The organism is Streptomyces sp. NPDC056486 (genome assembly GCF_042795295.1).
Lineage (GTDB): Bacteria > Actinomycetota > Actinomycetes > Streptomycetales > Streptomycetaceae > Streptomyces.
Map to the genome: position 1 here is coordinate 115,343 of NZ_JBHTSF010000004.1, position 56,818 is coordinate 172,160.

The 56,818-nt window shown below is 70.7% G+C and carries 48 protein-coding genes and 1 pseudogene (1 of these 49 only partly in view); 37 read left to right on the plus strand and 12 right to left on the minus strand.

Going from position 1 to position 56,818, the window contains the following annotated elements; all coding sequences use genetic code 11:
• From ACFQ7F_RS03845 to ACFQ7F_RS03855, 3 genes are all read left to right on the plus strand, one after another.
• Positions 1–735: the 3' portion of an MOSC domain-containing protein gene (locus ACFQ7F_RS03845; RefSeq protein ID WP_383265574.1), read on the plus strand. It extends 90 nt beyond the left edge of the window; the window shows 735 of its 825 coding nt (coding positions 91–825); its start codon lies beyond the left edge, outside the window; the stop codon is at positions 733–735.
• Between the two features lie 151 nt (positions 736–886).
• Positions 887–1,492: a hypothetical protein gene (locus ACFQ7F_RS03850; RefSeq protein WP_383265577.1), complete on the plus strand. Its 606-nt coding sequence runs from the start codon at positions 887–889 to the stop codon at positions 1,490–1,492.
• A gap of 186 nt (positions 1,493–1,678) precedes the next feature.
• A complete protein-coding gene (locus ACFQ7F_RS03855) occupies positions 1,679–4,096 on the plus strand; it encodes a right-handed parallel beta-helix repeat-containing protein (RefSeq protein ID WP_383265578.1) in 2,418 nt (805 codons plus the stop codon).
• Here ACFQ7F_RS03855 and ACFQ7F_RS03860 read toward each other — a convergent pair.
• Entirely contained in the window at positions 4,056–6,425 is a 2,370-nt protein-coding gene (locus ACFQ7F_RS03860; protein ID WP_383265581.1) for a hypothetical protein, read from the minus strand. The genes ACFQ7F_RS03855 and ACFQ7F_RS03860 overlap by 41 nt on opposite strands.
• A 236-nt stretch (positions 6,426–6,661) precedes the next feature.
• Between ACFQ7F_RS03860 and ACFQ7F_RS03865 the strand changes: the two genes are divergently transcribed.
• Together ACFQ7F_RS03865 and ACFQ7F_RS03870 are read left to right on the plus strand one after the other, a co-directional pair.
• Positions 6,662–7,561, plus strand: coding sequence for a DeoR/GlpR family DNA-binding transcription regulator (locus ACFQ7F_RS03865; protein WP_383265584.1), 900 nt, complete (start codon positions 6,662–6,664; stop codon positions 7,559–7,561).
• A 63-nt stretch (positions 7,562–7,624) separates the two neighbouring features.
• The gene (locus ACFQ7F_RS03870) at positions 7,625–8,113 is read left to right on the plus strand and encodes an SRPBCC family protein (RefSeq protein WP_383265586.1); all 489 of its coding nucleotides are present in this window, start codon (positions 7,625–7,627) and stop codon (positions 8,111–8,113) included.
• A gap of 24 nt (positions 8,114–8,137) precedes the next feature.
• Here ACFQ7F_RS03870 and ACFQ7F_RS03875 read toward each other — a convergent pair whose 3' ends face one another.
• Positions 8,138–9,232 carry a PLP-dependent cysteine synthase family protein gene (locus ACFQ7F_RS03875; RefSeq protein WP_383265708.1) on the minus strand — a complete coding sequence of 365 codons (1,095 nt, stop codon included), beginning with the start codon at positions 9,230–9,232 and terminating at the stop codon, positions 8,138–8,140.
• Between the two features lie 330 nt (positions 9,233–9,562).
• Between ACFQ7F_RS03875 and ACFQ7F_RS03880 the strand changes: the two genes are divergently transcribed.
• Together ACFQ7F_RS03880 and ACFQ7F_RS03885 are read left to right on the plus strand one after the other, a co-directional pair.
• Positions 9,563–9,892, plus strand: coding sequence for a hypothetical protein (locus ACFQ7F_RS03880; protein WP_383265589.1), 330 nt, complete (start codon positions 9,563–9,565; stop codon positions 9,890–9,892).
• A gap of 203 nt (positions 9,893–10,095) precedes the next feature.
• Positions 10,096–10,635 (plus strand): ATP-binding protein, encoded by a 540-nt coding sequence (locus ACFQ7F_RS03885; RefSeq protein WP_383265592.1) that lies wholly within the window; start codon positions 10,096–10,098, stop codon positions 10,633–10,635.
• Positions 10,636–10,673: 38 nt separating this feature from the next.
• Here the strand turns inward: ACFQ7F_RS03885 and ACFQ7F_RS03890 are convergent, their stop codons facing one another.
• Genes ACFQ7F_RS03890 through ACFQ7F_RS03900 form a run of 3 tightly spaced genes read right to left on the minus strand, consistent with a single transcriptional unit; the run spans position 10,674 to position 14,349 of the window.
• On the minus strand, positions 10,674–13,235 hold the full coding sequence (locus ACFQ7F_RS03890; protein WP_383265711.1) for an ABC transporter permease: 2,562 nt from the start codon (positions 13,233–13,235) through the stop codon (positions 10,674–10,676).
• A 5-nt stretch (positions 13,236–13,240) separates the two neighbouring features.
• Entirely contained in the window at positions 13,241–14,053 is an 813-nt protein-coding gene (locus tag ACFQ7F_RS03895) for an ABC transporter ATP-binding protein (RefSeq protein WP_383265595.1), read from the minus strand.
• Positions 14,050–14,349: an SHOCT domain-containing protein gene (locus ACFQ7F_RS03900; protein WP_383265598.1), complete on the minus strand. Its 300-nt coding sequence runs from the start codon at positions 14,347–14,349 to the stop codon at positions 14,050–14,052. Before ACFQ7F_RS03900 ends, ACFQ7F_RS03895 begins: the two co-directional genes overlap by 4 nt.
• A gap of 285 nt (positions 14,350–14,634) precedes the next feature.
• On the opposite strand from ACFQ7F_RS03900, the gene ACFQ7F_RS03905 reads away from it, so the two are divergent.
• From ACFQ7F_RS03905 to ACFQ7F_RS03920, 4 genes and pseudogenes are all read left to right on the plus strand, one after another.
• On the plus strand, positions 14,635–15,210 hold the full coding sequence (locus ACFQ7F_RS03905) for a TetR/AcrR family transcriptional regulator (RefSeq protein WP_383265600.1): 576 nt from the start codon (positions 14,635–14,637) through the stop codon (positions 15,208–15,210).
• Between the two features lie 89 nt (positions 15,211–15,299).
• Positions 15,300–15,697 (plus strand): annotated as a pseudogene (locus ACFQ7F_RS03910) (cupin domain-containing protein).
• 19 nt (positions 15,698–15,716) lie between these two features.
• Positions 15,717–16,328: a DUF4865 family protein gene (locus tag ACFQ7F_RS03915; RefSeq protein WP_383265603.1), complete on the plus strand. Its 612-nt coding sequence runs from the start codon at positions 15,717–15,719 to the stop codon at positions 16,326–16,328.
• Between the two features lie 98 nt (positions 16,329–16,426).
• Positions 16,427–17,308 (plus strand): phosphotriesterase, encoded by an 882-nt coding sequence (locus tag ACFQ7F_RS03920; protein ID WP_383265713.1) that lies wholly within the window; start codon positions 16,427–16,429, stop codon positions 17,306–17,308.
• Between the two features lie 49 nt (positions 17,309–17,357).
• On the opposite strand, the gene ACFQ7F_RS03925 is transcribed toward ACFQ7F_RS03920, so the two are convergent.
• Positions 17,358–18,185: an alpha/beta fold hydrolase gene (locus tag ACFQ7F_RS03925; RefSeq protein ID WP_383265606.1), complete on the minus strand. Its 828-nt coding sequence runs from the start codon at positions 18,183–18,185 to the stop codon at positions 17,358–17,360.
• A gap of 133 nt (positions 18,186–18,318) precedes the next feature.
• On the opposite strand from ACFQ7F_RS03925, the gene ACFQ7F_RS03930 reads away from it, so the two are divergent.
• Both ACFQ7F_RS03930 and ACFQ7F_RS03935 read left to right on the plus strand, forming a co-directional pair.
• A complete protein-coding gene (locus ACFQ7F_RS03930) occupies positions 18,319–18,915 on the plus strand; it encodes a TetR/AcrR family transcriptional regulator (protein ID WP_383265610.1) in 597 nt (198 codons plus the stop codon).
• Between the two features lie 176 nt (positions 18,916–19,091).
• A complete protein-coding gene (locus tag ACFQ7F_RS03935; RefSeq protein ID WP_383265613.1) occupies positions 19,092–20,309 on the plus strand; it encodes an MFS transporter in 1,218 nt (405 codons plus the stop codon).
• On the opposite strand, the gene ACFQ7F_RS03940 is transcribed toward ACFQ7F_RS03935, so the two are convergent.
• Positions 20,306–21,538: an ROK family protein gene (locus tag ACFQ7F_RS03940; protein ID WP_383265615.1), complete on the minus strand. Its 1,233-nt coding sequence runs from the start codon at positions 21,536–21,538 to the stop codon at positions 20,306–20,308. The genes ACFQ7F_RS03935 and ACFQ7F_RS03940 overlap by 4 nt on opposite strands.
• A gap of 176 nt (positions 21,539–21,714) precedes the next feature.
• Here ACFQ7F_RS03940 and ACFQ7F_RS03945 point away from each other — a divergent pair, with 176 nt between their 5' ends.
• Positions 21,715–22,905, plus strand: coding sequence for an MFS transporter (locus ACFQ7F_RS03945; protein ID WP_383265618.1), 1,191 nt, complete (start codon positions 21,715–21,717; stop codon positions 22,903–22,905).
• A 200-nt stretch (positions 22,906–23,105) separates the two neighbouring features.
• On the plus strand, positions 23,106–23,906 hold the full coding sequence (locus ACFQ7F_RS03950; protein WP_383265621.1) for a VOC family protein: 801 nt from the start codon (positions 23,106–23,108) through the stop codon (positions 23,904–23,906).
• 36 nt (positions 23,907–23,942) lie between these two features.
• On the opposite strand, the gene ACFQ7F_RS03955 is transcribed toward ACFQ7F_RS03950, so the two are convergent.
• The 4 genes from ACFQ7F_RS03955 to ACFQ7F_RS03970 are packed head-to-tail and all read right to left on the minus strand — an operon-like array spanning position 23,943 to position 27,071.
• Positions 23,943–24,692 (minus strand): glycosyltransferase, encoded by a 750-nt coding sequence (locus ACFQ7F_RS03955; protein WP_383265623.1) that lies wholly within the window; start codon positions 24,690–24,692, stop codon positions 23,943–23,945.
• Positions 24,689–25,303, minus strand: a complete 615-nt coding sequence (locus ACFQ7F_RS03960; RefSeq protein WP_383265625.1) for an SAM-dependent methyltransferase — start codon at positions 25,301–25,303, stop codon at positions 24,689–24,691. Before ACFQ7F_RS03960 ends, ACFQ7F_RS03955 begins: the two co-directional genes overlap by 4 nt.
• Positions 25,300–26,073 (minus strand): PIG-L deacetylase family protein, encoded by a 774-nt coding sequence (locus ACFQ7F_RS03965; RefSeq protein WP_383265628.1) that lies wholly within the window; start codon positions 26,071–26,073, stop codon positions 25,300–25,302. Before ACFQ7F_RS03965 ends, ACFQ7F_RS03960 begins: the two co-directional genes overlap by 4 nt.
• Entirely contained in the window at positions 26,070–27,071 is a 1,002-nt protein-coding gene (locus tag ACFQ7F_RS03970; protein WP_383265633.1) for an acyl-CoA dehydrogenase, read from the minus strand. Before ACFQ7F_RS03970 ends, ACFQ7F_RS03965 begins: the two co-directional genes overlap by 4 nt.
• 356 nt (positions 27,072–27,427) lie before the next feature.
• Here ACFQ7F_RS03970 and ACFQ7F_RS03975 point away from each other — a divergent pair, with 356 nt between their 5' ends.
• Entirely contained in the window at positions 27,428–27,892 is a 465-nt protein-coding gene (locus tag ACFQ7F_RS03975) for an SRPBCC family protein (protein ID WP_383265635.1), read from the plus strand.
• A 144-nt stretch (positions 27,893–28,036) separates the two neighbouring features.
• On the opposite strand, the gene ACFQ7F_RS03980 is transcribed toward ACFQ7F_RS03975, so the two are convergent.
• Positions 28,037–28,918, minus strand: coding sequence for an SDR family oxidoreductase (locus ACFQ7F_RS03980; RefSeq protein WP_383265637.1), 882 nt, complete (start codon positions 28,916–28,918; stop codon positions 28,037–28,039).
• 1,021 nt (positions 28,919–29,939) lie between these two features.
• Here ACFQ7F_RS03980 and ACFQ7F_RS03985 point away from each other — a divergent pair.
• From ACFQ7F_RS03985 to ACFQ7F_RS04085, 21 genes are all read left to right on the plus strand, one after another.
• Positions 29,940–31,418, plus strand: a complete 1,479-nt coding sequence (locus ACFQ7F_RS03985) for a sugar transferase (protein ID WP_383265640.1) — start codon at positions 29,940–29,942, stop codon at positions 31,416–31,418.
• Positions 31,419–31,497: 79 nt separating this feature from the next.
• A complete protein-coding gene (locus tag ACFQ7F_RS03990; RefSeq protein ID WP_383265644.1) occupies positions 31,498–32,814 on the plus strand; it encodes a nucleotide sugar dehydrogenase in 1,317 nt (438 codons plus the stop codon).
• Positions 32,804–34,069 (plus strand): glycosyltransferase family 4 protein, encoded by a 1,266-nt coding sequence (locus ACFQ7F_RS03995; protein ID WP_383265646.1) that lies wholly within the window; start codon positions 32,804–32,806, stop codon positions 34,067–34,069. The genes ACFQ7F_RS03990 and ACFQ7F_RS03995 overlap by 11 nt, the downstream gene beginning before the upstream one ends.
• Entirely contained in the window at positions 34,066–35,463 is a 1,398-nt protein-coding gene (locus ACFQ7F_RS04000) for a Wzz/FepE/Etk N-terminal domain-containing protein (RefSeq protein ID WP_383265649.1), read from the plus strand. Before ACFQ7F_RS03995 ends, ACFQ7F_RS04000 begins: the two co-directional genes overlap by 4 nt.
• A complete protein-coding gene (locus tag ACFQ7F_RS04005) occupies positions 35,460–36,986 on the plus strand; it encodes a Wzz/FepE/Etk N-terminal domain-containing protein (RefSeq protein WP_383265652.1) in 1,527 nt (508 codons plus the stop codon). Before ACFQ7F_RS04000 ends, ACFQ7F_RS04005 begins: the two co-directional genes overlap by 4 nt.
• 3 nt (positions 36,987–36,989) lie before the next feature.
• On the plus strand, positions 36,990–38,918 hold the full coding sequence (gene asnB / locus ACFQ7F_RS04010) for an asparagine synthase (glutamine-hydrolyzing) (RefSeq protein ID WP_383265655.1): 1,929 nt from the start codon (positions 36,990–36,992) through the stop codon (positions 38,916–38,918).
• A gap of 26 nt (positions 38,919–38,944) precedes the next feature.
• Positions 38,945–41,167: a bi-domain-containing oxidoreductase gene (locus ACFQ7F_RS04015; protein WP_383265658.1), complete on the plus strand. Its 2,223-nt coding sequence runs from the start codon at positions 38,945–38,947 to the stop codon at positions 41,165–41,167.
• A 47-nt stretch (positions 41,168–41,214) separates the two neighbouring features.
• Positions 41,215–43,140, plus strand: coding sequence for an alginate lyase family protein (locus ACFQ7F_RS04020; RefSeq protein ID WP_383265716.1), 1,926 nt, complete (start codon positions 41,215–41,217; stop codon positions 43,138–43,140).
• A gap of 11 nt (positions 43,141–43,151) precedes the next feature.
• Entirely contained in the window at positions 43,152–44,696 is a 1,545-nt protein-coding gene (locus ACFQ7F_RS04025; protein WP_383265660.1) for a right-handed parallel beta-helix repeat-containing protein, read from the plus strand.
• 1 nt (position 44,697) lies between these two features.
• Positions 44,698–45,996 carry an O-antigen ligase domain-containing protein gene (locus ACFQ7F_RS04030; protein WP_383265718.1) on the plus strand — a complete coding sequence of 433 codons (1,299 nt, stop codon included), beginning with the start codon at positions 44,698–44,700 and terminating at the stop codon, positions 45,994–45,996.
• A 7-nt stretch (positions 45,997–46,003) separates the two neighbouring features.
• On the plus strand, positions 46,004–47,281 hold the full coding sequence (locus tag ACFQ7F_RS04035; protein WP_383265663.1) for a glycosyltransferase: 1,278 nt from the start codon (positions 46,004–46,006) through the stop codon (positions 47,279–47,281).
• Complete coding sequence (locus ACFQ7F_RS04040; RefSeq protein WP_383265665.1) at positions 47,278–48,528, plus strand: class I SAM-dependent methyltransferase; 1,251 nt, start codon at positions 47,278–47,280, stop codon at positions 48,526–48,528. The genes ACFQ7F_RS04035 and ACFQ7F_RS04040 overlap by 4 nt, the downstream gene beginning before the upstream one ends.
• Complete coding sequence (locus tag ACFQ7F_RS04045; RefSeq protein WP_383265668.1) at positions 48,525–49,319, plus strand: glucose-1-phosphate cytidylyltransferase; 795 nt, start codon at positions 48,525–48,527, stop codon at positions 49,317–49,319. The genes ACFQ7F_RS04040 and ACFQ7F_RS04045 overlap by 4 nt, the downstream gene beginning before the upstream one ends.
• Positions 49,316–49,963, plus strand: coding sequence for a PIG-L deacetylase family protein (locus tag ACFQ7F_RS04050; protein ID WP_383265671.1), 648 nt, complete (start codon positions 49,316–49,318; stop codon positions 49,961–49,963). Before ACFQ7F_RS04045 ends, ACFQ7F_RS04050 begins: the two co-directional genes overlap by 4 nt.
• A gap of 3 nt (positions 49,964–49,966) precedes the next feature.
• On the plus strand, positions 49,967–50,992 hold the full coding sequence (locus ACFQ7F_RS04055) for an NAD-dependent epimerase/dehydratase family protein (RefSeq protein WP_383265673.1): 1,026 nt from the start codon (positions 49,967–49,969) through the stop codon (positions 50,990–50,992).
• Positions 50,980–52,263, plus strand: coding sequence for a DUF4910 domain-containing protein (locus ACFQ7F_RS04060; protein WP_383265676.1), 1,284 nt, complete (start codon positions 50,980–50,982; stop codon positions 52,261–52,263). Before ACFQ7F_RS04055 ends, ACFQ7F_RS04060 begins: the two co-directional genes overlap by 13 nt.
• A 5-nt stretch (positions 52,264–52,268) precedes the next feature.
• A complete protein-coding gene (locus tag ACFQ7F_RS04065; RefSeq protein ID WP_383265678.1) occupies positions 52,269–53,543 on the plus strand; it encodes a hypothetical protein in 1,275 nt (424 codons plus the stop codon).
• Positions 53,540–54,532, plus strand: a complete 993-nt coding sequence (locus ACFQ7F_RS04070; RefSeq protein WP_383265680.1) for a glycosyltransferase family 2 protein — start codon at positions 53,540–53,542, stop codon at positions 54,530–54,532. Before ACFQ7F_RS04065 ends, ACFQ7F_RS04070 begins: the two co-directional genes overlap by 4 nt.
• On the plus strand, positions 54,529–55,776 hold the full coding sequence (locus tag ACFQ7F_RS04075; RefSeq protein WP_383265683.1) for a polysaccharide pyruvyl transferase family protein: 1,248 nt from the start codon (positions 54,529–54,531) through the stop codon (positions 55,774–55,776). Before ACFQ7F_RS04070 ends, ACFQ7F_RS04075 begins: the two co-directional genes overlap by 4 nt.
• Complete coding sequence (gene rfbC, locus ACFQ7F_RS04080) at positions 55,773–56,324, plus strand: dTDP-4-dehydrorhamnose 3,5-epimerase (RefSeq protein WP_383265685.1); 552 nt, start codon at positions 55,773–55,775, stop codon at positions 56,322–56,324. The genes ACFQ7F_RS04075 and rfbC overlap by 4 nt, the downstream gene beginning before the upstream one ends.
• A 7-nt stretch (positions 56,325–56,331) precedes the next feature.
• Positions 56,332–56,818 (plus strand): aminotransferase class III-fold pyridoxal phosphate-dependent enzyme (locus tag ACFQ7F_RS04085; protein ID WP_383265687.1); only part of this gene is annotated, 487 nt, incomplete at its 3' end.

Consider the following 56,818-nt stretch of genomic DNA (forward strand, 5'->3'; position numbering starts at 1 on the left):
GGACTCGCGGGTGACCGACGGTGGGTGCTGATCGACGGCGAGGGACGGGTCATCACGCAACGGCCGCATCCGAGCCTTGCGTTGGCCGCCGCCGAGCTCCTGCCCGGCGGCGGCATACGCATTTCCGCGCCCGGCCGCGAACCGCTGACGGTCGCCGTGCCGCCCTCCGGCGAGACCGTCACGGTGGAAATCTGGAAGAACCGGGTCGAGGCCGAACCCGCCGACGCGGCGGCGCACACGTGGTTCAGCGCCTATCTCGACATGGACGTCCGGCTCGTCCACCTCGACGACCCCGCGACCCGGCGGCCCATCGACCCCGCGTACGCCAAGGACGGCGAGACCGTCTCCTTCGCCGACGGGTTTCCGCTGCTTCTCACCACGCTCTCCTCCCTCGACGCCCTGAACTCGCTCATCGCCCAGGGCGATCACTCCGACGAGGGGCCGCTCCCCATGAACCGTTTCCGGCCGAATGTGGTCGTGGACGGGACGGCGCCCTGGGCCGAGGACGACTGGTCGCGCATCGCGATCGGCGACGTCACCTTCCGGGTGGCCAAGAAGTGCGGTCGCTGCGTCGTGACCACCACCGACCAGCGCAGCGCCGAGCGCGGCAAGGAACCGCTGCGGACGCTCGCCAAGCACCGCCGCTTCGGCGACCAGCTGGTCTTCGGTCAGAATCTGGTGCCGGAAACGACCGGATCGGTCCGGATCGGTGACCCGTTCACCGTCCTCGATTGAAGGCCCCGGCTCGGGGAACTCGAAGGCCGGGCCCGGTCGTTGAGTAGGATTGAGCAGGGATGAGAAGGGTGATTTCCCTCTCTCTTCTTCCCGCCGACGCGTGGGCCGTGCCGTTCGCGGTTAAGACGGACGCGGAAGGGGGTGCAGGACTGTGCGAGCACTCGTCGGGCTCTGGCGCTGGCGGCACAATCCGCTGCGCCGGAAGACCGACCTCGTCGAGGCCTGGGTGGCCTGCGCGGCCGTGCTGCTCATCGCCGTCGCGGCGCCGCTGGCCGGATTCGCGATCGGCGGTCTGGCGCAGGACGCCCTGCGGCAGTCGGTGCGGGAGCAGCACGAGGTGCGTCACGAAGTCGCCGGGACAGTGGTCAGGAAGCTCTCGAGGCCCCCGGTCGACCCCGATCCCGAGACGTCGTCCGCGCGTGACAGACACAGCCGTGTGCTCGCCACCTGGACGGCCCCGGACGGCACGGCGCACTCCGGCGCGGTCCTCGCCGACCTCCAGTCCCCCGACCGGGGCGACCGCTTCCGGCTCTGGACGGACGAGCAGGGCCGGGTGGTCGGCCGCCCGCTGGACGACGCGACCGCGACCACACATGCGACCCTTGCCGGATTCGGTGTCGCCCTCGCGGCCGCCGGACTCGTCGAGGGGGCAAGGCGCGTCGTCGTCTGGCGGATCGTCCTGCGCCGGTACGACCGCTGGGACCAGGCCTGGGACAAGGCGGGGCCTGACTGGGGACGGACCGGCACCGGCTCCTGAGCCGCCGATACCGCTGTCGATACCACTTCCGGGGCCGGTGAGAGACCGGCGATGACCAGGTGAGAGCCTGGCGATCGGGTCAACTCGCCCTCGCCGCGCGCGCTACGGTGGACCGGCCGAACTCTTCGGCGCCTTGCGCGAGGTCGTGAGGTCCCGCGTACGACCAGGTGGGGGCAGAGCAACTCCATGGCACAGGGCACGGTCCAGGTGACGCATACCGGCACCTCGCGATGGCGGCGCCGCACGGGCGACTACACATCGCTCGCTGCCGCCTTGGAGGCCGCGAGCGACGGGGACGTGCTCACCATCGCCCCCGGCACGTACCGCGAGAACCTCGTCGTCCAGCGGGCGGTGACGCTGCGCGGCCCGGAGGGCTCCCCCGGCTCCGTGCGCATCGCGCCCTCCGACGGGGTCCCGCTCACCGTCCGGTCGTCCGCCGTGGTGCAGGGCCTGCATGTCGAGGGGCAGGACTCGGCGGCGCCCGCGCTGCTCGTCGAGGACGGGGCGCCGGAACTCATCGACGTACGCGTGGTGACGCGTTCCGCGTCCGGCATAGAGGTGCGCGGCGGAGCCCGCCCGACCGTGCGGCGCTGCACGGTCGACAACCCCGGCGGCATCGGTATCGCCGTGCTCGACGGCGGGGGCGGTGTCTTCGAGGAGTGCGAGATCGTCTCGGCCGGGCAGTCGGGCATCGCCGTGCGCGGCGGCGCGCACCCCCGCCTCGAGCGCTGCCGGGTGCATCACGCGTCCGGCGCCGGCCTCTCGGTGACCGGTGAGCACTCGGGGCTCGAGGCGATCGGCTGCGAGGTGTACGAGGTCAAGGGCTCGGGCGTGCAGATCACCGCGCGGGCCGCGGCCCATCTGACGGACTGCGACGTGCACCGCACGACGTCGGACGGCGTCACGCTCGACACGGACGCCGTGCTCACGCTCGCCGACTGCCGGATCCACGACATCCCGGAGAACGCGATCGATCTGCGTTCCCGCTCGGTGCTCACCCTGACGCGTTCCACCGTGCGCCAGTTCGGGCGCAACGGCCTTTCGGTGTGGGACCCGGGCACGCGCGTGGACGCCAACCAGTGCGAGATCCACGACAGCACGGGCGACTACCCCGCGGTGTGGGTCAGCGACGGGGCGACCGCCGTCCTGGAGTCGTGCCGGGTGCACGACGTGCCGGACGCGCTGTTCGTCCTGGACCGCGGCTCGCGCGCCGACGTCGTCGACAGCGATCTCTCCCAGGTGCGCAACACGGCGGTGTCCGTGAGCGACGGCGCGACGGCGCAGCTGGACGACTGCCGCATCCGCGAGGCCGCCACCGGCGCGTGGTTCCGCGACCACGGCAGCGGCGGCACCCTGGCCAACTGCACGGTCGACGGCGTACAGACCGGCGTCATCGTCACCAAGGGCGCCGACCCCACCATCGAGCGCTGCACGGTCACTTCGCCCGCGGAGGCCGGCTTCTACGTCTCGGCGGGCGGCCGCGGCAGCCTGCACGGCTGCCGGGTGACCGACAGCGGAGGCTACGGCTTCCACGTCATAGACGGATGTCGTACGACGCTGAAGAAGTGCCGCACCGAGCGGTGCGCGCGCGGCGGCTTCGAGTTCGCCGAGGACGGGCCGCTCGTCGAGGACTGCACCAGCGACGAGAGCGGCGGAGTGCGGGGCGCGGTGGCCGCGGCGCAGGATTCCGCCCCGCAGACGGCCACGCAGTCCGTCGGCCTGCTCGGCGCGATTCCCGGGCAGCGCGTCACGGACCCGGCAGCCGAGAAGAACCCGGCCCCCGAGCCGCCGTCCCGCTCGTCGAAGGACGTGCTCGGTGAACTCGACAAGCTGGTCGGCCTGGACAGCGTCAAGCGCGAGGTGCGCGCCCTCACCGACATGATCGAGGTCGGGCGGCGCAGGCAGCTCGCGGGGCTCAAGGCCGCGTCCGCGCGCCGCCATCTGGTGTTCACCGGCTCCCCCGGCACCGGCAAGACGACCGTGGCGCGGCTCTACGGCGAGATCCTGGCATCGCTCGGCGTCCTGCAGAGCGGGCATCTCGTCGAGGTGTCCCGGGTCGACCTGGTGGGCGAGCACATCGGGTCGACGGCGATCCGCACGCAGGAGGCGTTCGACCGGGCGCGCGGCGGTGTGCTGTTCATCGACGAGGCGTATGCGCTCTCGCCCGAGGACTCCGGGCGTGACTTCGGCCGGGAGGCCATCGACACGCTGGTGAAGCTGATGGAGGACCACCGCGAGGCGGTGGTGGTGATCGTCGCGGGATACACGGCGGAGATGAAGCGGTTCCTTTCCGTCAATCCCGGTGTGGCGTCGCGCTTCTCACGGACCATCACCTTCGGGGACTACGCCCCCGAGGAGCTGCTCCACATCGTCGAGCAGCAGGCCGAGGAGCACGAGTACCGCCTCGACACGGGGACGGGCGAGGCCCTCCTGAAGTACTTCACGGCGCTTCCGAAGGGTCCCGCGTTCGGCAACGGCCGCACCGCGCGCCAGACGTTCGAAGCGATGGTGGAGCGGCACGCGGGGCGCGTCGCGCAGTTCGAGGAGCCCAGCACGGACGACCTCACCCTGCTGTATCCGGAAGATCTGCCAGAGCTGCCGTGACCGTCTCGGCGGGTTCGGCGGTCTGTGGGCGCGGGGCGGGTACGGCGGGCTTGAGCCGGGCAAGGAGCCGGGCGCGCTCCTCGGCGAAAGCCGGGTCGGCCTGGTAGTCGGAGTGGCCCAGGATCGGTGCGGGCAGCGGGTGTTCCGCCGTGCGGCCGTAGACCAGGGGGTCCTTGAGGGCGTCGTGGTCGACCCGCGGTCCGTCGCCGTCGGGCTCCACCCGGACGGGGCCGCCGATCGGGTCGGTGGTGCGGTACAGGTTGCGCCAGCAGTCGACCTCGCGGTGCAGTGAGCTGAGGGCGGCCGGGCCGAAGTGGGCCGGGAACCAGCGGCCGTAGAGACGCTCCAGAGGTGAGCCGTACGTGAGGAGGGCGACCCTCTTGCGGACGGAGGGCCACAGCTGCCAGGCGGCTGCGGCGGCCAGGACACTGCCCTGGGAGTGTCCGGAGATGACGAGCCTGCCGCCCGTGGCGCGCGTCGCCCGGGTCCAGGTGTGCATGCGCCAGGTGAGGTCGGGGACCGCGCGCTCGGCGTAGCAGGGCGGGGCGAAGGGGTGGGCGGCGCGGGGCCAGAACGTGCCGACGTCCCACAGGATGCCGATGGTGCGGCGTGCGGAGGGGTCGCGATAGGCGCGGCGGCCCCAGGTCACGAACAGTATGAAGCCGAAGCCGATCAGCCAGGAGCCCAGTGCCTGCGAGGTCTCGGCGGCTCCTTCGAAGAAGAGCGGCAAGCCCTGCGCGGCTTCGCTGGGCACTTCCTCGCTCACCCAGGCGCCGACGAGCGCCCCCGCGCCGAGCAGCAGCGTCACCCCTGAGGTGATGCCCACGAGCAGCGGTGCCCGGTCGGTGAGGGCGGCCCGCGCGCGTGTGCCCGCGATGCGGCGGCTGCGTGCCTCGTCCTTGGGCTCGCCCGGGTACTCGCGCGGCACGTTCGGCCGGTCGCGGCGGGCCCGCTGCCAGGTGCGGACGCCGAGCCAGCCGCAGAGTGCCGCGACGACCACGAGGAGGGGCGGGATCACTGACGCCTGCCAGGTGAGCAGCACGGGCGGGCCGTCGATGGTGCCGCCTGAGCCGGGCGCCCCCGCGCCGTCGAGCCAGTCGGCGACGCGCTGGGCGCCGCCTCCCGACATCACCCCGCCGAGCGCGCAGGACAGCATGGCGACGGCGGGTCCCGCGAAGCCCCGCAGCGCGGTGCGGGGGTCGGGGGCCGTGCGGTAGAGCGCGCGGGCGACGACCGCGAGGGTGATGACCAGGAGCCCTTGGACCAGGGCGATGCCGCCGAAGGTCGCGTTGCCCGGCAGCCTGCCCTCAGAAGTCCAGTCGGGGCGTGACCATCCGGCGTACAGGAGGGTCAGGACGAGCAGGCCGAGCGCGCCCAGGGGCAGTCGGTGGATCAGCTTCTCGTCGAGGTGCTGGTCGAGCTTGTTCTCGCTGCGGCCCCTGCGCCACACCACGAGGACGACGATGGCCCCGCCAAGGACGAGCGTCACATCGAGGATCCAGCCGAGGGCGTCGAGCAGTGCGGACCCGCCGGAGCTCCGGTCGTGGCGCGCGGCCGATGTGCCGACCGCTGCGGCAACCGTCAGGAATCCCGCGGCGGTGTGCGCGGCCCGCAGCCGGGCCACAAGGCGGCGCCCGTACCAGAAACCGGGCCTGCCGAGCGCGCCGGTTCGCCCGGCGTCCTCCTCGGGGTCGGCCTGGTGGGGCAGCGGCGTCTGGGATTCGTACGCGCTCCAGGTGCGCTGCGAGAGGTACCAGAGCAGTCCGGTGAGCGCGGCGGGGACCAGCGCGGCGAGTGCGAGGCGGCGCCCCGGCTGGCTCCACCAGCCGCCGTGCCCGGAGGCGTCAGGGGCGAGGAAGCCGAGCCAGGAGCGCTCGGCGGCGCACTCGGGGGTGCCCGCGCACTGCCAGGCCGTCAGGTCGATGGCGACCTCGCAGGCGGCGGCGACGAGCAGGACGGTGAGGGTGAGTCCGATGAGGCGCACCAGGAGGCCGTACGTACGAACTGTCTTCTTCATGCGTCGCGATGTGGGACGCATCCAGTGGGCGAGGTTGACCACCATGAACGGAAGGAGCAGGAGCCACAGGGCCCGCGAGCCGTTCCCGGAGGTCAGATTGCACCAGACGTACGCCTCGGGGACCGGCTTGCCCCGGTAGTCGTCCGGACGCTTCTCGGCGTCGGCGTCCTCGGCACGGCGGAATACCGCCGCCGTGTCGTCACCGGAGATCCGCACGGTGCTCGGATCGCCCAGCATCCTCTCGGGCGTGGTGCCCCCGACTCCGTGGACGAGGAGTTCGAGAGCCGTCTCTTCTCTGCTGTCAGCTGCCACTGTTCCGCTTCCCCCGAAGACGCGCGTACTCCCCCGAATATGCGCTTGGTCAGGGAAGAAGGCTCTCCGCTGACGGCCCCGTCCACACCCGTCATCACGTAATCTCCCCGTTCCGGGTGAACGCACGGTCTCGGGCGGTGGGCCGCCTGTCATGGGCGCATGCGAGGATGAGGCAGCGCATTTGACGGGCGCGACGCGTGTGACGGGTGTGACGAGGCAGAAGGGCCGTGACGGACGTGAGTGAGAATCAGAACCTCCTCGCGGAGCAGCGCCGCGCCTTGATCCTCGACGAGGTACGCCGCCGGGGCGGGGTCCGTGTCAATGAACTGACCCGCAAGCTGGGTGTGTCGGACATGACGATCCGCCGCGACCTCGACGCCCTCGCCCGCCAGGGCGTCCTGGAGAAGGTGCACGGCGGCGCCGTCCCGGTGGTCGAGGCGAGCACGCACGAGCCGGGGTTCGAGGCCAAGTCGGGTCTGGAGCTCAACGCCAAGGAGGACATCGCGCGCACCGCGGCCTCCCTGGTGGCGCCGGGCACGGCGATCGCGCTCTCCGGCGGCACGACGACGTATGCCCTTGCCCACCATCTTCTGGATGTGCCGGACCTGACGGTGGTGACGAACTCGGTGCGGGTCGCGGATGTCTTCCACTCCGCGCAGCGCACCTCGGGGCGGCGTCAGGGTGCGGCCACCGTGGTCCTCACGGGCGGGGTGCGCACCCCGTCGGACTCGTTGGTGGGCCCGGTCGCCGACCAGGCGATCGACGCGCTGCACTTCGATGTGCTGTTCCTGGGTGTGCACGGCATATCGGCGGAGGCCGGTCTGTCCACGCCGAATCTCGCGGAGGCGGAGACCAACCGGCGTCTTGTGCACTCGGCGCGCCGGGTCATCGTGGTCGCCGACCACACCAAGTGGGGCACGGTGGGCCTGAGTTCGTTCGCCACCCTGGAGCAGGTCGACACCCTCGTGACGGATGCCGGACTGCCCGCGGAGGCGCGGGGAGAGATCGCCGAGCATCTACGGCGCCTGGTGGTCACCGGCGAGCCCGATGAGCCGGGGCCGGGGCCGGGCGAACAGGACGAGCACGGCGAGAGCATCGGGCAGGCGGAGAACGCCGGGAGCACCGCAGACATCTGACGGCCCGCCAGCTATGGTGACGGTGGCCGTTCAACCACCCGATTCCGCTGGGGGCTGAGCTAGATGGCACGCCGACTGAGGCCCGTGGGGCTCGAGTTCACCGAGTCCGCTCCATTGCGTCTGGTCTTCGCCCGTGAGGTGAGCGCACCTCCGGAGACCGTGTACCGCGCTCTCGCCGACGACATGACCGACTGGCCCGAGTGGTTCACGGCGGTCACGCTGTGCCGACCCATCGACGGCCCGGACGGCGGCAAGGGCCGCGAGGTCAGGCTCAAGGGCGGCACCCGCTTCTGGGAGACGATCGTGGCCGCCGACCCGGCAGAGCGGTACGCCTATCGCGTCGACGAGTCGAACGCTCCGGGCCTGCGCGCCCTCCTCGAGGAGTGGCGGCTCACCCCGGCCGGTACAGGCACCCGCGTGCAGTGGACGTTCGCCGCGGACGGCGCGGCACTCTTCCGCTTCACCCTGAAGCTCGGCAGGGCGGGCATGGGCCGGGCCTTCCGCGATGCCGTCACGAACCTCGACCGACGTCTGGCCGCGACCAACGCCTGAGCCCCGCACCGGAGTTGAGCGCTGCTAGCTCCAGGTGCCGGTCGCGAGGAGCGTCTTGATCGAAGCCGCGTACGCCGTGATGTCCAGACCCTGTCCGGCCAGCCACGCGTCCGAGTAGTACTTGTCCAGATAGCGGTCACCCGGGTCGCAGAGGAGCGTGACGACGCTGCCCGTGCGGCCCTCGGCCACCATCTCGGCGACGATCTTCAAGGAACTCCACAGTCCGGTTCCGGTGGAGCCACCCGCCTTGCGGCCGATCGCCTCCTCCAGGGCACGTACGGCGGCGACGCTCGCCGCGTCCGGCACCTTCATCATGCGGTCGATCGCACCGGGTACGAAGCTCGGCTCCATCCGGGGCCTGCCGATGCCCTCGATGCGGGAGCCGCAGTCGCTGGTGGCGTCCGGGTCGTGGTGGGTCCAGCCGTCGAAGAAGCACGAGTTCTCCGGGTCGGCGACACAGAGCCGGGTGTCGTACTGCATGTAGTGGACGTAGCGGGCAATGGTCGCCGACGTGCCGCCCGTGCCCGCCGTGGCGACGATCCACGCGGGTTCCGGATAGCGCTCCAGCTTCATCTGCTGGTAGATCGATTCGGCGATGTTGTTGTTGCCGCGCCAGTCCGTGGCCCGCTCCGCGTAGGTGAACTGGTCCATGTAGTGGCCGCCGGTCTCGACGGCCAGGGCGGCCGATTCGGCGTAGATCGTGCGCGAGTCGTCCACAAAATGACATCGGCCGCCGTGGAATTCGATCAGACGGCACTTCTCGGCACTGGTCGTGCGGGGCATCACCGCGATGAAGGGCACCCCGATCAGCTTCGCGAAGTACGCCTCGGAGACGGCTGTCGAGCCGCTGGACGCCTCGATGACCGGCCGCCCTGGCCGGATCCAGCCGTTGCAGAGCCCGTAGAGGAAGAGCGAGCGGGCCAGACGGTGCTTGAGGCTGCCGGTCGGGTGGGTGGACTCGTCCTTGAGATACAGGTCGATGCCCCAGTGCTCCGGCAGCGGGAAGCGCAGCAGGTGTGTGTCGGCGGAACGGTTGGCGTCGGCCTGGACCTTGCGTACGGCTTCTTTGAGCCAGACCCGGTACTCCGCGTCGCTGCGGTCCACGTCGAGTGTGGCCATCGGTTCATCGGCTTGTTCCTGCTGTGTGGTGCTCACCGCGCGGCTCCTTGGCGTCAACCCGGCCGCGCTCCGAGCGGGCCGGAAGCCTCGATCATATGCACCTTCCGCACGCTTCTCACCTGCATAAACACACCTTTGAGCACCTCAAAGGCACACCTGGCTCAGACGGCTGAAACATCGGCAAGGCACACTGGATAGTGGAAGGCGTCCATTTGTGACCACGTCTTCATACGCACTGGTGCTCGCCGCCAGGTGCGTGCAGACTGCACCGCACGGGACGGCGGTCTCGTACGGAACGACCAACCGAATCGCTCAAGGGGGCGGAACGTCATGGCGGAGCCGGATTTCACGGCCACAGGCGTGCAGATCGGACGACGGCTACGCTCCCTCACCCGGGCGGGTCAAATCCGCATCACCGACGGCAGGTTCGAGCTCCTGACCAGTTACGGCCGGGAGATCGACAGCGCCCCGGTCCAGAGCGTGCGGGCCGGCAAGCCATGGTTCGCCGCCGACGACCGGGCCCTCGCCGAACTGAACGGCACGCGCTATCGACTCACCCTCGCCGATCATGATCCCGCCCCGGGCAAGTCGGGGCCACCCACGGTACGCAGGTTCATCGACGCGGTACGCAGGGCCGGAGGCCACAGGGCACGCGCCTGAGGGGCCCACCCGCTCCCGGCAGGTGCGGCGCGAGTTGCATGCCCGCACCCCCTGAGTCATTCTGGTTTCACATCACTCTGGGTTCACCGGCGATGACGCTGCGAACCAGCCCGCCGGCTACGAACAGCAGCCGGCAGACCCCGCGGCCGCTGCTGGATCCGATCGTCGCCTTCTTCCGGACCGCAATTCGGGGAGTCGCACCCGTGATCAGCCAGCCAAGCAGGTATTGCACGGTAGAGCTTCAGGCCCTGCCGTCGAGGATCGGCCAGGTCCGCAGAATCGTATCGGCGCAGTTGCGCTACTGGCATCTCGATCCCTTGATAGACCAGGCCGCGCTCGGCGTGACCGAGCTCCTGACCAACGTGCACCGGCACGCACAGCCGGACAAGGTGTGCACCGTGGAGATCGAGCTGCTGCTCGACCGCCTCACGGTCTCCGTGCACGACCACGACCCCCGCCTTCCCGAGGTGCACGACGCGGATCCGTTCGCGACCTGTGGCCGCGGGCTCGCCATGGTCGCCGCGGTCAGCGAGAGCTGGGGGGTACGCCCCCACGGTGACGCGGGCAAAGTCGTCTGGTTCACCCTCCCGGCCCCTTTGTCCGCCGTCGCACTGCCGTCCACGTTCCCGGCGTACGGCGCGGCCACGGAGGGCCCCTTCGCGGAACTCGGCGTCGGGTCGCATGCCCTCACCGACGGGCACGCGCCCGGACATGCTCCCGCCCGGTCGGCCGTTGTCGGCTGACCGGGCGGTGACAGGCTCCGCGGAGCGGGCGTCCTACGTCACTCGGTGGCGATCGCACGCAGCACGTCCAGGCGTGCGGCCCGTCGTGCCGGACGCAGACCCGCGAGGGCTCCCGCCGCCAGGCCCACCAGGACGACCACCGTCAGCTGCACGGGCGGCACGGCGAACGCGAAGGCACTGCTCGTCGCGCCGTCAGCGGCCTTGACGAGCACCCAGCCGAGGAAGCCGCCGAGCGCGATACCACCGGCCGTGCCGAAGGCCGCGACGAGCACCGACTCCCAGCGGACCATGGCCCGCAGCTGCGCCCTGGTCTGTCCGACGGCACGCAGCAGGCCCAGCTCACGGGTCCGTTCGTGGATCGCGAGGGTCAGCGTGTTGGCGATACCGAGCAGGGCGATCAGGACGGCGAGCGCGAGCAGGGCGTAGACCAGCGTGAGCATCATGTCGATGCCGCCCGCGGCGGACTGCGCGTACTCATCACGGGTCTGCACATCCGGATTGCCGTACTCCTGCGCGATCCTGGAGACCGCGGCCTTGCCGTCGTCCGCGCTCACCCCGTCCTTGAGGGATACGGAGACGAGGCTGTCGGCGTCCTGCATGCGGTGCGGCGCCCAGGCCTCGCGAGTGATGACGTAGTCCCCCGCGAGCTCCGACCTGCCGTACAGCGCGCGGACGGTGAAGGTGGTCTTCTTGCCGTCGGCGAAGGCGAGTTCGGCCTGGGAGCCGACCTTGAGGTCCTGCTTCTCGGCCTCCGTGCGCGTGATCGCGATGCCGTTGGTGCCGAGGTCGTCGAGGGATCCGTCGATCTTGCCGAGGTCGAAGGACTTGGCGAAGGGAACCGGATCCGTGACGGTCAGGGCGCGCCCTTCCCCGTCGACCTCTGCCGCTCCCTTGCCGAGTCCGACCGCGGTCGCGACCTCGGGCGACTCGGCGAGCGCGGGCGCGAGCCCGGGGCTGAGTCCGCTGCCGCCCGCGCCGAAGCCCGGGGTGCTGATGGCCAGGTCACCGGCGAAGGAGCGGTTCACCGTCTGGTCCATGGTCGCCTTCAGCGAGGCGCCGAAGACCGTGAAGAGCGAGACGACGGCGACACCGATCATCAGGGCGCTCGCGGTGGCGGCGGTCCGCTTGGGACTGCGCAGGGCGTTGCGCCTGGCGAGCCCGCCCGTGACGCCGCGCAGCCGGTCGAGGGGTCCGCCGAGAATGCGTACCGCCCGCGAGGACGCGACGGGTCCGAGCACGACGAACGCGGCGAGAGCGAGGACCGCCCCGGCCCCTGCCAGCCACAAGGACGGGCTGACGAGAACTCCGGTGAGTGAGAGGCCCACGGCGGCGAGCGCCAGGCCCGTGCCCACCATGGCGCGTGTGCGCGATGCTCCGGAGTGGTCGACCGCCGTCTCGCGCAGCGCGGCCAGGGGTGCGGTGCGCCCTGCGCGGACGGCGGGCAGCAGGGCGGAGCCCAGGCAGACCACGATGCCGACGGCCAGGGGAAGCAGCATCGACAGGGCGCTGATCACCAAGTCGCCCTCGGGGAAAGGGAATCCGATGGCAGGGAAGAGAGCCTGCAGCCCGGCCGCGATCCCGATACCGCCCGCGAGGCCCGCGGCGGACGCCACCACGGCGACCACGCTCGCCTCGACCAGGGTGGAGACGGCGACTTGTCGGCGCGAGGCGCCGAGTGCGCGCAGGAGGGCGTTCTCACGGGTGCGCTGGGCGACGACGATCGCGAAGGTGTTGTGGATGCTGAAGGTGGCGACGAGGAGGGCGACGCCGGAGAAGACGAGCAGGAAGCCGGTGAAGAGCGTCAGGAACTGGCCGGAGATGTTGTCGGTGTTCTCCGCCGCCGACGCCTCGCCGGTGATCGCCTCAACTCCCTTGGGAAGTACGGGACTCAGCGCGTCGACGAGTTCCTGCTCGCTCACGCCGGGCCCGGCCCGCACCTGGATGGACGCGGCCTCTCCGGGCTTCGGCGTCAGGTACTTCTCCGCGTCGGCCAGTGTCATGCCGGTGAAGGTCGTCTGCGCCATGCCGTCCTCGCCGCCGAAGGTCGCCAGGCCCACGATCGTCACCTTGACGGGGTCGGGGGTGCGCAGCGTGGTCGTGTCACCGACCTTCAGGTCGCCGGCTTCGGCGGCGCCCCGGTTGATGACGACCTCGCCGGACTTGGCGGGGGTGCGGCCTTCGGCCAGCTGGTAGGCGTTCAGCTCGCTGTCGTCGATCCAGTTGCCGGCGAGGGTGGGCGGGCCTTCGCCGCCGATGGGCTCCTTGTCCTTGCCGAGGAGCTGGCCCGCGCCCTGGATGGCGGGCGCGGCGGCGGCGACGCCGTCGGTCTGCTCGATCTTCTCGACGAGCGAGGTCTTGACGGGCTGCCGGGTGCCCTGGCTGTCGTCGGGGGTGGTGATGGTGTCGGCGCTGCGTACTACGGCGTCGGTGCCGCTCGTCGCGTTGCCGAACATCGTGTCGAAGCTGCCGCGCAAGGTGTCGCCCATGACGAGCGTGCCCGCCAGGAAGGCGACACCGAGCATGACCGCAAGGAACGTACCGGCGAAGCGTCGCTTGTGGCCGCGCAGCGAGGAGAGGCTGATGCGCGCGGACGCGCTCAGGGAACTCATGACGGTGCTCCCTCGGTACCGGGTGTGGCCGGGGCCTTCGCGTCGAAGGCCTTGAGCCGGTCGAGGACCTTGTCGGCGGTCGGGTCGGCCATCCGGTCCACCAGACGGCCGTCGGCCAGGAAGACGACCTCGTCGGCGTGGGCGGCGGCCACCGGGTCGTGAGTGACCATGACGACGGTGCGGTCCATCTGCCGCACCGCTCGGCCGAGGAGCCGCAGGACTTCATCGCCGGAGCGCGAGTCGAGGTTCCCGGTCGGTTCGTCGGCGAAGACGACATCGGGCCGGCCCGCGAACGCCCGTGCCACGGCGACGCGTTGCTGCTGTCCGCCGGAGAGCTCGGCGGGGCGGTGGTGGAGGCGGTCGCGCAGCCCGACCACATCGATGAGGGCGTCGGTCCACTCCGCCGACGCTCCGTCGCCGCGCTTGCCCGCGAGGTCCATCGGGAGCGTGATGTTCTCGGCCACGGTCAGCGTCGGCACCAGGTTGAAGGCCTGGAAGACGAAGCCGATGCGGTCGCGGCGCAGCAGCGTGAGGCGGCGGTCGTCGAGCGTGCCGAGATCGGTGTCGCCGATGTGGGCCGCGCCCGAGGTGAGGGTGTCGAGGCCCGCGGCGCAGTGCATCAGGGTGGACTTGCCCGAGCCCGACGGGCCCATGATCGCGGTGAAGCGTCCGGCGGGAAAGCCGACGCTCACCCCGTCCAGGGCCCGTACGGCGGTGTCGCCCCTGCCGTAGACCTTGACGGCCCCGGTGACCCGGGCGGCGTCGAGGGTGGTGGTGCCGCGGTGTTCACGTCCGGTCGTGGCGGTCATGCCGCACCGCCCTTGGAGGTGCGGCCGAACTCCTCGTTCAGGACGGACAGCCGCCGCCAGTACTCGTCCTCGTCGATCTCGCCGGAGGCGAAGCGACGGCCGAGCACGGCGATGGGGGACTTCTCGTCGATGCGTACGTTCCGCTCGGCGCCGTCCCGTTGCCACGGTGCGCGGCGGCCCCGCCACACGGTGCGGCGCAGGAGGGTGATGCCGCCGATCACTACGGCGGCCCAGACGAGCGGGAAGAACAGGATCCACGGGCCGGGCCCGCCGTCGAAGTGAGCCAGGGTGTTCATGGTGTCCATCTCCTCGGAGCGATGTCTGCGGTTCCTTGAGCGACGCCTGCAGTTGAGCGACGTCTTGAGCGATGCCTTGAGCGATGCCTTGAGACTCGCGCTCCGAGGGGGTCCCGGTCGTCGTACGGCCAGCGGCAGTGCGAGTACCACGCCGGGAGTACGTGGAGGCTGCGGGGCTGCTCCCGGCGGGGTCGGGATCGGGATCGGGCCAGGTCGGGGCGGCGTCCGGCACCGGCAGGCGCCGCCGCCTAGACCTCTGTACCTACTAGTATGTACAGTACGTTCATGAGCACCCCGGAGCGTCTGATCGAGTCCACCCGCGAACTGCTGTGGGAGCGCGGCTACGTCGGCACGAGCCCCAAGGCGATCCAGCAGCACGCGGGCGCCGGGCAAGGCAGCATGTACCACCACTTCGCGGGGAAACCCGACCTCGCGCTCGCCGCGATCCGGCGTACGGCGGACGAACTGCGCGCCACGGCCGATGGCGTCCTCGGCGGCACCGGATCGGCGTACGAACGCATCGAGGCGTACCTGCTGCGCGAGCGCGACGTACTGCGCGGCTGCCCGGTCGGGCGGCTGACGATGGACCCGGACGTCATCGCGAGCGACGAGCTGCGCGCGCCCGTCACCGAGACGCTCGACTGGCTGCGGGGCCGGATCGCCGGGATCGTCGAAGAGGGCCAGGACCGGGGCGAGTTCGCGCCCACGCTCGACGCGCGGGCGATCGCGGCGACGGTCGTCGCGACGGTCCAGGGCGGCTACGTACTGGCCCGGGCCTCGGGGTCACCGGCGGCTTTCGACACCGGCGTACGAGGCTTGCTCGCGCTTCTGTTTGCCGCCACCACCCCTCCCTCCTCGTAAGAGGCTTCACTTCGCAAAGGCTTCGCTTCGTAAGAGGGGCCTCGCTCAGTAAGAGACTTCCCCCTTCTCCGTATGGGACTTGGAGAGCAGTGCACATCACCCGCAATCGCCCGGACAGCCAGGCGGGCCCCGCCGAGAACTTCACCGGCACGGTGTGGCTGGACGAGATCGCCGCGCCACCGTCCCCCTCCCGGCTGCGCATGTTCAACGTCCACTTCGCCCCGGGAGCGCACACCGCCTGGCACCGCCACCCGCACGGCAGGTCCTGCACGTCCTTGAGGGCGAGGGCCTTGTGCAGCGCAAAGGTGGCGAGGCGGAGACGATCCGCGCGGGCGACACCATCTGGATCGAGCCGGACGAATGGCACTGGCACGGCGCGGGACCCCGCACCTTCATGACACATCTGGCGGTCGTCGAGGCAACGGACGACGGCACGACCACACACTGGGACGCGCACGTGAGCGCGGACGAGTACCCGGCGGCCTGAGCTCGAGGAGCGAACCACCATGCACGCGATGCAGTACGAGATCACGCTTCCGGCCGACTACGACATGGGCATCATCCGCGAGCGGGTGGCAGCCAAGGGACACCTGCTGGACGACTGTCCGGGCCTCGGCGCCAAGGCGTACCTGATCCGCGAGCGCGGCATCGACGGCTCCCCCGTGAACCAGTACGCGCCGTTCTACCTCTGGAACACTCCCGAGGGAATGAACTCCTTCCTCTGGGGTCCCGGATTCCAGGGCATCGTCGACGACTTCGGGCGACCGCAGGTGCAGCACTGGACGGGCCTGGCGTTCGCGGACGGGGCTGCGGCGGGCGCGTCCTCGAAGGCGACGAAATCCGCAAAGTCTGCGAAGTCCGCGATACGTCGTCGCATACGCGTCCCTGCCGCCACCCACTTGGGTGGTCTGGCAGCAGAACTAGCCGACGAGACGAGTCAGTTGGTGCAGCGGGAAGGTGCGATCTACGCGGCGGCGGCCATTGACCCGCGCACATGGGAGGCGCTGCTCTTCTCCGTCTGGGACCACGAATCCCCCAAGGGGCAGGGAGACGTGTTCCAGGTGCTGCATGTGTCCGCTCCGGAGCGGACCCTGCTCCCGGCGGGTCGGCAGTGGTGAGCACAGTGGACGCCTCTCGCAGCGACAGCGCGGCCCAGACGGCCCACACTCTCCGCACAGTTCGCACAGTTCGCACAGTTCGCACCGTACTCGGAGACATCGCCCCCGAAGGCCTCGGGATCTGTGACGCCCACGACCACCTCTTCCTGACGAGCCCTCAACTCCCGCGACAGGAATTGGATTCGGCCACCTCCGCGGCGCAGGAGCTCTCGGCCTTCCGGTCGGCCGGAGGCGAGAGCCTGATCCAGTGGACGCCGTACGGGATGGGGCGCCGTGCGGGGGAACTGCCCGAGCTGTCCCGGACATCGGGCGTACGGATCGTCGCCGCGACGGGCCTGCACCAGTCAGTCCACTACACGCCGGAGCTACTGGACCGCCTCCGCACCGACGGACTCGCCGACCTCTTCGTCAGGGAGTTGACCGAGGGCATCGGCGACACCGGCGTCCGGGCCGGGCTGATCAAAGTCGCGGGCGGCTTCCACGGCCTGGACGCGCACGCACGCTGGACGATGAACGCGGCGGCCGAGGCCCACCACGCGACGGGCGCGCCCATCGCCGTCCACCTGGAACTCGGCACGGGCGCCCTGGACGTACTCGACTTGCTGTGCGACGAGTTGGACGTGCCGCCCGACCGCCTGATCCTCGGCCACCTGAACCGCTCCCCCGACTTCACGATCCACCACCTGGTCGCCGAAGCCGGTGCCTACCTCGCCCTCGACGGCCCTTCCCATGCCAACCACGCCACGGACTGGCGCATGCCGGAGGCCGTACAGACCCTGGCCGAGGCAGGCTTCGCCGGCCAACTGCTCCTGGGCGGCGACACGACAACGGCCGGAGCACGCGCGGTGAACGGCGGCCCCGGGCTTCCCCACCTGCTGCGCAGGGTGCGGCCACGGCTCGAACTCGCCGCGGGTAAGGACGTGGTGGAGCGGATGATGACGGCAAATCCGGGGCGGGCGTTCGCGGTGGAGTGGGCGTAGGGAGGAGGTGGTGGGCTGGCCCCCGCCACCGAGCCGACCGGGGGCCCGCTCAGACAGGCACGGTCCGGAAGCGTGCCTCCAGGTGTGAAAGCAGCCGAGCGGGTGCGTCGTCCTGGATCGTGTGGCCCGCGCCGTCCACCCAGGTCAGTTCGGCGTGCGGGATCCGTGTGCGCAGGAAATCGGCGAACTCCGTCGGCAGCAGGCGGTCTTCGCGGCCCCAGATGATGCGGGTAGGCACAGTCACCTCACCGAGGAGGGGCTCCAGCTCGTCCGTCTGGGACTGCGCGAACTGGCGATACTGGCGGTAGAACGCCGCCTGCCCTTCCGTGCCGCGCCATGGGTCGATATACGCGTCCAGGATGCCCGGCTTGTAGCCGGTGTGCGTGGCCCGGCGGAGGTGACTGGCCACCAGCGCCTCGTGGGCGTAGTCGGGGAGTTGCTCGAAGACGTGTGCGTTCTCGCGGATGAGCTTGAAGTAGCCCGTCCCCCACGCGCCACCGCCGACCGCGTCGACCAGCGTGAGATCCCCGTACTCCGCGCCCTCCAGAAGCAGCGCCCGCAGCGCCACCGCCCCACCAACGTCGTGCGCGACGACGCTGGGGCGGGACAGACCCCAGTGCGCGAGAAGGCGGGCGAAGATCTTTCCCTGCGCCGCGAGGCCGACATCCTGCCCCTGCCGCTGCTCCGACTGTCCGAATCCGAGCAGGTCCCAGACGTGAACCTTGCGCGTTCGGGCCAGGGCGGGAGCGATCTCGCGCCAGATGTACGACGAGAACGGCGAGCCGTGCAGAAGGACCACCGGGTCACCCTCCCCGAACGAAGCCCACCGCACGTAGCCGTCCGGCGTCTCGAACTTCTCCGTCAACTGCCACGTCATTGAGTGCCTCCCGCTGCTCGGAATCCGCTCCATCGTCTCGCCTCGGAGATCGACGTTACCAGTAGAGCCCGTTAAGAGGTAACTCTGGATTCGCATATTGCACTGCCCGTTCCAAAACCTGTAGCGTACCGACATGGCCCGACCGAGAACCTTTGACGAGGAACGGGCCCTGGACGCGGCGATGCGCGCCTTCTGGGCGAATGGCTACGAGGCCACCTCGACCCAGGACCTGTGCGACGCCACCGGCCTGGGCCGCAGCAGCATCTACAACACCTTCAGCAGCAAGCACGAGCTGTTCCAACGAGCCCTGGCCCGCTACATCGACTCCATGACGTCCGTCCAGGTCGAGATCCTGGAGGATGCCGGGCGCCCCCCGATGGAGCGTATTCGCGCCCTGTTCACCCGTACCGTCGACTCCGAGTTCGAGTGCCGCGAGGACGGGCACAGCATCGGCTGCCTGACCGTCAACACGACCGTGGAGCTCGCCGGGCGCGACCCCGAGGCCGCCGAGATGCTCGCGCGTGACCTCGCGGCGCGACTGACTGCGATCAGTGCCGTCATCCGCGCGGGGCAGAGCGGTGGCGACATCACCTCCACGCGGGACGCGAACGACCTGGCCCGCTTCCTGAACGCCATCATCGGCGGGATGCGGATCTCGGCGCAGGGCGGCGCCGATCGAGCCACGCTGACAGCCATCGCCGAGACCGCCATGGACGCACTGAACCCCTGACCCTCCGGTCCGCCGACTCCATCCCTCGCACTGCGCTCCGGCCTGCTCACGCATGCCCTCGTTTTGCACTGTTCAGTCCATAACTCAAATCATGACCCAGTGCACCCAGTACGCCCAGTGCACCCCCCTAACCGCCCCGCTCGCTTCCATCCCATCCCACCCCGACAGGAGCCCCCATGCCCCGCGCCGTCTACCTCCTGGCCCTCGGCATCTTCGCCATGGTGACCAGCGAGTTCGTGGTCGCCGGTCTGATGCCGCAGATGGCCGACGGACTCGACGCCACGATCCCGGAGATCGGCTACCTGATCACCGCCTTCGCCGCAGCGATGGCCTTCGGCGGGCCCTTCCTCACCATCGCGCTACTGAAGATGCGTCAGAAGACGGCGCTCATAGTCCTGTTCGGCATATTCCTGGCAGGAAACGTGCTGGCCGCCCTCGCCCCTGACTACCGCACCATGCTGGTGGCCCGCGTCATCACCGGCATCGCATCGCAGGCCTTCTTCGGAATCTCCATCTCCCTGTGCGCACGCCTGACCCGTCCCGAAGTGCGGGGCAGGGCCATCGCGGTGGCTCTCAACGGGCTGATGCTGGGCACGCTCCTCGGCCTGCCGCTCTCCACCGTCATCGGTGAACACCTGGGCTGGCGTGCCGCGTTCTGGGCCATCACCGGTCTGACCGTCCTCGCCGCGCTCGCCACCATCGCCGGGGTGCCGCGCATGGAGAGCGCCGCCGACGGCGACGGCGGCAACCTCCGCCAGGAGCTGGGCGCCTTCCGCAACCCCCGGCTCTGGCTGACGCTCACCACCAGCACCTTCATCATCGGCGCCACCTTCTCCGCTTTCAGCTACCTCAACCCGATCCTCACCGAGGTCACCGGCTTCTCGACGGGCACCGTCCCCCTGCTGCTGATCGCATACGGAGCGGCCACCGTCATCGGCAACACCGTCGTCGGCCGGTTGGCCGACAAGCACACCGTGCCGGTCCTGCTCACCGGCCTGCTGCTCAACCTGGCGTTCCTCGCGGGTTTCGCCGTTCTCGCCCAACTGAGCTTCGCCGCCGTGGTGTTGATGATGGGCATCGGCCTGGTCGGGGTCACCATGAACCCGGCCCTCGTGACCCGCGTCCAGCGCACGGGCAACGCCCGGCCGCTGGTCAACACCGTCCACTCCTCGTTCATCACCCTCGGCATCATCATCGCGACGTCCGTCGGCGGACCCGCCATCGATACGTTCGGACTGCGGGCGCCGCTCTGGATCGGCGCCGCCCTCGCCGCACTCGGCCTCCTCACGCTGCTGCCCGACCTGAAGCGGCTTCGCAGCGGCCGACCCACCCCCGCCGCACGGGACGTTGAGCCTCAGAGCCCGGCAGCGGCGACAGAGTCCGCCCGCGTCTAACCCAGCGCCCCGAGGGGGTCGTCGAGCACCGGCTGCCAGGCCAGCTCGGCGGCCCCCACCAGGCTGTTGTGGTCCAGCGTGCAGGCCAGAATCGGCACACCGCCGCTACGCCCCCACAGACTCCGGTCGGCGACGACGGCACGCAGCCGCTCGGGGTCCGCCTCCAGGAGCGCACGGTGCAGGCCGCCCAGGATGATGCGGTCCGGGTTGAGGATGTTCACCAGGCCCGCGAGTCCCAGGCCGAGGCGGTCGATCAGTTCCTCTGTGGCCGAACGGACCGCGGGATCCCCGCCCTCGTCGCGGAGCAGTTCGCGGGCCTGCTGCAACAGCCCCTCGGGGCCCGGCTCGCGACCCGCCGCCGTGAGGAAGGCCAGCGGGTCCGTCTCGACGTCCAGGCAGCCCCGGCTTCCGCAGTGGCAGGGGCGGCCCTCCGGATTGACGGTGAGGTGGCCGACCTCGAGCGCGAGGCCCGAACTGCCCGTGTGCAGGCGCCCGTCGAGGACGAGCGCGCCGCCGACCCCCCGGTGCCCGGTCGCGACGCACAGCAGATCACGGGCGCCGCGCCCTGCGCCGTGCCGGTGCTCGGCAAGGGCCGCGAGGTTGACGTCGTTGGCCGCGAATGCCGGTCCCGCGATGCCCGCGTCCCGTACGCAGTCGGCGAAGATCTGGCGCACCTGCGAGCCCGCGGGCCACGCCAGGTGCAGCGGATTGAGCGCGGTGCCCTCCGGTTCGGCGACGGCGGACGGCACCGCGAGGCCCGCGCCCACGCACCGCCTGCCGGTCTCCCGCAGCAGTTGCGCACCCGCCTCGATGACGGAGCCGAGCACCTGCGCCGGGTCGGCGTCGATCGTCTCGCAGCCGGGTGCGGTGGCCACGATCCGGCCACCGAGTCCGACGAGCGCGGCCCGGAAGCCGTCGGAGTGCACCTGCGCGGCAAGCGTCACGGGCCCGTCATCCGCGAGGGAAAGGCCGTGCGATGGGCGGCCCTGGGAACCCGCGGGGGCGCTCGGCCTCGCGTCGATCCTGATCAGGCCGAGCGCCTCGAGCTCGGCGGCGACGGCGCCCGCCGTGGCGCGGGTGACGCCGAGTTCGGCGGTGAGCACGGCGCGGGTCGGGGCACGCCCGGTGTGGATGAGCTCAAGGGCGGGACCGAGCGCGCCGCGCCCGCGCTCCAGGCGCGTACGCGTGGACAGATCCCCGTCGGCGCGGGGGGCAGCCTTGCCGTTCATGAGGGCGAGTCTCCCATGATCCGTACGCCGCCTCGCCGTTCAGTCGTCATCTGCTCGTACACCGCTCTTCCACTGCTCTTCCCCTGTCGCCTCACGAGAACCTTCCGCCCACCGGTGACCGCCGCCTCACAGGAACTGTCTTGTACGCCACGGGTGCGCACCTCTACTCTGATTTTGTGCCGCTACTAAACAAAACCACGTCCGCAGCGTCGCGGGCCACTCCCCCGAGCCTTGTCCGGCTCCGTGTCGCACTCACCGTCTTCTTCGCGCTCGACGGCTTCATCTTCGCCGGATGGGTCGTCCGCATCCCCGCCATCAAGGAACAGACCGGCGCATCAGCCAGCGACCTCGGACTAGCACTGCTCGGCGTCTCGGCAGGCGCCGTCATCACGATGACGCTCACCGGACGGCTCTGCCGCCGCTTCGGCAGCCATCCGGTGACCGTGGCCTGCGGGGTGCTGATGCCGCTGAGCATCGCGCTGCCGCCGCTGACGCATTCGGCACTCTCGCTCGGGCTCGTACTCCTGGTGTTCGGCGCCGCTTACGGCGGGATCAACGTGGCGATGAACAGCGCCGCCGTCGACCTCGTGGCCGCCCTGCGGCGCCCGATCATGCCCAGCTTCCACGCCGCGTTCAGCCTGGGCGGCATGGTCGGCGCCGGGCTCGGCGGGCTGATCGCAGGCTCCCTCTCCCCCACCCGCCACCTGCTCGGCCTCACCGTGATCGGCCTGGTCGTCACCGCCGTCGTGGGACGCGCCCTCCTGCGCCTCGAAGCGCCGGTGCGACCCAGTGACGTCGACGGCGCGGACAGCACCCCGCGGCGCCTCGACGGCCGCACCCGCCGCCTGGTGGTCGTCTTCGGCCTCATCGCCCTCTGCACCGCCTTCGGCGAAGGCGCACTCGCCGACTGGGGCGCCCTCCACCTCGAACAGGACCTGGCAGCCCACCCCGGCATCGCCGCCGCAGGCTACTCCTGCTTCGCCCTCGCCATGACCATCGGACGACTCAGCGGAACCACCCTCCTCGAACGCCTCGGCCAGACCCCCATACTCGTCGCCGGCGGCACCACCGCCGCCGCCGGCATGCTCCTCGGCGCACTCGCCCCCACCGTCTGGCTCGCCCTCATCGGCTTCGCCGTCACCGGCCTCGGACTCGCCAACATCTTCCCCGTCGCCGTCGAACGCGCAGGCGCCCTCGCCGGACCCAACGGCGTCGCCACCGCCTCCACCCTCGGCTACGGCGGCATGCTCCTCGGCCCACCCGCCATCGGCTTCATGGCCGACTGGTTCACCCTGCCCATCGCCCTCACCAGCGTCGCCGTACTGGCAGGCCTCGCCGCGCTGATCGGCTTCACCACGCGCCGATGAGGATCGTTCGGGTCCAACATTCCGTGCCCGCAGGACGCGAAGGCCCGCAGCGGAGATGATGGCCTGACGGGGATCACGGCCTCAGGCGAGGGTCGCCGACGCCTGTCGCCCCCGGTTACGCAGAGTCAGCGCCGGAAACACCAAGGCGCGTGGCGCGTGGGCATCCGCGTGGGCATCCATCGACCTCAGAACGGCACGAGATGATCGGTCATCACACATCTGCGCGCGCGGACGTGGCCAGCAGTTCAGTGTTCGGCGCGCCCTGTTGGGTCAGCTTGTCCGCGCATGATTTGCGGGCTGCGGAGGATTTTTACCACGCTGTGCTGGGGTGGGACTGGCGTATCGGCAAGCTGGGCGACCAATACAGGTTCGCGAGTGTGGACGGAGTGCCGGTGGCAGGGATTTCTGCCGTGGAGAGCATGGCGCAGACCTCTGTCGCATGGACGCCGTTCTTCGCCGCGTCCAACGCGGACGAGACCGTGGCACGCAGCCAGGAGCGTGGGGGAACGACCGCCGTGGGCCCTCTCTCCTTCCCGCCGGGCCGGGCGGCTCTGCTGGCCGATCGCGACGGGGCGGTCTTCGGCATCTGGGAGGGCGAACTGGTGGCCGACTGGGAGAAATGGCGCCGCGCTGCCCCGGTCTTCATGGAACTCCACACCCGGAACGCCTTCGATGCGGCCATCTTCTACGCAGAGGTCCTCGGCTGGGCGTCCGAAGCCCCCGGCTGCTGCGAAGTCCACTACGAAGATGAGGAGGTCGTTCTGCGCAGCCGGGGCGACGTTGTGGCCCGCATCCATTCCGGCGCGGTGGAGTCCGCGCCCGATCCCGCGATCCGGCCGCATTGGCAGATCCACTTCACCGTCGCCGATGTCGAGGCATGTGCCAAGGCCGCGCAGGCCCATGGCGGAAGTGTCGTGCAGCGCGCAAGCGACTCGACGGAGGCCGTGCTGAGCGATCCCGGTGGGGCGCGCTTCGCAGTCAATTCAAAACCGGCACGGTGAGAAGAGATGAGTCAACCCGCAACCCGCGCCGGCCCATCAGGCCTGTGTCACGGAGTCTGGTGCGGACAGCGGATCCGATGTCCCGGGCCCGAGGTGAGCGAGGAGATCCGCGAGGCCGCCGGGGGCCCGTCCGCGCAGGCGAGCTGAGGTATGCACGGGATGTCGGTCGGTGCGGGCGATACGATGGCCCGTCGCGGAGAGCCGGGCTGCGAGGTCTCGGTCTTCGCCGGTGGGCAGAGGCGCGAAGCCGCCTACCCGGCAGTAGGCCGCAGCTGACACACCCAGGTTCGCGCCATGTACGTGCGGGTGCTCCCACGCCCTTTCCGTCCCGCTGAGCCGGCGGGTGCGGAAGTACTCGGCGTCGTGCAGAGCCACGAGTGAGGCGCTGGCCGATTCGGGTGCGAGGCGGATGGTGCCCAGGACGGCGTCGTACTCCCGCCGTGCCCAGGCGGCCTGGTGGGTGAGCCAGTCGGCGGGCACGGTGGTGTCGGCATCCGTCATGGCCAGCCACACATCCGGGCCGGCAGCTGCCAGCAGCTCCAGTGCGTGGGCGATTCCTGCCGCCCGCGCGGCTCCGACATTGCGGCTGTGGGTCTCCACGACATGGGCTCCGCCACCGGCGGCCAAAGCCGCTGTGGCGTCCGTGCACGCGTCCGCCGTCACCACGATCACCACGGGCAGCTGCGCGGCTTGCCCGGCAGCCACGCGCAGGCTGCGCAGGCAGCCGGTGATGCGGTGTTCCTCGTTGTGCGCGGGGACGATGACGGCCAGGGCTGAGGGCGTCATACGAGACCTTCCGCGCGAGCCGGAGAGAGCACCGGGCCCGGATCTGGGCGGTGTTCGTGGACGGTGAGGGTGAAGTCGGGATCGTCGTAGCGGGCCAGCCCGCTGAGGCCGCTCAGGGCGTCCAGACGGTCGGCGATGTCGCGGCCCGTGCACGTGTGCTCTTCCACGGGGTGGTTCCAGTGCACCGTGACCAGATGGCCCCCCTCGCTCAAGCTCTCCACGCTCTGCTGAAGGAGCGCCGTGCGGGTGCTGGTGTCGAAGTAGTAGAGGAGTTCCGACAGCACCACGAGATCGAAGGACTCCGTGGGCCACTGCTCGGGCACCGTCATTTGCCGCACGGTGATGTGGTCCATGCCGGTGGTACGCCGAGCAGTGGTTTCGACGGCCGACGCGATGCGGTCGGTGGAGAGCAGCTGGTCGCAGCGGGCGGCCAGGAACTCGGTCAACACGCCTACCGAGCAGCCTGGTTCGAAGGCCCGGGCATATCGGGAGCGGGGCAGGGCTGCCACGGTCAGGGTGTACTTGCGGCGGTCGTACCACCGCTCGCCGAGGTGCCAGGGGTCGGTGGCGTGGGCGTACTGGCTGTCGAAGTAGCCCGCCGGGGTGTTCACCGCAGCACCGTCTCGAAGGTGCGGGTGTGGTGGGCGATCTCCTGCGGCTCCAGCACCGGAGCCGTGCTGGAGCCACGTGGCTCCAGCTGGCTGATGAACCGCGCCAGGGCAGCCTTCTTACGGTCGACCACTGCTTCGGCGAGGGGGAGAACAGAGGCCCGGTGCCACGGCACGCGCAGGTCGTTCGGGCGAGCCCAGTGCCACATCCACACCGGGTAGGACCACACCGGCGTGGAGGTGTCGCGGCCCGCTCGTCGCGCGGCCCGGCCTGCCGCCTCGTGGTCGCTGTGCAGGTCGCCCTCCCACGGCGCCACGCACACGGCGGCCCCGGTGGCGTCCAGGAGCTCGCCGATCACGGCCCGGGCCTCATCCTCGTGCTCGTCGAGCGCCGCATCGGGCAGACCGGCATGCACAGGGGCGGGCAGGTCTCCGAGCTCGTCAAGCGCCGCGGCCAGTTCGCCTCGGCGTCGGGCAGCCAACTGCGCCCGGGCGGACGGCGTCGCGGGGCCGTGGGAGGCTTCCCCGTCGGTCAGGCACACGGTGTGCACCACCCCTCCGGCAGCGAGCAAGGTGGCGATGGCGCCGCCGAACCCCAGGACCTCGTCGTCGGGATGGGCGGCCACCACCACGACGGGACCTGCGGGAAGGATCAGGCGGGGCAGGTGGTCGGGCAGCCGTGCCTCCTGCCACTCGGCCTCGTCGGTGCCCCGTGCGTCGATCGCCGCGGCGGCGGCCCGTCTGGCAGCGGGCGCGGTCCGTGGCGTACTCATCGTGCCGCCTCCGCGCAGGTTGTGGCCGACAGGCGGCCGAGTTCGGCCAGGGCCGCCTCGGCCTGATGCTGGCGCACGTAGACCGTCAGGTCCGCCACCGCGCGGGCGTGCCGTTCGTCCTGGCACAACGGCCCGGCACCGGTGGCGCGCCCGACGTGGTCCATCACCTCGGCACACACCTTCTCGGCCAGGGCCCGCACCCGCAGACTGCGTACCCGCGCGCCTTCACGTTCGTCGAGAGGGTCGGCGTCGATGTCCTCACCCGCCTGCCGCAGTACGGTGTCGGCCGTTTGCAACAGCACGTCGACCGCTCCGAGGTGAGCGGCGGCGTGGTCGTTCAACGGCCCCGCCGCGGCTCGCTCGTACAACGGCGCGGCGACGGCGTGGGCGCCTCCGAGCCAGCAGGCCGCCACTCCGATCCCCCCGTGCTGGAAACCGGGGCGCGCCAGATAGCCCTCCGCCCCGCCGACGGCTCGCGCGGGGACGCCCGTGAACGACATGTTCAGGCTGTCGCTGCCGGCCATACCGATCGCCGGCCACGTCCCGTCCACCGGCCGTGCGCCCGGGTGGTCCAGCGGGACGGCGAACAGCCGGTATCCGTCGTCGGCTTCCGCGGTCACCAGGGCGTGGGTACAGCTGCGGGCGCCGGAGCAGTAGGGCTTGACGCCGCTGATCCACCACTCCCGGCCGGTAGATGTGGCACGCACGCCGGGGCCCGGTGGGCGAGCGGCCCAGACTCCCCATCGCTCCCCTGGAGCAGGCACGGGAGCGTTCAGTTCATGCAGGATCGCCGCAGCATCGAGGTGTCCCTCCGCGAGCCGGGCCAGAGACAGGTCCCGTCGTCCCAGAGCGGTGAGGGCGGCAAAACGGCGTGCCGTCGACCGACCCGGCAACGGCACGCCAGGGGCTTCCCGCTCGACGAAGTCGGCGAACAGCTGCGCCGTACGCCCCTGCGGGGTGCGGAGGTGGTCAGACAACTCGGGGGGCGTGAGGATCACGCGAACCTCCTGCATCCATGGTCGAGGGCGCCGCTGCGAAGGCCCGGAGGGGCATTCACCGGTGACGCTGCACATGACTCCTCGGACACACCGCGTTCGGGACGGACGAGCCGCCAGGGAAGTGACGTCGGCGTGGCCGCTCCGTACAGCCCAGCATCCGGCAGCACACGGGCCACCGCCACTTCACACGAGCTGCCCCCGAGCCCACCAGCGCGTGCCTGAACGGTCGGCCATCGGGTCCGTGCCTGGAGAGGGGTGTAAACCGGGCGCAGGCGGTCACTCGGCTTCCGCGCGACGATGAGCCGTGTGAGCAGTGTTCAAGCAATCAGATGTACGGCCAGCCACTTGGAGAAGCCATGGCAGTACGGCACCAGCTCATCCGCCGCCCGCCGCGAGCCCTGTGGGCGGTGCTCGAAGACGAGTCCCGCTTCCACGAATGGGTGACCGGCACGCACTCTTCTTCTCCGGGCGAAGGCGACTGGCCGCAGACAGGCTCCACCCTGCACTACACCGTGCGGCTCGGCCCCAAGGAGTTCGACGGGTTCACCGTCGTACGCCGCCACGAGCCTTTGCGCGCTCTGGAGCTCGAGGCGTACAGCGGGCCGCTGGGCACCGCACGCATCGCCTTCGACATCCGGCCCTGGGGCGAGCACACGCTGGTCATCCTGGACGAGCACCCGCTGCGCGGCGTGGGCGGCGCCCTGCACAACAGCGCGCTCGACGCCCTGTTGCAGTTGCGGCACCGCCGCCTGCTGGGGCAACTGGCCCGCGTCGTCGAAGAGTCGACGCCTGACAGGGGCGAGCAGGTCGTCGATGCCTGACGCGGTGGTGATCGGCAGCGGAGCACAACGGGCCGGGCGGTTCTGCCGGGCCCCGGAGGTCCGGTTCAGGCCACGCGATCGGTGATCTTGCCATCGGTGACCTTGCCCGACGGAGCGATGCCTTCGCTGTCTCCCGCCGGCCGATCACGGGAGTGGCGTGCCTCCGGTGGCGTTCATGATCTCGGCGGTGATGAAGCTCGCGTGTTCCGAGGCCAGAAAGACATACGCGGGCGCCATCTCCGCCGGCTGGGCCGGCCGACCCATGGGGGCTTGCTTGCCGAACTCCTTCGTGTCCGGCAGCGTGGCCGGGATCAGCGGCGTCCACACCGGCCCGGGGGCGACGGCATTGACGCGGATTCCGTCCTCGACCAGCATCTGCGCGAGGCCCTGGGTGAAGGTGGCGATGGCGCCCTTGGTCATGGCGTAGTCGAGCAGGTGAGGGCTCGGCTTGTAGGCCTGTACCGAGGTGGTGTTGATGATGGATCCGCCCGAGGGAATGTGCGGCACGGCCATCTTGCACAGCCAGAACATGCCGTACAGATTCGTGCGCACCACGCGGTCGAACTGCTCCGTGGAAATCTCCGCGATGCCCTCGGGCTGAGACATCTGGTAGGCCGCGTTGTTCACCAGTACATCGATGCGCCCGAACTCCGCCACGGCCCGCTCCACGAGGCGACGGCACTGCTCTTCTTCCCGGATGTCGCACGGGACGGCCAGACCCCGGCGCCCGGCCTTCTCGACGAGGCGGACCGTTTCCCGGGCGTCCTCCGCCTCCGTGGGCACGTAGGTGAACAGGACGTCCGCACCCTCGCGTGCGTACGCGAGCGCGACGGCCCGGCCGATGCCGGAGTCCCCGCCGGTCACGACCGCCGCCCGGTTCTGCAGCAACCCGCTCCCCCGGTAGGACTCCTCGCCGTGGTCGGGAGGCGGGTCCATCGGACCGGTCCAGCCCGGCGGCTCCTGGTCCTGCTGGGCGAACTCGGGCTGCGGGTGCTTGGTCTGCGGGTCCTGCGGGGTGTCACCCATCGGTGCTGCTCCTTCCTCGGGGCCACTGACTCCAGCTTGCGCCGCACCTCGCAGAGGCGCGAGCGCCCACCGCTCGCGGTGGCCGACCTGCGTGAAGGCAGGTCGTCGGACCAACGGGTGTCCCGCGATCCGCGGTCCCACACATGCGGGGCAAGGTATTCCGCCGCGAATCGAGGAGGGGCCGAGATCGCTGCGGCCACCACGGCATCCATTCGGCTGCAACACCCCTTGCCACCGGGCTTGTTGCACCCCGCTGCGCGCCCCGCGGTGCGCCCGCGCGCGGGTGGCGCCAAGAGTCCAGACCACTGGAGGGGGTCAACAGGGCCTGGACGGGGCCCTGTTGCCGGTGCCGGGACGCCGGTGCCACGTGTCCAGACCACTGGCTGGTGTCAGCAGGGCCTGAAAGGGGCCCATTTTAGGAGCGCCGAGACGCCCCCGGATGCCGGTGCCCGCAACTCAGAAAACTCCCATCATCACAGGTCACACGGCATGTCTTCTTGGTCGAAGTACCCGCGGGCGGCCACCGGTCGACGGATCCGGCCACATGGCTTGAACACAAATTGCACACACCCCCTCTACATACTGGCCGCGATGGTCTAAATTGACCGTGCTTCAGCTGTTCGGACACGAAGCGACCAATAAATGATCTCCAGGTTCGGCACTGCAGACAGCCAGCAGTCGCGTCTTCGGTGCCAGACGTGGGGGTGATCGATTCTTGGAGCCCGCGAGGGGGCTCGGGTGCGGGGAGCATCCGGGATTCGACGGGTTCCTTGCGCACCACAACACTCCGGCGAGGCATGCAAGTCCGCTTCCGCCGGAGTGAGTTGGCCAAGTTGGGCTGAACCAGCCGGCACGTCATGTGCGGGAGGCAGGCGCCTCCCGGGGGGAAAGGAACAGCACGTCGCGGGAGGCGGGGACCTCCCGGGGGGAAGTACGGCGCGGCGCGGGAGGCGGGGGCCTCCCGGGGGAGAGGAACAGTGTTCGGCGAACACGCCGATCACTGGCGACCTGGGGGGGTTCTGTGCAGCAGGGGGACTTAGCCAGCCCGTTTCCGTCGGCGCCCGGGCGTCTGACGAACGGGACGATCAGCAAGCCCGCGATCGACTGGGAGCAGCGTTACCGCCGTACCGTGATCACCAGCGATACCGTGGTCACCGCCTTCGTGGTGGCGGGGATCGGCATCTTCTTCGGGGCCAGGGACGCGGCCAACTGGCACGAGAAGTGGGGAATTCTCGCCTTCGGCACCGAGCTCCTCGTGCTGGGAGCGCTTGCGGTGAGCCGGGCGTGGGCGCCGGCCGTGCTCGGCCAGGGCGCCGAGGAGTTCCGCAGACTCGGACGCTCACTGTTCACGGCGGTCGTCGTACTGGCGCTCGGCGGGATCGCCCTTACCTCGCGCAACATCAAGCTCTGGATCTTCGTCGCGATCCCCGCGATCGCGCTCATCACCATGACGGCGCGGTATCTGCTGCGCCTCTGGCTGCACAAACAGCGCAAAGAAGGACGGTGCCTGCGACCGGTGCTCGCTGCCGGGAGCCTGGCCACCGTGCGCGACCTGATCTCACGGACCCGTAAGTTCCCGCACCTCGGCTGGCAGGTCGACGCGGTGTGCACGACGGACGGTCTCGGGTTCGACGGTGACCAACTGGACGGAGTGCCGGTCGTCGGCCGCCTTACGGACGTCGCGGGCCACGTCCGCCGCGACGGCTACCGCGTCGTCGCGGTCACACCGGACCCGCACTGGTCACCGGACCGGCTGCAGCGCCTCGCCTGGAACCTCGAAGGCAGCGATGCCGAGATGATCGTGGCCCCCGTCCTCATGGAGGTCGCGGGACCGCGGCTGCACGTCGACGCGGTGCTCGGGATCCCGCTGCTTCGGGTCAGCATGCCGACCTTCACCGGGGGCCGCCGGGCGATCAAAGGGGTCGTCGACCGGTTGGGCGCGGCGATCCTGCTGCTGCTGTTCGCGCCGCTGATGGTGCTCGTCGCGCTGCTCGTCCTTGTGGACAGCCGGGGTGGGGCGGTCTACCGCCAGCGCAGAGTCGGCAAGGACGGCCACGAGTTCACCATCTTCAAGTTCCGCACCATGGTCACCGGGGCCGACGGGGCACGTGCCGCGCTGGCCGACCGCAACGAGGGCGCGGGGCTGCTGTTCAAGCTCCGCCGGGATCCGCGGGTGACCCGGGTGGGAGCAGTGCTTCGCCGGTACTCGATCGACGAGCTCCCGCAGCTTTTCAACGTACTCACCGGATCGATGTCGCTCGTCGGCCCGCGGCCCCCGTTACCGGAGGAGTCCGCCGCGTACGGCCCGGACATCCGGCGGCGTCTCCTCGTCAAGCCCGGCCTCACCGGCCTGTGGCAGATCAGCGGACGCAGCGACCTTCCGTGGGAGGAGGCGGTCCGCCTCGACCTGCGGTACGTGGAGGACTGGTCGCTCGCCCTGGACACGGTGATCTTGTGGAAGACGCTGCGTGCGGTGCTCTACGGCCAGGGGGCCTACTGATGCGCGGGGGGCGTCGTACGGCATCGGCCGACGCACGGACCGCAGGCCGCAAGGGCCTGCTTGGGGGGATGGACGGGGCATGAGAGTCAGCGTTTTCGGGCTCGGCTACGTGGGCTGCGTGTCGGCCGCGTGCCTGGCCAGCATGGGTCACGAGGTCATCGGCGTGGACGTGAACCAGGTGAAGGTCGACCTGGTCAACGACGGCAAGGCCCCGGTGGTCGAGGAGCGGATCGGCGAGCTCATAGCCGAGGTCGTGCGGACCGGAGCGTTGCGCGCCACCGCCGACGTCCGTGAGGCGATCCTGGGCAGCGAGGTGTCGCTGATCTGCGTGGGCACGCCGTCGGAGCCCAACGGCAGCCTGTGCACCACGTACTTGGAGCGGGTCACCGAGCAGATAGGCGACGCGCTGGCCGAGAGGGGCGGACGGCAGACCGTCGTGTTCCGCAGCACCATGCTGCCGGGCACCTGCCTGAACCTGCTTGTACCGATCCTGGAGAAGTCCGTCGGCGGTACGGCCGGGGTGGACTTCGGGGTCGCGGTCAACCCGGAGTTCCTGCGCGAGGGCACGAGCGTGCGGGACTTCTTCGACCCGCCCAAGACCGTCGTCGGCGAGATCGACCAGGCAAGCGGTGACGCGGTGGCGGCGCTGTACGAGAGCTTGCCAGGCGAGGTGTTCCGGGTGCCGATCCCGACGGCCGAGGCGATCAAGTACGCCGACAACGCCTTCCACGGCCTCAAGATCGGCTTCGCGAACGAGCTCGGCGCGGTGTGCCAGGCGCTCGGGGTGGACTCGCACCAGGTGATCGACGTGTTCCTGGCCGACCGCAAACTGAACATCAGCCCCGCCTACCTGCGGCCCGGCTTCGCCTTCGGTGGCTCCTGCCTGCCCAAGGACTTACGCAGCCTGGTCCACGCGGCGCAGCGGGCCGACGTCTCGGTGCCCATCCTCTCCCACGTGCTGCCCTCCAACTCCGAGCATCTGCAGCGCGCGGTGGAGCTGGTCGAGCGCACCGGCAAGCGTCGGGTGGGAATGTTCGGTCTTTCCTTCAAACCCGGCACCGACGACCTCCGCGAGAGCCCGCTCGTCGAGCTGGCGGAGAGGCTCTTCGGCAAGGGTTACGACCTGCGGATCTACGACCCCAACGTGAACCTCTCGCGGCTGCTCGGCGCGAACCGGGAGTACATCGAGACCCGGTTGCCGCACCTCGCGCAGCTGCTCGCCGACTCCGTCGACGAGGTGCTCGAGCACTCCGAGGTATGCCTGGTCGGGACCAGGGAGCCGGCCGTCCTTTCGGCGCTGCCCCATGGCGAAGGCCCTGTGATCGTCGATCTCATCCACCTTCCCGACGCCGAGGCGCGCCGGGCCGAACCGGGGTACGTGGGTCTTGCTTGGTAACGCAAAAGGCGGCGACCGGCCCAACCGGCGTGCGCTGATTCTGGTGGAGAACCTGTCGGTGCCGTTCGACCGGCGGGTGTGGCAGGAGTGCACGACACTGCGCGACGCGGGCTGGGAAGTGCACGTCATCTGTCCCCAAGGCAGCAAGCGGGACACGGAGTTGGAGGCGGAGATCGACGGGGTGCGGATCCTCCGCTACCCGTTGCGCGCGGCCACCGGCGGTCCCGCCGGCTACCTGCGGGAGTACGGATCGGCGTTGTGGCACACGGCCCGCCTTGCCCGCAAGGTCGGCCCGGTCCACGTGGTCCACGCCTGCAACCCGCCCGACCTGCTGTTCCTTCCGGCACTGTGGCTGAAGCGGCGCGGCGCGCGGTTCGTCTTCGACCAGCACGACCTGGTACCCGAGCTGTACCTCTCCCGGTTCGACCGCGGCGAAGATCTGCTCTACCGCGCCGTGTGCGCGCTTGAACGGCTGACCTACCGGGCCGCGGACATCGTGCTCGCCACGAACGAGAGCTACCGGGACGTGGCGGTACACCGTGGCGGCAAGCGGCCCCAGGACGTCTTCGTGGTGCGCAGCGCGCCCCAGACCGACCGGTTCCAACCAGTGCCCCCCGAGCCGGAGTTGAAGCGCGGCAAGCCTCATCTGCTGTGCTACCTCGGTGTCATGGGCCCTCAGGACGGCGTCGACTACGCTTTGCGGGCCCTTGCGAAGCTGCGCGACGAGCTCGGTCGGACCGACTGGCATGCGGTTTTCGTCGGCTCAGGCGACGCATTCGACGCGATGGTGGAACTGTCCGGGCAGCTCGGGCTCAGTGAGCAGGTGGAGTTCACCGGGCGCATTCCGGACGCCGACCTGGTGCGCTATCTGTCCACCGCGGACGTGTGCCTCTCCCCCGACCCGCGCAATCCGCTCAACGACGTGTCGACCATGAACAAGGTCCTTGAGTACATGGCGATGGGCCGGCCGATCGTCTCGTTCGATCTCCGGGAGGCGCGGGTCTCCGCCGGTGACGCCGCCGTGTACGCGCCCGCCAACGACGAGGCTCAATTCGCCAAGCTCATCGCGCTGCTCCTCGACGATCCCCAGAAGCGTGCGCGGATGGGCGAGATCGGTCAGGAGCGGATCGGCGGGCAGCTTTCCTGGCGGAACTCGCAGGCGTCGCTGCTCGCCGCCTACGCCGTTGCCTGCCGTGAGCGCACAACGGTGTCGGCGGGCGGCCCGGTCCGGACAGGGAGGAGGCCGCGCCGTTGAGCGAGGACCCGATACGCCTGGTCACGATCGGGCGGATTCTCCGTCGGCGCTGGCGGCTTCTCACCATCCTCGTCCTGGTGGGCGCACTCGTCGGCTACGGCACCTCGTTGCTGTTTCCGCCGCGTTATACGGCGTCGGCATCGGTGCTGCTGCCCGGGCAGTGGGAAGAGCGCGAGCTGCTGACCCAGGCGGAGATCGCGACCAGTTCGGAGGTGGTCGACCGCGCGGCCGCCGGCCTGCGCTGGTCGGGCGTCGGCGGCGGTGAGCTGCGGGATCGAGTGAGCGCCAAGGCCAGCGAGGGAAACATCATCAAGATCTTGGGTACGGCGAACACCCCGCAGCACGCGCAGCAGCTCTCCGACCGCATGGCCAAGGAGTTCGTCGCATTCGCCGCGCGGATCGCAGGCAGCGGCACCAACCCCGAAACGGCCACGGGGCCCGAGGCACTGCGGAAGAAGGTCGCGGAGACCAACCGCCGCATCACCGAACTGGCCAGTGCGGCCGATCCGGGGCAGTCCGTGGAGAGCGTGGCGGCCCGTACCTCACTCGAGAAGTTGCGCACCTCGCTGGAGGAGGCCATGCAGAGGCTGGAACAGGCCGACCCGGCGACCGACAAGGGGGGCATGGTCGTCATGGGGCCCGCGGTCCGGCCGACCGGCGAGGCCGCGCCGACGAGGACGCAGTTCATCGCCGGCGGGGCGTTGCTGTTCTTCCTGTTCGCGGTCATCGGGCATCTCGCCGCCGCACGGTCGAACCGCCGGCTGCGCACCGAACCGGAGATCGCCGCGGCGCTGGGCTCGACGCTCATCGGCACTGTCGAAGTGCCTGGCGAACGGCGCGCGCACCGGCCGGAAGGCGGCGGCCCGCGGGCCTGGATCCGCCGGCTCCTCGGCGTCGACACCCGGTGGGACATGCCGAACCCGCCGATGTCCGGTGACGAGGCCGGCAGACGGATCCGCTACCGGCGGGTGTGCGCTCGCCTCAGGACCCAGCTGCCTACCGCCCGGCGGCTGCTGGTCGTCGTACCGGACGGCGACGAGATCGCCCGCCGGGCCGCCGAGCAGCTCGTGGCCGAGGCCGGGAGCGAGCCTTCCGCAAGCTCCTCGAACGGTGGATATCCCGTGCTGCGGGTGGTGGAAGTCTCGGTGTCCCGGCCGGTGGTGCCGGACCGCGAGACCGAGTCCGGTGCCCTGGTCGTGCTCAGCGCGGGCAGCTGGACCGCAGGAGAGCTCGCCGACATCGCCGGGGCGTGTGCGGACGGCAGGCATGAGGTCCTCGGCATCGTCGTCGCCGACACCGTCCGGACCCGTCCGACACGATCTGCCGGCCTCCCTCCGGACAACGCCGCTCCGGCGCTCGCGGTCCAGGGCCACGCGACGGGAGGCTCAGCGTGACGACGAGCCCGACTGCGGAGTCGTCGGCAGCCGCTCCGCTCCTCGATCTGCAGGCACTGGTGGTGGCGGTGCGCAGGCGCCGCCGTTTCTGGTGCTCCCTCGCGCTCCTGGGGCTGCTGCTCGGCGCGGCGGTGGCGGTCCTTCGGCCGCCCCCGCCGGCCGCGACGGCCAAGGTCCTTGTCGCGCATCAGGAGGATCAGCCGAACGACACCGGAACGCTGATCCGCACCGACGTGGAGCTGCTGCAGACCACGCGGATCGCCGACAAGGCCTTGAAGTCCCTCAAGTCCCCGGTACCCCCGGAAGACTTCATGCGGGACTACCGAGGGACCGGCGTGACCAACAACCTGCTGCAGATCGATGTGACAGGTGACAGCGACGCACAAGCGGTGGCCCGGGCCAAGGCGTTGGCGGACACGTTCGTCGCGGACCATGTGCGGCGGATGCAGGACGCCGCGAAGGCCGAGGCCAAGGCACTGCGCGACCAGCGTGACCGGATGCGGGACGACCTCGCCCGGGTCAACAAGTCGATCGGGGGCCGGAAGCCGGAGAGCGACCCGAAGACGTCGGCGAGCATCGAATCGCTCTTCGCCCGCCGGGCCGAACTCACCTCGCGGATCGCCGATTTCGACCTGCGCGCCGAGGAGGCGCGCATGGGCACGCCCCGGCTCGTCGCCGGCACGCAGATCGTGGACGCCCCGCGCGCGGTGCAGCACTCGCTGCCCATGGCCGCTCTGACCAACGCCGCGATCGGGCTCGTCCTCGGGCTCGTCCTGGGGCTCGCGGTGGCCGCGGTCGGCTCGGTGGTGAGGGACCGCCCCGTACTGCGCCGGGAGATCGCAGCGAACCTGGGCGCCTCGGTCATCGCGGAGCTGCGCCGCGTGTCCCGCAGACCGGCCGGGTCGTGGCGGCCCCGACGGACCCGGGCGGCCCGCGAACGGCTCACCGCGACCCTGGCCCGCACCGTGCGTGGCTCAGCGGAATCGGTGTCGCTGCTCGAACTGGGCTGCGCGCACACCACGAGCGTGATCGCCCTGGACCTCGCGACGGCACTGGCGGCGGAGGGCCCTGTGGTCGTCATCGACGGCCTGCCTGGCCTGGAGCGCGCCAACCGCGGCCGGCAGCCAGGAGGCCCGGACGTGGTCAGCGGCGAGCAGGCCGCGGCCGTGCCACGTCAAGTACGCCGGCTCGGCGTCGGCTCGGTCGCGCCCGGCACGGCGTGGACCGGTCTCCAGGACCTCGGTACCCAGACCGTGCTCGTCGTGCGTGCCGGGCACGGCAGCACCGCATGGCTGCACACCGTGGCGCGGCAGCTCGGAGACCTGCTCATTCCGGTGATCGGTGTGGTCCTCATCGACCCCGATCCGCGGGACAGGACCGACGGCACCCTGTGGGACGGGCTGCACACCGCGCTGCGCGGCCACAACGAACGCCTTGCCCGGCAGGACGGGACGGGCCGGCTGCTGACGGAGCGGCAGCCATGGGCAGTACGAGTCCCGGACAGCGACCAGGAGGCGCGCTAGCACATGTGTGGCATCGCAGGCACTTACCGATGGCCGGACGGGAAGGTCGTGACCGACCGGCTCACCGACACCCTCGCTCACCGCGGCCCGGATGGGGCGGGCCGCTACAGCCACCCCACCGGGGACGGCGAAGTACACCTCGGGCACCGCCGGTTGGCGATCATCGACCTGTCCGAGACCGGCGCCCAGCCGATGGTCTCGGACGGCCTCGCCCTGACGTACAACGGCGAGCTGTACAACGCGCCCGAGCTGCGTGCCGAACTGGCAGCCGCCGGGGTGCGCTTCCGCGGTACCTCCGACACCGAGGTGCTCCTGGAGGCCTGGCGGCGGTGGGGCACCGACTGCCTGCCCCGGCTGCGCGGCATGTTCGCGTTCGGGATCTTCGACGAGCGCACCGGTGACCTGGTGCTCGCCCGTGACCAGCTCGGCGTCAAGCCGCTGTTCCTGCTCCGGCGCGGCGGAGGCCTGGTGTTCGCCTCCGAGCTCAAGGCGCTCGCCGCTGTGACCGGCGGGTCCCTCGAGGTGGACCATGCGGCTCTGGTGGCCTCGCTCCTCTACTACTGGGTGCCGGACTCGCGCTGCGCGTTCCGCGAGGCGGAGAAGCTGCCGCCGGGGAGCTGGCTGCGGTGCAGGGCCGACGGCCAGGTGGAGCGCGGCCAGTACTGGAACCTCCGGGATGTCGCCGCCGAGGGCCGGGAGCGGGCCCGGGACGGCGAACAGCCGGACCTGGCCGCCATCGTCGAGGAATCGACCCGGCAACACCTGCTCTCCGACGTACCGGTGGCGACTTTCCTCTCCGGCGGTCTCGACTCCAGCTACCTGACCGCGCTCGCGGCCCGCCACCGCCCCGGGATCTCCGCCTACACGATCGGATTCCGCGCCGAGGACGCCAAGTTCGAGGCTATGCCGGACGACCTGCGCTATGCCCGGCAGGTGGCCGAGCAGTTCGGCGTCGACCTGCACGAGATCGAGATCGCTCCGAACGTGCTCGACCTGCTGCCGCAGATGACGTACAGCCTGGACGAGCCGATCGGCGACCCCGCGGCGATCAACACGTTCCTGATCTGCGAGGCCGCCCGGGAGGCCGGGGTCAAGGTGATGCTCTCGGGGATGGGTGCCGACGAGCTGTTCGCCGGTTACCGCAAGCACCTGGCCAACCTGCTCGCGCTGCGCTACCAGCGCATCCCGCGGCCCCTGCGGCGCGGCCTGTCGGGAGCCGTTGACCGGCTGCCGGTCGCCACGGCCCGCCGGGGATACCGGTCGGTGCGCTTCGCGAAGCGGTTCCTCTCCTTCGCCGACCTTCCGGAGGAGACCGCGTTCCGGCGCAGCTACACCATGTACGACCAGGACGAGCTGCTCGCCCTGGTCAACCCGGACCTGGCCGGGACGGTCGATGACGTACTGACCGAGCATGCGGACATCTACGAGGACAACGACCTCGACGACTTCGTCAACCGCATGTGCCTGGGCGACGCCCGGATGTTCCTGCCCGGCCTGAACCTCGCCTACACGGACCGGTCGAGCATGGCCGCGTCGACCGAGGTGCGGGTGCCGTACGTGGACGTCGAGGTGGTCAAGGCCGCGTTCGCCGTGCCCGGCGATCGCAAGATCGTCGGACGGCAGGGCAAGGCGGTCCTCAAGGAGGCGGCCACCTCGGTCCTGCCCCGGGAGATCGTGTACCGGCCCAAGGGCCTGTTCAGCGCCCCGCTGCGCGCCTGGATGAGCCGGGATCTGGCACCCCTTGTGCGCGAGGTGGTGAACGACGGCGTGCTCGTCAATTCCGGGATCCTGCGCCGCGACGCCCTTGCGCGCATGGTCGCCGAGGACGCCGCCGGGCAGCGGGACTTCTCCAAGCATCTGTGGCATGTGCTGACGCTCGAGTACTGGTATCGCGGCGCGACCTCTGGCTCCGGCCAGAGCCAAGCGGCCTGACGGCGTAGAAACAATGAGGAGCTCGGGTGAAACAGGTTGTGCAGAACTACAAGAGCGGCGAGCTGGCGCTGCTCGACGTACCGGTGCCGGGGTGCAAGCCGGGCGGCGTGCTTGTCCGCAGCGCCTACTCGCTGATCTCCACCGGGACCGAGCTCATGAAGGTGTCCGAGGCCGGCATGTCGATGGTGGGCAAGGCCCGCTCCCGTCCTGACCAGGTGGCCAAGGTCATGCAGAGCGTGGCCACCAACGGGGTGCCCGCCACCTACCGCAAGGTGATGGGCAAGCTGGACTCCTACACGCCGCTCGGCTATTCGCTGTGCGGGGTGGTCGAGCAGGTCGGCGCCGGGATCGACGACGTGAAGGTCGGCGACCTGGTGGCCTGCGCCGGCAACGAGCACGCGCTGCACGCCGAGTTGAACTGGGTGCCGAGGAACCTCTACGCCCCGGTGCCGGACGGCCTCGCGCCCCGGCACGCGGCCTTCGGCACCGTCGGGTCGATCGCGATGCAGGGCGTCCGCCAGGGCGAGCCGCAGCTCGGCGAGGTGGCGCTTGTCATCGGCCTCGGTCTCATCGGGCAGCTGGTGGTGCAACTCCTCGCCGCCGCGGGAGTCCGCGTCGTCGGGGTCGACCCCGACCCGGTGCGCTGCGAGCTCGCCGAGCGCCTGGGCGCCGCGGCCTGCGGCGATCCCGCGTCCGCGGCCGTGGAAGCCGCCGTCGCCGAACTCACCGACGGTCACGGCGTGGACCAGGTGTATCTGGCCGCCGGCGGCGCCAGCAACCAGCCCGTCGAGCTGGCCGCCCGGCTCTGCAGGGACCGCGGCCGGGTCGTCGACATCGGCAAGTGCCGCCTGGACCTGCCGTGGAACGCGTACTACGAGAAGGAGCTCGACGTCCGGTTCTCCCGTTCGTACGGCCCCGGACGCTACGACCCGGCGTACGAGCTCGAGGGGCGGGACTACCCGATCGGCTACGTGCGCTGGACCGAGCGCCGCAACCTGGCGTGCTTCCTCGATCTCGCGGCCCGCGGCCGCATCGACGTGGAGCCCTTGGTCTCCCACGTCGCCGACTTCGATGACGCCGTCGAGACGTACCAGCGCCTGAAGGACGGCGACTTGAAGGCCGTGGCCGTGCTGTTCCGCTACCCCGAACACGCAGGGGAAACGGGGGAAGCGGGAGAATCGGTGGAAACGGTGACCCCGACGGTGGCCGTGCCCGCGGTGCGACGCAGTGGCAGAGCGTCCACCCCGGCCCGATCCGCCAAGGCGCCCGTGCGCCTCGCGTTCGTCGGCGCGGGAAACTACGCGACGTCGATGCTCCTTCCGCACCTGGCGCAGCGCGACGGCGTCGAGTTGTCGACAGTCGTCACCACGACGGCGCTGTCCGCGGCCAACGCGAAGCGCAAGTTCGGCTTCGCCGACGCGACCACCGATCTCGACGGCGTGCTCGGCGACTCGTCCATCGACGCGGTGTTCGTGGTCACCCGGCACAGCTCGCACGCCGAACTGACCCGCAGAGCCCTCCTTGCCGGCAAGGCGGTGTTCGTGGAGAAGCCCCTGGCCCTCACCGAGGACGATCTCGCGGGCGTGCTCGCGGCCGTGGAGGAGTCAGGCAACGACCGGCTGCAGGTGGGCTTCAACCGCCGGTTCGCACCGTTGCTGCAGGAGGCCAGGAAGCGGTTCGGCGCCCGGACCGGTCCGGCGAGCCTGCGCTACCTGGTCAACGCGGGCCGCCTGGGGCACGGCAGTTGGTACCTCCAGCAAGGCACCGAGGGCTCGCGGTTCGTCGGCGAGGGCGGGCACTTCATCGACACGGCGAGCTGGTTGCTCGATGCCGACCCGGTCTCGGTGTACGCGGTCGCCGCGTCCGGCAACGAGGACCTGCAGATCGTGCTGCGCTACCCGGACGAGTCCACCGCCACCATCAGCTACGTCACCACAGGACCGGGCAGCTTCCCCAAGGAGACGCTTGACCTGGTCGCGGACGGCAAGGCGCTGCGGCTCGACGACTTCGTCCGTGCCTCGGTGTTCGCGGACGGCGGGTCCGGCCGCAAGCGGTGGGTCAGTTCACGGCTGCCCAAGGCCAGGGACAAGGGCCAGAACGCCGAGTTGGCCGCGTTCATCAAGGCCGTGCGCACAGGCGGGTCGATGCCGGTGCCGCTGGAGTCGCTCGTCGCCACCACGGCGGCCACCCTGGCCGTGCAGGCCGGCCTGGCCGGCGGCGCGCCGGTGACGTTGGCGGAGGCGCGGTGACCGTGAACTCAGGGAGTCCGGGCTGGTACCTGCGGCGGCTTTCCCGGATGGAACCGCGTGAGATCGGCGGCCGGGTGGGCGACGTCGTACGCAGACGGCGGTGGAGGTCGGCGCAGCCGGATTGCCCGAGCGTGACCGGCGCCCGGTTCACCGCGGTACTGCCCGCCGGGACGATCGCCGCAGTGCCGCCGGACGCCGCGAAACGTCTCGTCGCCGAGGCGGACCGGCTGATGGAGGGGCACGCCGAGTTTTTCGGGGTGGCCCGCGACGACCTCGCCGCCCCGGACTGGTGGTACGACCCGAAGACCGGGCGCCGGGCTCCGTGGAGCTACGCCTTCGACGTGCCGTACCGCGACGAGGACGCGGTCGGGGACATCAAGCAGATCTGGGAGCCGTCCCGGCACCAGTACCTCACCGTGCTCGCCGCCGCCTACGCGGTCACCGGGGACGAGCGGTACGCGGAGCGAGTGGCCGCGCACCTGCACTCGTGGTGGACGGCCAACCCACCGCTGCGCGGCGTGCACTGGATCAGCGGCATCGAGCTGGGCATCCGTCTCCTTTCCTGGGTGTGGATCCGCAGGCTGCTCGACGGCTGGCCGGGCGCGGCCGGTCTTTTCGAGGACAACCCGGTGGCGCTGAACCAGATCTGGCACCACCAGCGCTGGCTGGCCGCCTTCCCCAGCCGGGGGTCCTCGGCGAACAACCACGTCATCGCCGAGGCCGCCGGGCAGTTCGCCGCGGCCTGCGCGTTCAGCTGGTTCCCCTCATCGGCGCGCTGGCGGGCCGGCGCGCTGCGGTCCCTCGAGCGGCATCTGCGGAGCAACACCTTCCACTCCGGCCTCAACCGCGAGCTGGCCACCGAGTATCACGGACTTGTCCTTGAGCTCGGCCTGGCCGCGGTGGCCGAGGCGGATGCCGCCGACGTGCCGGTCCCCGCGTCCGTCCGCATCGTGCTGCTGCGCATGACCGACGCGCTCGCGGCCATCGTGGACAACCGGCTACGGCCGCCGCGCCAGGGAGACGCGGACGACGGGCACGGTCTGGTCGTGGACGGCGCGGGCACCGACCGCTGGGCCTCGCTCCTCGCCACCGGGGACGCCGTGTTCGGGCGGCTCGACTGGTGGCCGACGGTGACCGGCACCGATGTGCGCACCCCGCTGCTCGCCGCGCTCATCCGGCCGTACGCGAAACGCGACACCGCACCGGCCGTGTCCCGCCCCGCGAGCCGGCCGGCCCACTTCGCCGACGCGGGCATGACCATCCTGCGCGGTCCGGCGGAGATCTGGTGCCGCTGCGACGGTGGTCCGCACGGGTTCCTGTCCATCGCCGCACACGCCCACGCGGACGCGCTGTCCGTGGAGGTCCGGCACGACGGGGTCGACGTGCTCGCCGACCCTGGAACGTTCTGCTACCACGGGCAGCCCGAGTGGCGGCAGTACTTCCGGTCGACCCTCGGCCACAACACCCTCCAGTTGGACGGCGCCGACCAGTCCGTCTCCGGCGGCCCGTTCCTGTGGACCCGGCAGGCCCGCAGCCGCGTCCTGGCCACGGACACGCCCGACGCATCCGACGGGGGGACGGCCCGCTGGAGCGCCGAGCACGACGGTTACCAGGACTCCGTGCACCGCCGCCGGGTGGAGCTGACCGCCACGAGCCAGGAGCTGCGGGTGATCGACGAGGTGCGCGGCCCGAGCCGGACCGCGCACCTCGCGTTCCACCTCGGCCCGGCGATCACCGCGGACCTGGAGGGCAACCGGGCGGTGCTCACCTGGACCCGGGACGGCGAGGACCGCTCCGCGGTGCTCGACCTGCCCGGGCAGCTGAACTGGCGGGCGCACCGCGGCGAGAGCGACCCGCCGCTGGGCTGGTACTCGCCCGGCTTCGGGCGCAAGGAACCCGCCACAACGCTGGTCGGCACCGGTCTCGCCGACGGCACGCAGGGGTTCACGACCGTACTCAGGTTCCGGGGCTAGGGAGGGGACGCGTGGGGATCAAGTGGCGGAACTGGGCGTTGCCGGTGGCAGCGTTTGCCCTGCTGGCGGCGACCGGCTGTGAGAGCGCGTCGGACGCCCCTGCGGGGTCCTCCGGTGTGCCGTCCTCGTCCGGTGCGCCGTCCGAGTCCGGGGCCCGCTCCGTGGCCCGGGTGTGCGCCGAACCCGCGACCGGCCCCGCGAAGGCGCCGAAGGGCGCGGTGACGATCGACCCCAAGGTGGTCAATGACCTGGCTGCCAAGACCAAGAGCAGCCCCCCGAACACCACGTTCTGGCTCCGCCCCGGCAAGCACAGGCTCGAACCGGCCCGCTACGCCCAGGTCCTCCCCAAGAAGGGGGACCGCTACCTCGGTGCGCCGGGCGCGGTGCTCGACGGCCGGAAGAAGAACCAGTACGCCTTCGGCGGCGCCGCCCGTGACGTCACCATCCGCCACCTGACCGTGCAGAACTTCGTCGCGCCGCACGACGAAGGTGTGGTCAACAACGCCTCGTCCGACGGATGGGTGATCGAGCACTCGACGATCCAGAAGAACTCCGGCGCCGGGATGATGGCCGGTGCCCGCCAGCAGGTCCGCGCCAACTGCCTGCGCGACAACGGCCAGTACGGCATGAACGCGTACAAGGACGGCGACTCCATCCGCGGCCTGGTGGTCGAGGACAACGAGATCGTGGGCAACAACACCGGCGACTGGGAGCGGCGGAAGCCGGGCTGCGGCTGCACCGGAGGCATCAAGTTCTGGGCCGTCGACGGCGCCGACATACGCGGCAACTGGGTGCACGACAACCGCGGATCCGGGTTGTGGGCGGACAACAACAACAACGACTTCCGCATCGAGAAGAACGTGCTCGAAGCCAACGACGGTGCCGCGCTGATGTACGAGACCAGCTACAACGCGGTCATCCGGAACAACACGATCCGGCGGAACAACTGGGTCGAGGGCCGCAAGTACGCCGACCGCGGCGACAACTTCCCGTACGCGACCGTCTACGTCTCCGAGTCCGGCGGCGAACCACGGGTCAAAGCCCGCACGGACAAGATCGAGATCTACCGGAACGTGCTGGAGGACAACTGGTCCGGGATCACCCTGTGGGAGAACGCCGACCGGTTCTGCAACAGCCCGGCCAACACCTCGACCGGTGAATGCACGTTGCTGGTGAAGGACACGGACCGCTGCGCGCGGCCGGCGATCACTGAAGCGCCGCTCTATGCCGACTGCCGGTGGAAGACCCAGCGGGTGGACATCCACCACAACCGCTTCCTGCTTGACGCGTCCGTCGTCAAGTGCACGGACGAGTGCGGCCTCATGGCGGTGCTCGCCAACTACGGCACCTATCCGAAGTGGTCTCCGTACAAGGGCAAGCGCGTCGGTGAGGCGATCACCCTCAAGCAGCACAACCGCTGGCACGACAACGTCTACCGCGGACCCTGGAGCTTCGTCGCCACCAACACGGACCAGAAGCTCGACTCCGGACAGTGGCAGGGCACGCCGTACCAGCAGGACGCGGACAGCACCTTCGACCCGCGGGCCGGTGGTTGAGGTGGGCGGGGACCTGAGGCGCGGTGGGCTCCTTGGCGGACCGGACACGGCAGGCACGCGGCCCGGCGCCGAACCGCCCCCTGCCGCCACGCCCAAGGCCGCCGCGATCGTCTGGGCGTTGCTCGGCCTCAACACGCTCGGCTCCGCCGGGGCGAAGACCATCGTCCCGCTCCCCCGCTCCCTCATCCAGTTGGTCACCATGGGCGCGCTGGTCGCCGCGTTCGCGCTGGCGCTCGCGATCAACCTCCGGCTGCGCATCAGGGCCAGCGCCTTCGTGCTCCTGCTCACCCTGCTGCTCGTGCCGAGCGTGATCTCCAGCGCGAACCTGGAGGTCGGGTTCGGCGCGCTGTTCCGCTGCACGCGCCTTGCTCTCTTCGTCGGCACGCTGTGGCTGCTCAGCCGCTGGTGGGACGGCAGCCTGACGTTCGTCAGGCACCACATCCGGATGTACTTCGCGGTGCTCGGGTCGGTGGCCGTCGGCCTGGTCATCTCGCCGGGCGCTGCCATGCCCGAGCTCTACGGCGGGCGCCTTGTCGGCGCGTTGTGGCCACTCACCCCGCCGCAGATCGGACAGTACTCCGCGGTGATCATCGGGCTCACCGTGCTGCTCGTACTCGGCCGCCGGATCGACAGGGCCAGTGCGGTGGTGGTCATCGTGCCGTCGCTCGTCCTGCTCGCGCTGACCCATACCCGGACGGCCACGCTCGGCCTGCTCGTCGGCCTCGCGTTGGCGATCGGCTCGCTCGTCCTGACCAGCGCCGCCGCCCGCCGGTTCTTCGCCTGGACGGTGCTGATCGCCGTGGTGGCCGCGGTGGGGTTCGCCTCGGCGCTGCAGGCGTGGTTCCTGCGCGGGCAGAGTCAGGAGAACTTCAGCAGCCTCACCGGTCGGGCCAAGGTCTGGGACGCCCTGCTCGCAGCGCCCCGGTCGACCGCGGAGCAGCTGTTCGGCATGGGCCTGGGCGACAAGTCGTTCGGTGGTCTTCCCATCGACAACAGCTGGCTTGCCGTCTACACCGAACAGGGCCTGATCGGCGTCAGCCTCGTGGCGGCGGTCATCGCCGTCCTCGGCGGCGTCGCGTTGCTGCGGCCGCCGTCGCTGCCGAGGGCCTGCGCGATCTTCCTGATCAGCTACGTCGCGATGTCGTCGTACACCGAGGCCGGCCTCGGCGACGCCTCTCCGTATCTGCTGCATCTGGCCCTGGCCGCCTCGCTGCTCGCGGTACCCGCCGCGGCCACGCACCTGCCGAAGCCCGCAGCCCCCAGACGACGTGTCCCGCGCTGGGCCCGGAACCGGAAGTGATCTGACCATGCACATCCTTGTGGTGCACAACCGCTACTCCTCGGCGCAGCCGAGCGGGGAGAACGTCGTCGTCGACCAGGAGGTGGGGCTGCTGCGCGCGGCCGGCCACCGGGTCGAGGTGTTCGAGCGACGCAGTGACGACATCGCCGCCCGGTCCCTCCTTTCCAAGGTCGCGGTGCCGCTGCTCGTGCCCTGGAACCCTGCGGTCCGCTCGGAGCTCGCCGCCCGGCTCCGCAGCGAACGGCCGGACGTCGTGCACGTCCACAACGTCTTCCCGCTCCTGTCGCCCGCGGTGGTCGCCGCCTGCGCCGACGCCGGGGTGCCCGCCGTCGCCACGCTGCACAACTACACCCAGGTCTGCCCACCCGGCACGCTGCACCGGGACGGTCGGCCGTGCACCGAGTGCGTCGGGACGACGGCGTCGCTGCCCGCCGTCCGGCACGGCTGCTACCGCAACTCCCGCCTCGCGACGGTGCCGCTCGCGGTCAGTCTGTCGGTCAACCGGCGGCGGTGGTGGTCCGGCGTGGAGCGGTTCTTCTGCATCTCCGCCGCGCAGCGCGACGTGCTTGTGCGCTCCGGCATGCCACCCGAGCGCCTCGCGGTCAAGCACAACTTCGTGCCCGACACCGGCGCCCGCCGATCGGGCGCCGGCGAGCATGTGCTCTTTCTCGGCAGGCTCGCGGAGGCCAAGGGCGTACGGCTGCTCATGACCGCGTGGGACGCGCTCGCCGCGAGCGGCGGTGTGGGCGTGCCGCTCGCGATCGCCGGGGCGGGGCCGCTGGAGCCGGAGGTGACCGCCTGGGCGGCGGGCCGGGACGACGTGCGGTACCTCGGCCTGCTCGACCCGGCTCAGTGCCGGCAGGCCGTCGCGCGGTCGGTCGCCGTGGTGGCTCCGTCGATGGCCATGGAGACGTTCGGCCTGGTGGTCGCCGAGGCGATGGCGGCGGGGGTCCCGGCTGTCGCGGCCGGTCACGGCTCCTTCGTCGAACTTGTCGAGGACGGGGTGGCCGGGCTGCTGCACCAGCCGGGCGATCCCGGATCGCTCGCGTCCTGCGTGCGCCGGATCACGGCCGATCAGGACCGCAACCGGGAGATGGGCCAGGCGGCCCGGAGCCGTTACGAGCGGGACTTCAGCCCCGCCGTCGGTCTTGAGCGCCTGGTGGAGGGGTACCGCACCGCGATCGCGGGGCGGTCCGGCGGCGGGGAAAGCCCGCCGCCGGTAGGGGAAGAAAGCACTGGCTCGCGACGGGGCACCCGCGCGAGCAGAAATGGGGGAAGTAGATGACTCGATGCAGACTCTGCGGCTCGGCGGCGATGGGGAGCGTCGTCGATCTGGGGGCGACCCCGCCGTGCGAGAGTTTTCTCGCCGCGGACCAACTGGACCAGCCTGAGCCCGCGTACCCGCTGCACCTGCGGGTCTGCACCGACTGCTGGCTCGCGCAGATCCCGCCGCTGATCACGCCGGAGGAGACGTTCAGCGAGTACGCGTACTTCTCCTCCTTCTCGACCTCCTGGGTGGAGCACGCGCGCACGTTCGTCGCCGACGCCGTAGAGCGGGTGGGGCTCGGCCCCGACGCCTTCGTGGTCGAGGTCGCGAGCAACGACGGGTACCTGCTGCGGCATGTGGTGGACCGCGGGATCCGCTGCCTCGGCGTCGAGCCGTCGGTGAACGTCGGCGCGGCGGCGCGGGACGCGGGTGTGCCCACGCTCACGGAGTTCCTGTCCCCGGACACCGGCTCGGCCGTCCGCGCCGAACACGGCCCGGCGGACCTGGTCGTGGCCAACAACGTGTACGCGCACATCCCCGACGTGGTCGGGTTCACCCAGGGTCTTCGCGCCCTGGTCGCCGATGACGGCTGGGTCTCCATCGAGGTGCAGCATCTGCTGACCCTGATCGAGGAGAACCAGTACGACACGATCTACCACGAGCACTTCCAGTACTACACAGTCGCGTCCGCGGCCCGGGCCCTCGCGAGCGGCGGACTCACGCTCGTGGACGTCGAGTTGCTGCCCACGCACGGCGGCTCCATCCGGCTGTGGTCCCGGCCGGCCGAGGTGGCCGGTGAGCCGTCCCAGCGAGTGGCGGAGGTCCTCGACCGGGAGAAGGCCGCCGGGCTGCAGGAACTGTCCGGGTACACCGAGTTCTCCGCCCGGGTGGCCAAGGTGCGCCGGGACCTTCTCAAGTTCCTCATCGAGGCGGCCGAGCGCGGTGAGACAGTCGTCGGCTACGGCGCCCCTGGCAAGGGCAACACCCTGCTCAACCACTGCGGCATCCGGCCCGACCTGCTCCCGTACACGGTCGACCGCAACCCCTACAAGCACGGCAGGTTCACCCCGGGCACCCGCATCCCGATCCTGCCGCCCGAGCAGATAGCCGTCGACAAACCGGACTACGTGCTCGTCCTGCCCTGGAACCTGCGGGCCGAGCTGGTCGAGCAGCTGTCCTTCGTGCACGACTGGGGCGGCCGGCTCGTCTTTCCCATCCCGGAACTGAGCATTGTCGAGGCCACGTCTGGAGAGGGCACAGCATGAAGGTCGTACTGTTCTGCGGCGGCTACGGGATGCGGATGCGCAGCGGCGCCGCCGACGACGTGCCCAAGCCGATGGCGATGGTCGGCCCGCGGCCGCTGATCTGGCATGTCATGCGCTACTACGCGCACTTCGGGCACACGGAGTTCATCCTGTGCCTGGGGTACGGGGCCCACCACATCAAGAACTTCTTCCTCAACTACGAGGAGACGACGTCCAACGACTTCGTGCTGCGGGGCGGGCAGACCGAACTCCTTTCCACCGACATCTCGGACTGGACGATCACGTTCGCGCAGACCGGCATCGAGTCGCCGATCGGGGAGCGGCTGCGCCGGGTGCGCCACCACCTGGACGGCGACGAGATGTTCCTCGCCAACTACGCCGACGTACTCACCGACGCCCCGCTGCCGCAGATGATCGACTCCTTCGCCCGGCGTGACGCCGGCGCGTCGATGATGGTGGTGCCGCCGCAGTCCTCGTTCCACTGCGTGGAGCTGGGCGAGGACGGCCTGGTGGGGGGCATCACCGCGGTGAGCGACATGCCGCTGTGGGAGAACGGCGGCTACTTCGTGCTCCGTCAGGAAGTCTTCGACCACATACCGGAGTACGGGGACCTGGTCGCCGACGGATGTGGCCAACTGGCCAAGCAGGGACGCCTTGTGGCGCACCAGCACCGCGGCTTCTGGAAGCCGACGGACACCGTGAAGGAGCGGGCCGCGCTCGACGACGCGTACGCGCGGGGCGACCGCCCGTGGGCCGTGTGGGAGCGGGACAGCGCCGGAGCGAGAGCGTGATCGGGCTCGGAGCCGGGCGTCTGGACCGGATCGTCGCGGTGGGCGCGCACTGCGACGACATCGCCATAGGCGCGGGCGGCACGCTCCTCACGATGTGCCTCGCGCACCCGGGTATCCGCGTCGACGCGCTGGTGCTCACCGGCGGTGGCAGCGAGCGGGAGCAGGAGGAGCAGGCCGCTCTCGCCGCCTTCTGCCCGGGCGCCGAACTGCGGCTCACCGTCCTCAAGTTGGCGGACGGCCGACTGCCGGCGCAGTGGGAGGAGGCCAAGGCCGCGGTCGAGGAACTGCGCGCGCAGACCGAGCCGGATCTCGTCCTTGCCCCGCGTACCGATGACGCGCACCAGGACCACCGCGGCCTGGCGCAGCTGATACCCACCGCGTTCCGCGACCACCTCGTGCTCGGCTACGAGATCGTCAAGTGGGACGGCGATCTCGGCCGTCCGGCGGCCTACCAGCCGCTGTCGCCTGAAAACGCCGAACAGAAGGTGCGGCTGTTGCAGGAGCACTACCCCTCGCAACGGCACCGGCCCTGGTACGACCGGGAGGCCTTCCTCGGTCTCGCGCGGATCCGCGGCATCGAATGCCACGCCCGCTACGCCGAGGCGTTCGACGTCACCAAACTCACTCTCGACCTGGGGGAATGAACCTTGCGCGTACTGCTGACCGGACACCAGGGCTATCTGGGTACCGTGATGGCCCCGGTCCTCGCGGCCGCCGGGCACGAAGTCGTCGGTCTTGACGCCGGTCTGTTCGCGGACTGTGTCCTCGGCCCGCCGCCCGCGGACCCGTCCGGACATCGGGTGGACCTTCGCGACGTCACGGCCGAACACGTGGCCGGGGTGGACGCCGTGATCCACCTGGCCGCGCTGTCCAACGACCCGCTGGGATCCCTTGCACCGGACCTCACCTACGACATCAACCACCACGCATCCGTACGGCTTGCCCAACTGGCCCGCGAGGCCGGGGTGCGGCGCTTCCTGTACGCGTCGACCTGCTCCGTCTACGGCGCCGCCGGCGGCGACGACCTGGTGTCGGAGGACGCGCCCCTGCGCCCCGTGACGCCGTACGCGGAGTCCAAGGTGCGGGTGGAGGACGACCTGCACGCGCTCGCCGACGGCGACTTCAGCCCGGTGTTCATGCGCAACGCCACCGCCTTCGGCTACTCACCCCGGCTGCGCGCCGACATCGTGCTGAACAACCTGGTGGGCCACGCGCTCCTGTCCGGCGAGGTGTTGGTCCTCTCCGACGGCACCCCCTGGCGCCCGCTGGTGCACGCAGCCGACATCGCACGGGCCTTCGCAGCCGCGCTGACCGCGCCCCGGGAAGCGGTGCACGACCGGGCGTTCAACATCGGCAGCGAGGTCAACAACGTCACGGTCGCCGAGATCGCCGAGCAGGTCGCCGAGGCGGTGTCGGGCGCGAAGGTGAGGATCACCGGCGAGAACGGCGCCGACCCGCGCTCGTACCGCGTGGACTTCTCGCGGTTCCGCGCCGCGATCCCCGGCTTCGACTGCGAGTGGACCGTGAAGCAGGGAGCTCTCGAACTCGCCGACGCCTACCGCAAGTTCGATCTGACCCGGGAGGACTTCGAGCGGCGCTTCACCCGCCTTGCCGTGCTGCGCGCGGCGTCCGATGCCGGTGCCGTCGACGACACCCTGCGGTGGCGCCGATGACCTCGGAGGGCGAAGAGATGCATGCTCTGGTGGAGCGGTTGTACCCGCTCTGCCGGAGCATCACGGGCGACGGTGTGCGCGCCACCCTGGACATCGTCGGCGAGTACATCCCGCTGCAGATGCACGAGGTGCCGACCGGGACGCAGGTGCTCGACTGGACGGTGCCGCAGGAGTGGAACATCCGGGACGCCTACATAGCCGACTCCGCGGGCAACCGGGTCGTCGACTTCGCCGCGTCCAGTCTGCACGTGCTCGGCTACAGCTTGCCGGTGTCACGGACCATGCCGCTGACCGAGCTGCGTGAACATCTGCACACCCTGCCGGACCATCCGGCCTGGGTGCCCTACCGCACCAGCTACTACAAGCCGGACTGGGGATTCTGCCTGGCCCAGGAGGCCTTGGACGCGCTGCCGGACGGCGACTACGAGGTGCGCATCGACTCCACACTCGCAGACGGTCACCTCACCTACGCCGAGCATGTGATCCCCGGGCAGGTCACCGACGAGGTGATCGTCTCCTGCCACGTCTGCCACCCGTCGCTGGCCAACGACAACCTGGCAGGCATCGCGGTGGCGACGTTCCTGGCGCGTGCGCTCGCGCAGGAGACGCCGTACTACACCTACCGGTTCATCTACGCGCCCGGCACCGTAGGGGCGATCACCTGGCTGGCCCGCAACGCGGAGCGGATCGAGCGGGTCAAGCACGGGCTCGTGCTGGCCTGCGCCGGTGACTCGGGCCGGCTGACGTACAAACAGAGCAGGCGCGGCGACGCGGAGATCGACCAGGTGCTGCGGCATGTCCTTGCCGCATCCGAACGCCCGCACCACGTCACCGAGTTCACTCCGTACGGCTACGACGAGCGGCAGTACTGCTCGCCCGGGTTCAATCTCGGCGTGGGCTCGCTCAGCCGGACCCCGTACGCCGGATACCCCGAGTACCACACCTCGGCGGACAACCCGGACTTCGTCTCCCCGGAGGCGATGGCGGACACCCTCGCCGTCTGCCGCGAGGCGTTCGCCGTCCTCGACGGCAACCGGCGCTACCTCAACCTCAGCCCCTACGGCGAACCACAGCTGGGACGACGCGGGTTGTACGAATCCCTTGGTGGTCGCAGCGACGCGAAGCAGGCCCAGATGGCCATGCTCTGGGTGCTCAACCTCTCCGACGGCGAGCACAGTCTGCTTGACGTCGCCGAGCGGTCCGGGCTGCCGTTCAGCACGGTCGCCGTCGCTGCCGATGCCCTCCACGGGGCCGGGCTGATCAAGGCGTGACACCGATGACCACCGAGCGAGAGAAGCGAACCGCCAAGCGGGCCATGGCAGGCCGACTGTCCTGGGGCCTTGCCGACCAGGCGGTCTGCAGCATGACCAACTTCGCGGTGGGGATCTACGTGGCACGCTCCCTCGGCCTAGCCGCGTTCGGCGTGTTCAGCCTGGCCTGGGTGACCTACGGCGTGGTGCTCAGCGTCTCCCGCGGCCTGGCCACCGACCCGCTCGTGGTGCGCTTCAGCGGGGTGCCGACCGCGTCCTGGCGCGCGGCGGCGGCCCGGTCGTCGGGTACCGCGCTCGGTGTCGGCGCCACCATCGGCGCGGTGTGCCTGGTGGTCGGGCTGAGTCTCGGCGGACACGTGGGGCACGCGTTCGCCGCGCTCGGCGTGGTGCTGCCGGGGCTGCTGCTCCAGGACGCCTGGCGGTACTCGTTCTTCGCCGCGGGCACCGGGCGCAAAGCGTGCGTCAACGACCTCCTGGGAGGCGCCACGCTCGTCCCTGCCCTACTGGTGGCGGACCGCGTGGGCAGTGTGGAGGCCTTCGTACTCGCCTGGGGCGCGGCGGCCGCGGTGGCCGCCGGGTACGGCTGCTTCCAGTCCGGCATCCGGCCCCGGCCGAGCGAAGCCCGCGCGTGGCTGCGCGAGCAGCGCGACATCGGATACCGGTACCTGGTCGAGAACGTCGGTGTCAGCGGCGCGTCCCAGCTGCGGGCGTACGGGCTCGGGGCGATCGTCGGAGTCAGCGCGGTGGGCGTCGTGCGGGGCGCCGAGCTCCTGCTCGGTCCGTTCCTGGCTGTGCTGATGGGGCTTTCGCTGGTCACCGTCCCGGAGGCGGCACGGGTCCTTCGGCAGGCCCCGCACCGCCTCGCCAGGTTCTGCCTCCTGCTGTCCGGTGGTCTTGCCGCTGCCGCGCTGCTCTGGGGCGTGGCGCTGCTCCTGGTGCCCGACCGGGCCGGCGAGCTCGTGCTCGGCGACGTCTGGCGTGCCGCCTCCGAGCTCATCGTGCCGGCCGCGCTCGGTGTCGCGGGCTCCAGCCTCGGCATCGGCGCCGCGGCCGGTCTTCGCGCACTCGCCGCGGCCCGACGCAGCCTGCGCGCCCAGCTGTTCGCCTCCACTTGCTACGTCGGCGGCGGGCTCGGCGGGGCGGTCGCGGCCGGTGCGATCGGCTCGGCCTGGGGCGTCGCCGCCGCGACCGTCTGCAGCTCGGCCGTGTGGTGGCTGCAGTTGCGGTCCGCCCTGCGCGAGCGCCACCAGAACCCCATCCACGAAGTGAGGACGCCTTGACCGCCCAACCCCGGCTGAGCATCGGCCTGCCCGTCTACAACGGCGAGGAGTACCTTGCCGAGTCGCTCGACGCGCTGCTCGGCCAGACCTACGAGGACTTCGAGCTTGTCATCTCCGACAACGCCTCGACCGACAAGACCCAGGACATCTGCCGCAAGTACGCCGCACAGGACTCGCGTATCCGGTACATCCGGCTGCTCCGGAACATCGGCGCCGCACCGAACCACAATTACGTGTTCACCCAGTGCCACGGCGAGCTGTTCAAGTGGGCCTCGCACGACGACCTGTACGCCCGGGACCTGCTGCGGCGCTGCGTGGAGGCGCTCGACGAACGCCCTGACGTGATCCTCGCGCACGCCGACCAGGCGGTCATCGACGGCGACGGCAAGGTGACGGTCCCGTACGAGTACACGCTCGCCACCGACTCGCCGCGCGCCCCGGAGCGCTTCCGCAGCATGCTGTTCGAGCCCGGCGGCGACGACTTCTACGGGGTGATGCGGGCCGACGTGCTGCGCCGGGTGAAGCCGCACGACAGCTACCACCACGCGGACCGTACGTTCGTCGCCGAGATCGGCCTGCACGGGCCCTTCCACCAAGTGCCTGAGCTGCTGTACTTCCGCCGCGACCACCCCACGCGCGCCGAGCGGGCGAACCCGTCCAAGCGCTCCCGGTGCGTCAACCTGGACCCGCGCAGGGCAGGCCCGCTGCACCCGACGCCCCGGCTGCTCGCCGAGTACGTCGGGGGCTTCGTCTCGGCGATCCGGCGGGCGCCGTTGTCCTCGGCCGACCGGCGCGCGTGCTTCCGCCACCTCGCCGTGTGGATGACCAGCCGGGCCAGGCCTGGCGCCGGCGAGCGGGTCGAGGACCGCGCCCCGGTCGACCCGGGCCTGCTCACTGTCTCCGTCGACGCCATCGTCGCGGGCCGTGAGGGCCGTGTGGGTCGAGATGGCCGTGAAGGTCATGAAGGTCGTGAAGGGAGACAAGCATGAAGTCCGGACATGAAATCCCGGTGCGCGTCGGGGTGTTCGGCCTGCTCGGCTCCGGCAACCTCGGCAACGACGGGTCGCTGGAGGCCGTCCTCGGCTACCTCCGCGCGGAGCACCCGGAGGCGGTCGTGGACGCGCTGTGCGGCGGACCTGAAACCGTCGCGACCCGGTACCGGATCCCCGCGACGCGGCTGCACTGGTACCGCGGGGAGTACCGGACCGCGTCACGTGCGGGCTCGATCGCGGCGAAGGGGTTCGGCAAACTCGTCGACGCCTTCCGCACCGCTGCCTGGGTGCGCAGGCACGACGTGGTGATCGTGCCGGGCATGGGCGTCCTGGAGGCCACGCTGCCGCTACGGCCGTGGGGCTTCCCGTACTCGCTGTTCCTGCTCTGCGCGAGCGGCCGGCTTTTCGGCACCCCGGTCGCACTGGTCGGTGTCGGCGCCGCCGAGATCCACGACCGGCCGACCCGGGCCCTGGTGCGCTGGTCGGCCCGGCTCGCCAAGTACCGCTCGTACCGGGACGACCTGTCCCGCGACGCGATGCGGGCGATGGGCGTGGACACCGCGCGAGACGAGGTCTACCCGGACCTCGCCTTCGCCCTGCCGACAATGCCGACGAGCGCGCCCTCGGGTCCTCCGGGCCCGGTCTGCGTCGGCGTCATGGACTTCCACGGCGGCAACGACGACCGCGCCCGGGCCGAGGAGATCCACCGGCGCTACCTCGACGGGACGACCCGCTTCGTCCGCGCCCTTGCCGAGGAGGGCAGGCCGGTCCGGCTGCTCACCGGCGACGAGGTCGACGCACAGGTGGTCGACGCGATCATCGACGCGGTGGACTCGCCACTGGTCACCGCTGCCGATGCGTCCTCACTCGCCGACCTGATGAAGGAGACGGCGGCTGCCGACGCCGTGGTGGCCACCCGGTACCACAACCTGGTCTGCGCGCTGAAGGTCGGCACGCCGACGCTCGCACTCAGCTATGCGGCGAAGAGCGACGCGCTCATGACGCAGATGGGTCTTGCCGCGTACTGCCACCCGGCTCGCGAGGTCGACGCCGAGCGGCTGCTCGAACAGTTCCGTGCCCTTGAGCAGCGATCGGCCGAGCTACGGCGGACCCTCGCCGAGCGGAACCTGGCCGCTACCCGGCGCCTCGAGCACCAGTTCACCGCCTTGACCACGGCTCTGTTCCCGGCAGTCCCGGATACCGACCACACCCACACCCACGCCATGCGGGAGACTCCATGAAGGCGACCGAAGTCCCGGCGATCGACGGCGCGTACCTGTTCGAGCCGACGCCGTACGCCGACGAACGCGGCTTCTTCTGCCGCACCTTCGACGCCGACGTGGTCCGCTCGGTGGGCCTCGACCCGGACGCCTTCATCCAGGACAGCCTGTCCCGCTCGGTCCGGGGCGTGCTGCGCGGCCTGCACCTGCGCTCCGGAGCCGGCGAGGCCAAGCTGGTGCGGTGCTCGTACGGGAAGATCTTCGACGTCGTCGTGGACCTGCGGACGGACTCGCCGACGTACCGCAACGTGGCCACCTTCGAACTGTCCGGCGAGACGCAGGTGACCCTGTACATCCCGGCGGGGTGCGCGCACGGCTTCCAGGCGCTCACCGAGACCGCAGACACCTCGTACCGCATCGACCGCCCGCACGATCCGGCCGAGGACGTGACGATCGCCTTCGACGACCCGGAGCTCGCCGTCCCCTGGCCGCTGCCGGCCCTGTCGGTGTCCGAGCGTGACCGGGAGGCGCCGAGCCTCGCCCAGGCCCTGAAGCAGATGGAGAGCTGAAGTCACCGTGGAGAACGAAGAGTTCACGCTGCCCCGGTCGCGGGCGGCGAACGAGCGCCTGCACGCCCTGATCCCCGGAGGCGCGCACACCTACGCCAAGGGCGACGACCAGTACCCCGAGAACCTGGCCCCTGTCATCAGCCACGGCCACGGTGCCCATGTGTGGGACATCGACGACAACCGCTACATCGAGTACGGGTCAGGCCTGCGGTCGGTCAGCCTCGGCCACGCCCACCCACGCGTGCTCGACGCGGTGCGGCGGGAACTCGACCGCGGCAGCAACTTCGTCCGGCCGTCCATCGTCGAGGTGGAGGCCGCGGAACGCTTCCTGGCCACGGTGCCGACCGCCGAGATGGTGAAGTTCGCGAAGAACGGCTCCGACGTCACCACCGCCGCGGTGCGCCTCGCCCGCGCCGTCACCGGGCGCCCGCGGGTGGCCATCTGCGGCGACCATCCGTTCTTCTCCGTCGACGACTGGTTCATCGGCACCACGC

What these genes read in the sequence shown, in the direction of transcription:
- ACFQ7F_RS03855 (WP_383265578.1), top strand. Translation starts at nt 1,679, where the DNA reads ATGGCACAGGGCACGGTCCAGGTGACGCATACCGGCACCTCGCGATGG.
- ACFQ7F_RS03870 (WP_383265586.1), top strand. Translation starts at nt 7,625, where the DNA reads ATGGCACGCCGACTGAGGCCCGTGGGGCTCGAGTTCACCGAGTCCGCT.
- ACFQ7F_RS03875 (WP_383265708.1), bottom strand. Translation starts at nt 9,232, where the DNA reads ATGGCCACACTCGACGTGGACCGCAGCGACGCGGAGTACCGGGTCTGG.
- ACFQ7F_RS03880 (WP_383265589.1), top strand. Translation starts at nt 9,563, where the DNA reads ATGGCGGAGCCGGATTTCACGGCCACAGGCGTGCAGATCGGACGACGG.
- ACFQ7F_RS03895 (WP_383265595.1), bottom strand. Translation starts at nt 14,053, where the DNA reads ATGACCGCCACGACCGGACGTGAACACCGCGGCACCACCACCCTCGAC.
- ACFQ7F_RS03900 (WP_383265598.1), bottom strand. Translation starts at nt 14,349, where the DNA reads ATGAACACCCTGGCTCACTTCGACGGCGGGCCCGGCCCGTGGATCCTG.
- ACFQ7F_RS03905 (WP_383265600.1), top strand. Translation starts at nt 14,635, where the DNA reads ATGAGCACCCCGGAGCGTCTGATCGAGTCCACCCGCGAACTGCTGTGG.
- ACFQ7F_RS03915 (WP_383265603.1), top strand. Translation starts at nt 15,717, where the DNA reads ATGCACGCGATGCAGTACGAGATCACGCTTCCGGCCGACTACGACATG.
- ACFQ7F_RS03925 (WP_383265606.1), bottom strand. Translation starts at nt 18,185, where the DNA reads ATGACGTGGCAGTTGACGGAGAAGTTCGAGACGCCGGACGGCTACGTG.
- ACFQ7F_RS03930 (WP_383265610.1), top strand. Translation starts at nt 18,319, where the DNA reads ATGGCCCGACCGAGAACCTTTGACGAGGAACGGGCCCTGGACGCGGCG.
- ACFQ7F_RS03935 (WP_383265613.1), top strand. Translation starts at nt 19,092, where the DNA reads ATGCCCCGCGCCGTCTACCTCCTGGCCCTCGGCATCTTCGCCATGGTG.
- ACFQ7F_RS03940 (WP_383265615.1), bottom strand. Translation starts at nt 21,538, where the DNA reads ATGAACGGCAAGGCTGCCCCCCGCGCCGACGGGGATCTGTCCACGCGT.
- ACFQ7F_RS03950 (WP_383265621.1), top strand. Translation starts at nt 23,106, where the DNA reads ATGATCGGTCATCACACATCTGCGCGCGCGGACGTGGCCAGCAGTTCA.
- ACFQ7F_RS03955 (WP_383265623.1), bottom strand. Translation starts at nt 24,692, where the DNA reads ATGACGCCCTCAGCCCTGGCCGTCATCGTCCCCGCGCACAACGAGGAA.
- ACFQ7F_RS03965 (WP_383265628.1), bottom strand. Translation starts at nt 26,073, where the DNA reads ATGAGTACGCCACGGACCGCGCCCGCTGCCAGACGGGCCGCCGCCGCG.
- ACFQ7F_RS03975 (WP_383265635.1), top strand. Translation starts at nt 27,428, where the DNA reads ATGGCAGTACGGCACCAGCTCATCCGCCGCCCGCCGCGAGCCCTGTGG.
- ACFQ7F_RS03980 (WP_383265637.1), bottom strand. Translation starts at nt 28,918, where the DNA reads ATGGGTGACACCCCGCAGGACCCGCAGACCAAGCACCCGCAGCCCGAG.
- ACFQ7F_RS03990 (WP_383265644.1), top strand. Translation starts at nt 31,498, where the DNA reads ATGAGAGTCAGCGTTTTCGGGCTCGGCTACGTGGGCTGCGTGTCGGCC.
- asnB (WP_383265655.1), top strand. Translation starts at nt 36,990, where the DNA reads ATGTGTGGCATCGCAGGCACTTACCGATGGCCGGACGGGAAGGTCGTG.
- ACFQ7F_RS04020 (WP_383265716.1), top strand. Translation starts at nt 41,215, where the DNA reads ATGGAACCGCGTGAGATCGGCGGCCGGGTGGGCGACGTCGTACGCAGA.
- ACFQ7F_RS04035 (WP_383265663.1), top strand. Translation starts at nt 46,004, where the DNA reads ATGCACATCCTTGTGGTGCACAACCGCTACTCCTCGGCGCAGCCGAGC.
- ACFQ7F_RS04040 (WP_383265665.1), top strand. Translation starts at nt 47,278, where the DNA reads ATGACTCGATGCAGACTCTGCGGCTCGGCGGCGATGGGGAGCGTCGTC.
- ACFQ7F_RS04045 (WP_383265668.1), top strand. Translation starts at nt 48,525, where the DNA reads ATGAAGGTCGTACTGTTCTGCGGCGGCTACGGGATGCGGATGCGCAGC.
- ACFQ7F_RS04065 (WP_383265678.1), top strand. Translation starts at nt 52,269, where the DNA reads ATGACCACCGAGCGAGAGAAGCGAACCGCCAAGCGGGCCATGGCAGGC.
- ACFQ7F_RS04075 (WP_383265683.1), top strand. Translation starts at nt 54,529, where the DNA reads ATGAAGTCCGGACATGAAATCCCGGTGCGCGTCGGGGTGTTCGGCCTG.
- rfbC (WP_383265685.1), top strand. Translation starts at nt 55,773, where the DNA reads ATGAAGGCGACCGAAGTCCCGGCGATCGACGGCGCGTACCTGTTCGAG.